At 68.0% G+C, this 45,007-nt stretch carries 54 protein-coding genes and 1 tRNA gene; 25 read left to right on the top strand and 30 right to left on the bottom strand.

Annotated elements, in window-relative coordinates; all coding sequences use genetic code 11:
- From ACO1BU_RS24640 to ACO1BU_RS24615, 6 genes are all read right to left on the bottom strand, one after another.
- The coding region (locus ACO1BU_RS24640; protein ID WP_424138621.1) for a transposase at nucleotides 1-311 on the bottom strand (311 nt) is incomplete at its 3' end.
- Between the two features lie 51 nt (nucleotides 312-362).
- Nucleotides 363-1,178 (bottom strand): ABC transporter permease, encoded by an 816-nt coding sequence (locus tag ACO1BU_RS24635; RefSeq protein WP_424138620.1) that lies wholly within the window; start codon nucleotides 1,176-1,178, stop codon nucleotides 363-365.
- Nucleotides 1,179-1,233: 55 nt separating this feature from the next.
- The gene (locus ACO1BU_RS24630; protein WP_424138619.1) at nucleotides 1,234-2,169 is read right to left on the bottom strand and encodes an ABC transporter permease; all 936 of its coding nucleotides are present in this window, start codon (nucleotides 2,167-2,169) and stop codon (nucleotides 1,234-1,236) included.
- A 10-nt stretch (nucleotides 2,170-2,179) separates the two neighbouring features.
- Nucleotides 2,180-3,886 carry a peptide ABC transporter substrate-binding protein gene (locus tag ACO1BU_RS24625; protein ID WP_424138618.1) on the bottom strand — a complete coding sequence of 569 codons (1,707 nt, stop codon included), beginning with the start codon at nucleotides 3,884-3,886 and terminating at the stop codon, nucleotides 2,180-2,182.
- A gap of 48 nt (nucleotides 3,887-3,934) precedes the next feature.
- Nucleotides 3,935-4,879 (bottom strand): 2-hydroxyacid dehydrogenase, encoded by a 945-nt coding sequence (locus ACO1BU_RS24620; protein WP_424138617.1) that lies wholly within the window; start codon nucleotides 4,877-4,879, stop codon nucleotides 3,935-3,937.
- Between the two features lie 65 nt (nucleotides 4,880-4,944).
- On the bottom strand, nucleotides 4,945-6,297 hold the full coding sequence (locus ACO1BU_RS24615) for an Nramp family divalent metal transporter (protein WP_424138616.1): 1,353 nt from the start codon (nucleotides 6,295-6,297) through the stop codon (nucleotides 4,945-4,947).
- Between the two features lie 240 nt (nucleotides 6,298-6,537).
- Here ACO1BU_RS24615 and ACO1BU_RS24610 point away from each other — a divergent pair, with 240 nt between their 5' ends.
- On the top strand, nucleotides 6,538-7,134 hold the full coding sequence (locus ACO1BU_RS24610) for a DUF4412 domain-containing protein (RefSeq protein WP_424138615.1): 597 nt from the start codon (nucleotides 6,538-6,540) through the stop codon (nucleotides 7,132-7,134).
- A 30-nt stretch (nucleotides 7,135-7,164) separates the two neighbouring features.
- Here ACO1BU_RS24610 and ACO1BU_RS24605 read toward each other — a convergent pair whose 3' ends face one another.
- On the bottom strand, nucleotides 7,165-7,890 hold the full coding sequence (locus ACO1BU_RS24605; RefSeq protein ID WP_424138614.1) for an orotate phosphoribosyltransferase: 726 nt from the start codon (nucleotides 7,888-7,890) through the stop codon (nucleotides 7,165-7,167).
- A 117-nt stretch (nucleotides 7,891-8,007) separates the two neighbouring features.
- On the opposite strand from ACO1BU_RS24605, the gene ACO1BU_RS24600 reads away from it, so the two are divergent.
- A complete protein-coding gene (locus tag ACO1BU_RS24600; protein ID WP_424138613.1) occupies nucleotides 8,008-8,997 on the top strand; it encodes a mitochondrial fission ELM1 family protein in 990 nt (329 codons plus the stop codon).
- A gap of 222 nt (nucleotides 8,998-9,219) precedes the next feature.
- Nucleotides 9,220-11,064, top strand: a complete 1,845-nt coding sequence (locus ACO1BU_RS24595; RefSeq protein ID WP_424138612.1) for a PAS domain S-box protein — start codon at nucleotides 9,220-9,222, stop codon at nucleotides 11,062-11,064.
- Between the two features lie 93 nt (nucleotides 11,065-11,157).
- Here ACO1BU_RS24595 and ACO1BU_RS24590 read toward each other — a convergent pair whose 3' ends face one another.
- Both ACO1BU_RS24590 and ACO1BU_RS24585 read right to left on the bottom strand, forming a co-directional pair.
- Entirely contained in the window at nucleotides 11,158-11,649 is a 492-nt protein-coding gene (locus ACO1BU_RS24590) for a hypothetical protein (protein WP_424138611.1), read from the bottom strand.
- Complete coding sequence (locus ACO1BU_RS24585) at nucleotides 11,646-12,215, bottom strand: hypothetical protein (RefSeq protein WP_424138610.1); 570 nt, start codon at nucleotides 12,213-12,215, stop codon at nucleotides 11,646-11,648. Before ACO1BU_RS24585 ends, ACO1BU_RS24590 begins: the two co-directional genes overlap by 4 nt.
- A 213-nt stretch (nucleotides 12,216-12,428) precedes the next feature.
- Between ACO1BU_RS24585 and ACO1BU_RS24580 the strand changes: the two genes are divergently transcribed.
- The 3 genes from ACO1BU_RS24580 (at nucleotide 12,429) to sugE (ending at nucleotide 14,345) form a co-directional block, all read left to right on the top strand.
- Complete coding sequence (locus ACO1BU_RS24580) at nucleotides 12,429-13,499, top strand: tartrate dehydrogenase (RefSeq protein WP_424138609.1); 1,071 nt, start codon at nucleotides 12,429-12,431, stop codon at nucleotides 13,497-13,499.
- Between the two features lie 207 nt (nucleotides 13,500-13,706).
- Complete coding sequence (locus tag ACO1BU_RS24575) at nucleotides 13,707-13,946, top strand: hypothetical protein (protein ID WP_424138622.1); 240 nt, start codon at nucleotides 13,707-13,709, stop codon at nucleotides 13,944-13,946.
- Nucleotides 13,947-14,024: 78 nt separating this feature from the next.
- Nucleotides 14,025-14,345, top strand: coding sequence for a quaternary ammonium compound efflux SMR transporter SugE (gene sugE / locus ACO1BU_RS24570; protein WP_424138608.1), 321 nt, complete (start codon nucleotides 14,025-14,027; stop codon nucleotides 14,343-14,345).
- 79 nt (nucleotides 14,346-14,424) lie between these two features.
- Here the strand turns inward: sugE and ACO1BU_RS24565 are convergent, their stop codons facing one another.
- The 4 genes from ACO1BU_RS24565 to ACO1BU_RS24550 form a co-directional block, all read right to left on the bottom strand.
- A complete protein-coding gene (locus ACO1BU_RS24565) occupies nucleotides 14,425-15,360 on the bottom strand; it encodes an AEC family transporter (RefSeq protein ID WP_424138607.1) in 936 nt (311 codons plus the stop codon).
- Nucleotides 15,361-15,776: 416 nt separating this feature from the next.
- On the bottom strand, nucleotides 15,777-16,190 hold the full coding sequence (locus ACO1BU_RS24560; protein ID WP_424138606.1) for a nuclear transport factor 2 family protein: 414 nt from the start codon (nucleotides 16,188-16,190) through the stop codon (nucleotides 15,777-15,779).
- A 192-nt stretch (nucleotides 16,191-16,382) separates the two neighbouring features.
- A complete protein-coding gene (cuyB, locus tag ACO1BU_RS24555) occupies nucleotides 16,383-17,114 on the bottom strand; it encodes a cysteate racemase (protein WP_424138605.1) in 732 nt (243 codons plus the stop codon).
- Nucleotides 17,114-17,884, bottom strand: coding sequence for a sulfite exporter TauE/SafE family protein (locus tag ACO1BU_RS24550; RefSeq protein ID WP_424138604.1), 771 nt, complete (start codon nucleotides 17,882-17,884; stop codon nucleotides 17,114-17,116). Before ACO1BU_RS24550 ends, cuyB begins: the two co-directional genes overlap by 1 nt.
- 92 nt (nucleotides 17,885-17,976) lie before the next feature.
- On the opposite strand from ACO1BU_RS24550, the gene ACO1BU_RS24545 reads away from it, so the two are divergent.
- From ACO1BU_RS24545 to ACO1BU_RS24510, 8 genes are all read left to right on the top strand, one after another.
- Complete coding sequence (locus tag ACO1BU_RS24545; RefSeq protein ID WP_424138603.1) at nucleotides 17,977-18,807, top strand: sulfite exporter TauE/SafE family protein; 831 nt, start codon at nucleotides 17,977-17,979, stop codon at nucleotides 18,805-18,807.
- 131 nt (nucleotides 18,808-18,938) lie between these two features.
- Nucleotides 18,939-20,195 (top strand): Hsp70 family protein, encoded by a 1,257-nt coding sequence (locus ACO1BU_RS24540; RefSeq protein ID WP_424138602.1) that lies wholly within the window; start codon nucleotides 18,939-18,941, stop codon nucleotides 20,193-20,195.
- A gap of 379 nt (nucleotides 20,196-20,574) precedes the next feature.
- Entirely contained in the window at nucleotides 20,575-20,700 is a 126-nt protein-coding gene (gene ykgO, locus ACO1BU_RS24535; RefSeq protein WP_043337704.1) for a type B 50S ribosomal protein L36, read from the top strand.
- Between the two features lie 187 nt (nucleotides 20,701-20,887).
- Entirely contained in the window at nucleotides 20,888-22,948 is a 2,061-nt protein-coding gene (locus ACO1BU_RS24530; protein WP_424138601.1) for an MASE4 domain-containing protein, read from the top strand.
- Between the two features lie 73 nt (nucleotides 22,949-23,021).
- Nucleotides 23,022-24,470: an FAD-linked oxidase C-terminal domain-containing protein gene (locus ACO1BU_RS24525; RefSeq protein WP_424138600.1), complete on the top strand. Its 1,449-nt coding sequence runs from the start codon at nucleotides 23,022-23,024 to the stop codon at nucleotides 24,468-24,470.
- Nucleotides 24,471-24,472: 2 nt separating this feature from the next.
- Complete coding sequence (locus ACO1BU_RS24520; RefSeq protein WP_424138599.1) at nucleotides 24,473-25,669, top strand: FAD-binding protein; 1,197 nt, start codon at nucleotides 24,473-24,475, stop codon at nucleotides 25,667-25,669.
- A 140-nt stretch (nucleotides 25,670-25,809) separates the two neighbouring features.
- Complete coding sequence (locus ACO1BU_RS24515; protein ID WP_424138598.1) at nucleotides 25,810-26,451, top strand: hypothetical protein; 642 nt, start codon at nucleotides 25,810-25,812, stop codon at nucleotides 26,449-26,451.
- 557 nt (nucleotides 26,452-27,008) lie between these two features.
- On the top strand, nucleotides 27,009-27,260 hold the full coding sequence (locus tag ACO1BU_RS24510; protein WP_424138597.1) for a hypothetical protein: 252 nt from the start codon (nucleotides 27,009-27,011) through the stop codon (nucleotides 27,258-27,260).
- Between the two features lie 46 nt (nucleotides 27,261-27,306).
- Here ACO1BU_RS24510 and ACO1BU_RS24505 read toward each other — a convergent pair whose 3' ends face one another.
- Nucleotides 27,307-27,822, bottom strand: a complete 516-nt coding sequence (locus ACO1BU_RS24505; protein WP_424138596.1) for a VOC family protein — start codon at nucleotides 27,820-27,822, stop codon at nucleotides 27,307-27,309.
- A 147-nt stretch (nucleotides 27,823-27,969) separates the two neighbouring features.
- On the opposite strand from ACO1BU_RS24505, the gene ACO1BU_RS24500 reads away from it, so the two are divergent.
- Both ACO1BU_RS24500 and ACO1BU_RS24495 read left to right on the top strand, forming a co-directional pair.
- Nucleotides 27,970-29,253 (top strand): Gfo/Idh/MocA family protein, encoded by a 1,284-nt coding sequence (locus ACO1BU_RS24500; RefSeq protein WP_424138595.1) that lies wholly within the window; start codon nucleotides 27,970-27,972, stop codon nucleotides 29,251-29,253.
- A 131-nt stretch (nucleotides 29,254-29,384) separates the two neighbouring features.
- A complete protein-coding gene (locus tag ACO1BU_RS24495) occupies nucleotides 29,385-30,569 on the top strand; it encodes an MFS transporter (protein WP_424138594.1) in 1,185 nt (394 codons plus the stop codon).
- A gap of 101 nt (nucleotides 30,570-30,670) precedes the next feature.
- Here ACO1BU_RS24495 and rpoH read toward each other — a convergent pair whose 3' ends face one another.
- Both rpoH and ACO1BU_RS24485 read right to left on the bottom strand, forming a co-directional pair.
- Nucleotides 30,671-31,555 carry an RNA polymerase sigma factor RpoH gene (gene rpoH, locus ACO1BU_RS24490; RefSeq protein ID WP_424138593.1) on the bottom strand — a complete coding sequence of 295 codons (885 nt, stop codon included), beginning with the start codon at nucleotides 31,553-31,555 and terminating at the stop codon, nucleotides 30,671-30,673.
- A 275-nt stretch (nucleotides 31,556-31,830) separates the two neighbouring features.
- Entirely contained in the window at nucleotides 31,831-32,838 is a 1,008-nt protein-coding gene (locus ACO1BU_RS24485) for an RluA family pseudouridine synthase (protein ID WP_424138592.1), read from the bottom strand.
- Here ACO1BU_RS24485 and ACO1BU_RS24480 point away from each other — a divergent pair.
- The 3 genes from ACO1BU_RS24480 (at nucleotide 32,825) to ACO1BU_RS24470 (ending at nucleotide 34,137) form a co-directional block, all read left to right on the top strand.
- Nucleotides 32,825-33,115, top strand: coding sequence for a DUF6476 family protein (locus ACO1BU_RS24480; protein WP_424138591.1), 291 nt, complete (start codon nucleotides 32,825-32,827; stop codon nucleotides 33,113-33,115). The two genes, ACO1BU_RS24485 and ACO1BU_RS24480, sit on opposite strands and share 14 nt — an antisense overlap.
- Nucleotides 33,116-33,339: 224 nt before the next feature.
- A tRNA-Glu gene (locus ACO1BU_RS24475) sits at nucleotides 33,340-33,415 on the top strand.
- Between the two features lie 485 nt (nucleotides 33,416-33,900).
- Nucleotides 33,901-34,137 (top strand): hypothetical protein, encoded by a 237-nt coding sequence (locus ACO1BU_RS24470; protein WP_424138590.1) that lies wholly within the window; start codon nucleotides 33,901-33,903, stop codon nucleotides 34,135-34,137.
- 344 nt (nucleotides 34,138-34,481) lie between these two features.
- Here the strand turns inward: ACO1BU_RS24470 and ACO1BU_RS24465 are convergent, their stop codons facing one another.
- The 13 genes from ACO1BU_RS24465 to ACO1BU_RS24405 all read right to left on the bottom strand — a co-directional run bounded on the left by ACO1BU_RS24465 (nucleotide 34,482) and on the right by ACO1BU_RS24405 (nucleotide 41,996).
- A complete protein-coding gene (locus ACO1BU_RS24465) occupies nucleotides 34,482-35,492 on the bottom strand; it encodes a type II toxin-antitoxin system CcdA family antitoxin (protein WP_424138589.1) in 1,011 nt (336 codons plus the stop codon).
- Between the two features lie 14 nt (nucleotides 35,493-35,506).
- On the bottom strand, nucleotides 35,507-35,719 hold the full coding sequence (locus ACO1BU_RS24460; protein WP_424138588.1) for a hypothetical protein: 213 nt from the start codon (nucleotides 35,717-35,719) through the stop codon (nucleotides 35,507-35,509).
- Nucleotides 35,716-36,105: a hypothetical protein gene (locus ACO1BU_RS24455; protein WP_424138587.1), complete on the bottom strand. Its 390-nt coding sequence runs from the start codon at nucleotides 36,103-36,105 to the stop codon at nucleotides 35,716-35,718. Before ACO1BU_RS24455 ends, ACO1BU_RS24460 begins: the two co-directional genes overlap by 4 nt.
- An 84-nt stretch (nucleotides 36,106-36,189) precedes the next feature.
- The gene (locus tag ACO1BU_RS24450; RefSeq protein WP_424138586.1) at nucleotides 36,190-37,029 is read right to left on the bottom strand and encodes an HK97 family phage prohead protease; all 840 of its coding nucleotides are present in this window, start codon (nucleotides 37,027-37,029) and stop codon (nucleotides 36,190-36,192) included.
- Nucleotides 37,030-37,281: 252 nt separating this feature from the next.
- Nucleotides 37,282-38,445 (bottom strand): AAA family ATPase, encoded by a 1,164-nt coding sequence (locus ACO1BU_RS24445; protein WP_424138585.1) that lies wholly within the window; start codon nucleotides 38,443-38,445, stop codon nucleotides 37,282-37,284.
- On the bottom strand, nucleotides 38,435-38,890 hold the full coding sequence (locus ACO1BU_RS24440; RefSeq protein WP_424138584.1) for a hypothetical protein: 456 nt from the start codon (nucleotides 38,888-38,890) through the stop codon (nucleotides 38,435-38,437). Before ACO1BU_RS24440 ends, ACO1BU_RS24445 begins: the two co-directional genes overlap by 11 nt.
- The gene (locus tag ACO1BU_RS24435) at nucleotides 38,887-39,264 is read right to left on the bottom strand and encodes a hypothetical protein (RefSeq protein WP_424138583.1); all 378 of its coding nucleotides are present in this window, start codon (nucleotides 39,262-39,264) and stop codon (nucleotides 38,887-38,889) included. The genes ACO1BU_RS24440 and ACO1BU_RS24435 overlap by 4 nt, the downstream gene beginning before the upstream one ends.
- Nucleotides 39,264-39,482 (bottom strand): hypothetical protein, encoded by a 219-nt coding sequence (locus tag ACO1BU_RS24430; protein WP_424138582.1) that lies wholly within the window; start codon nucleotides 39,480-39,482, stop codon nucleotides 39,264-39,266. The genes ACO1BU_RS24435 and ACO1BU_RS24430 overlap by 1 nt, the downstream gene beginning before the upstream one ends.
- A 145-nt stretch (nucleotides 39,483-39,627) precedes the next feature.
- Entirely contained in the window at nucleotides 39,628-39,831 is a 204-nt protein-coding gene (locus tag ACO1BU_RS24425; protein WP_424138581.1) for a helix-turn-helix domain-containing protein, read from the bottom strand.
- A gap of 104 nt (nucleotides 39,832-39,935) precedes the next feature.
- Complete coding sequence (locus tag ACO1BU_RS24420; protein ID WP_424138580.1) at nucleotides 39,936-40,628, bottom strand: hypothetical protein; 693 nt, start codon at nucleotides 40,626-40,628, stop codon at nucleotides 39,936-39,938.
- Nucleotides 40,629-40,760: 132 nt separating this feature from the next.
- Nucleotides 40,761-41,129 (bottom strand): hypothetical protein, encoded by a 369-nt coding sequence (locus ACO1BU_RS24415; protein WP_424138579.1) that lies wholly within the window; start codon nucleotides 41,127-41,129, stop codon nucleotides 40,761-40,763.
- On the bottom strand, nucleotides 41,126-41,581 hold the full coding sequence (locus tag ACO1BU_RS24410; RefSeq protein ID WP_424138578.1) for a hypothetical protein: 456 nt from the start codon (nucleotides 41,579-41,581) through the stop codon (nucleotides 41,126-41,128). Before ACO1BU_RS24410 ends, ACO1BU_RS24415 begins: the two co-directional genes overlap by 4 nt.
- A 112-nt stretch (nucleotides 41,582-41,693) precedes the next feature.
- On the bottom strand, nucleotides 41,694-41,996 hold the full coding sequence (locus ACO1BU_RS24405) for a hypothetical protein (protein ID WP_424138577.1): 303 nt from the start codon (nucleotides 41,994-41,996) through the stop codon (nucleotides 41,694-41,696).
- A gap of 228 nt (nucleotides 41,997-42,224) precedes the next feature.
- Here ACO1BU_RS24405 and ACO1BU_RS24400 point away from each other — a divergent pair, with 228 nt between their 5' ends.
- The 6 genes from ACO1BU_RS24400 (at nucleotide 42,225) to ACO1BU_RS24375 (ending at nucleotide 44,521) form a co-directional block, all read left to right on the top strand.
- The gene (locus ACO1BU_RS24400) at nucleotides 42,225-42,464 is read left to right on the top strand and encodes a helix-turn-helix domain-containing protein (RefSeq protein ID WP_424138576.1); all 240 of its coding nucleotides are present in this window, start codon (nucleotides 42,225-42,227) and stop codon (nucleotides 42,462-42,464) included.
- Nucleotides 42,461-42,694, top strand: a complete 234-nt coding sequence (locus tag ACO1BU_RS24395) for a helix-turn-helix domain-containing protein (protein ID WP_424138575.1) — start codon at nucleotides 42,461-42,463, stop codon at nucleotides 42,692-42,694. Before ACO1BU_RS24400 ends, ACO1BU_RS24395 begins: the two co-directional genes overlap by 4 nt.
- 109 nt (nucleotides 42,695-42,803) lie before the next feature.
- Nucleotides 42,804-43,097, top strand: coding sequence for a hypothetical protein (locus ACO1BU_RS24390; RefSeq protein WP_424138574.1), 294 nt, complete (start codon nucleotides 42,804-42,806; stop codon nucleotides 43,095-43,097).
- A gap of 139 nt (nucleotides 43,098-43,236) precedes the next feature.
- Nucleotides 43,237-43,470, top strand: a complete 234-nt coding sequence (locus ACO1BU_RS24385; protein ID WP_424138573.1) for a transcriptional regulator — start codon at nucleotides 43,237-43,239, stop codon at nucleotides 43,468-43,470.
- 134 nt (nucleotides 43,471-43,604) lie between these two features.
- Entirely contained in the window at nucleotides 43,605-43,865 is a 261-nt protein-coding gene (locus ACO1BU_RS24380; RefSeq protein ID WP_424138572.1) for a hypothetical protein, read from the top strand.
- Between the two features lie 404 nt (nucleotides 43,866-44,269).
- Nucleotides 44,270-44,521 carry an Rmf/CrpP family protein gene (locus ACO1BU_RS24375; protein WP_424138571.1) on the top strand — a complete coding sequence of 84 codons (252 nt, stop codon included), beginning with the start codon at nucleotides 44,270-44,272 and terminating at the stop codon, nucleotides 44,519-44,521.
- 214 nt (nucleotides 44,522-44,735) lie between these two features.
- On the opposite strand, the gene ACO1BU_RS24370 is transcribed toward ACO1BU_RS24375, so the two are convergent.
- A partial coding sequence (locus tag ACO1BU_RS24370; protein WP_424138570.1) for a transposase domain-containing protein occupies nucleotides 44,736-45,007 on the bottom strand: 272 nt, incomplete at its 5' end.

Here is a 45,007-nt window from a genome sequence, read left to right as displayed (position 1 = left end):
GCCGCGGACGGCTCTTCCGCACGACCTTGGGCCAGCCGCAGCACCGCCCTGAGGTCCTGGACCAACATCTCGAAGCAGCCCGCCCGAAGCCAACGCTGCGCCTGGTCGTAGACGGCGTGCCAGGGCGAAAGGTCGTTGGGCATGGCCCGCCAAGCCACACCGTAGCGCACCAGATAGCGCAGCCCGTTGAACACCTCGCGCAGCGGGTGCTCGCGTTGCCCGGCCTCCTCGGGCAGCAGTGTCAGATAAGGCGCAACCAGCGCCCACTCCTCGTCGGACACGTCGGACGGGTACGGCTTACGAGACGGCATTCACCTACAACGAGGGCTCACCCAGGTCCGTAACACCCTCTAGCCCCCACCTTACCGCAATCCGTCCGCCACCAGCATCGCGCCGGCCACGGCCGCCGCGATAGCCAGCCCCGGCCAGAGCGCGGCCATCGGCGCGCTGAAGACGAGGTCCTGCGCGTTCGACAGCATGTTGCCCCAGGAGGAGGCCGGGGGCTGGATGCCCAGGCCCAGGAAGGAGAGCGTGCTTTCCGCCAGAATGGCGCCGGCAACGGCCAGGGAGCCGGCCACTGTCAGCGGTGCCGCGAGGGCTGGGGCGACATGGCGGCGCAACAGCCGCGCCTCGCTGACGCCCAGCGCGCGTGCCGCACGCACATGGTCGCGGGCCAGGACGGAGATGGCGGCAGCGCGGGAGAGGCGCGCAACGCCGACCCAGCCGAAGACCGCAAGGATCAGCACGATCCGCACCACATCTGCCAATGCGCCACCGCGCGGCAGGCCAACCACCGACGGGTCCATGGCCGCCAGCAGCACCAGGAGCGGGAGGGCGGGAAGAGCGAGCAGACCATCCGCGAGGCGCATCAGCAGCGCATCCACCCAGCCACCCCGCCAGGCTGCCAGCAGCCCCGCCGCCAGCCCGATGGCCGTGGAGGCGAGGGCTGCGGCTATTCCTACCGCCAGCGAGACGCGCGCGCCGAAAAGCAGCCGTACGAGAATGTCGCGCCCCAATTCATCCGTGCCGAGCGGATGTGCAGCGGAAGGGCTGGCCTGACGCGCGAGCAGGTCCGGCATATCGGGATCGACGCCGAGCCAGCCGGCCACCCAGGGCGCGGCAATGGCGGCACCGGCCAGCAGGAGCAGGATCACGAGGCCGAGGCGGAGGCGGGTCATGGGCGTGCTTGCGGCCATTGGAGGTGATGCTCCAGGCGGCCGGGAGCGCCGCCCATCACCGCTCCACCCCCAGCCGTGGATCCAGCGCCCGCTGGGCGAGATCCGCCGCGAGCGTGGCGAGCAGGGTGACGCCGGCGACAAGCAGGAGCGCCAGCAAGGCGAGGTTATGGTCATTGCCCATGACGGCGTCGGTCAGGAGCTTGCCCATGCCGGGGCGGGCAAAGACGGTTTCCGTGATCAGGGCGCCGGAAACGAGGGCGCCGGCATCAAGGGCGAGGATGGCGAGCAGGGGCACGGCGGCGTTGGGCAGGGCATGCTTCAGCGCAATGCGGGATTCCCGGGCGCCGCGGGCGCGGGCTGCCGTGATCCAGGGGGCGCGCAGCACTTCGGCCATGGCAGCAGTCGTGTGGCGGGCATAGGCGGCGAGATGCGCGATCGACAGAGTGGCGACGGGCAGGACGAGAAAGCGCGCGGCCTCGGTGAGGCCGCCTTCCTCGGGCGTGCCGCCGGCGGGGAGCCAGCCCAGAGTCACAGCGAAGAGGATGATGAGGAGGATACCCAGCCAGAAGGCGGGCAGGGCCTGGGAGAGAAGGGCGACGGCGTCCACCGCGCCGCGCCAGCGCGGGCGGAGGGCGGCGAGCATGCCGGCCGCGACGCCGAAGCCGGCGGCAAGCGCCAGGGCAATGCCGATCAGCACCAGGCTGCCGCGCAGGGCAGGCCAGAGCACTTCGGCAGCGGGGCGGGCGAAGAGGCGGGAATAGCCGAATTCGCCATGCGCCACGCCAATGGCCCAGCCCCACCAGCGCGTCAGGAGCGGCTGGTCCAGGCCGTAGAGGGCACGCAAGCGCTCGATATCCGCAGGGCCTAGGCGGGGATCGGCCATCATCGAAAGCGCGATGGGATCGCCGGGCATGGCGCCGATCGCGAGATAGGCGACGAGGGAGAGGATCACGAGCGTTGCCGCGATCTGCGGCAGGCGCCAGGCGATCATCCGCAACATGTCAGCGCACCCGCCAGTCCGTGACCCAGAGGGAGGAGGGGGACTGGTTGCCGGTGGGCCGCACGCCCTCCAGCCATTGCGGCCAGATATGTGGCTCGGCGCGGTGCCAGAGCGGGATGGCCGGCAGATCGCGATAGGTCATCGCCTGAAGGCGCGCCCAGATGGGGCGGCGCTTCTCCGCATCCAGCTCCTGCGGCAGGGCGTCCAGCAGCGCGTCCATCTCGGGGTTTGAATAGCCCGGGTAGTTCTGGCCGGACCAGTTGCGCTCGGCGGTCGGGATTTCCTGGGAATGCAGCGTGCTGCGGGGCACGTTTTCCGGGCTGCTGACCCAGGCGAAGAGCACGGCGCCCTGGAAGCGGCGCTGGGAAAGGGTTTCGCCGAACAGGACGCGCGGCGGCTGGTTGGCGATGCGGCCCTCTATCCCGGCGGCGCGCCACATGCCCTGGATGACCTGCAGCACCGTTTCGCGCGGGCGGTTGCCGGCGGTGGTCTGGAGATCGACGGTGAGGCGCGCGCCATCCACGTTGCGGCGGATGCCGTCCGGGCCGGGTTTCCAGCCCGCCTCCTCCAGCAGGGCGGCGGCGCGGGTGGGGTCGTAGGGCCAGGGGGCGATCGATTTGTCGATCATCGGATCGTCCGGATGGATCGCCGTGGCAGCGACGGCTTGGCGACCGTCGAACAGGCTCTGCACGATCTTCTGGCGGTCGATCGCCAGTATCAGTGCCTGACGGATACGGAGATCGGAGAGGATGCCGCTGTCCACCCGCAGGTCCAGATGTTCCCAGACCAGCCCGGGATGGTAGTTGAATTTGAAGCGCCCGCGGCTTCGGCGTTCCAGCGCAGTGGCCTGCTCGATGGAGAGGCCGAGCTCCCCTGTGATCATGTCCACCTGCCCGGCGAGAAGCTGTGCCTCCAGCGCGGCAGAATTCTCGACGACGCGGATATTGATCCGGCGGAAGGCGGGGGCGGGGCCGGCCCAGGTCTCGTTGCGCTCTAGGGTGACGCCCGCGCCGGGCTGCACGGCGGTAATGCGGTAGGGACCGTTCCACAGGCCCGGATTGGTCGTGTCCGTGTCATAGGCGGTGCGGGACCGGTAGTTGCGGCGGTCGGCCTCCCATATCGGGCGCTCGATATGGGCCGGAAGCGGTTCGAAAGTGCCGGCGCTGCCCGCGTCGAAATTCACCTTGTCGAAGCGCAGCGTGACGGTGCGCGGGTCGGGGGACTGGAATTCATAGGCGCTGCGGTAGAACTCGGCGCCGCCGAAGCCTGTCTCGAAGGCGCGGCCGGCTTCCCAGGCGAAGCGCAGGTCCTCCGCCGTGACGGGGCGGCCATCGCCCCAGCGCAGATCCTCCCGCAGGCGCCAGGTGACGCGCATGCCGGGCTTGCCGTCCGGGGTGTTCTCCAGCGCGACCTGGCCATTCTCCAGCGTGGGGAAGGTGTCGCAGCCCAGGCAGGCCGGGCGCCAGTCCGGGCCGTAGCCGGTCAGGGGACGGCGTGCGAAGCCCAGGATATAGGCCTTCGCCATCATATTCTCGATGTTCGGATGGAAGGTGCCGGTGGCCTGCGACATGCCGATCGTCAGGGTGTCGCGGCTCGGATCGCCGGTCGTCTGGGCGGGGCAGGCCAGCGGTGCCGCCGCGAGGAGCGCCGCAGGCAGGGCGATGGCGATCCGGCGGGGGATGGAGAAGGTGCCCTGGGCCTTTTGCATCCCTTGATCATGCCTGCTCTTCGGCGGCCGGGAATAGCCCCGGGTCGTTCAACCCGGCGCGGGAACGGGCGTCAGCACCGGGCGGCCGGCGAAATGCGCGGAGAGATTGGCGATGACGAGCTCGATCGTGGCCCGGAAGCTTTCGGGCGAGCGACCGGCGAGATGGGGCGTCAGCACGACATTCGTCAGCTCCGCCAGACCCGGGGGCAGCACGGGTTCGCCCTCCACAACATCCAGCGCGGCGCCGGCGATGCGGTTCCTGTGCAGCGCCTCGATAAGGGCGGCGGTGTCGACCACGCTGCCCCGGCCGATATTGACCAGAAAGCCTTCCGCGCCCAGCGCGTCCAGCACGGTCGCGTTCACCAGGTGGCGGGTGGCCGCGCCGCCCGGCGTGGCAACGACCAGAATGTCGGACCAGGCGGCAAGGGCGGCGGGAGAGGGGAAATAGGTGTAGGGCGAACCCTCGCGCGGAGTGCGCGTGTGATAGCCGATCGGCATGTCGAAGCCGCCCGCGCCGCGGCGGGCGATCATCTCGCCGATGCGGCCGAGGCCGAGGATGCCCAGGCGCTTGCCCGAGACCGCTGGACGGTAGGCGCGGTTCCATTCGCCGCGGCGGACGCTGGCATCGGCCTGCGGGATGTTCCGGATAACCGCGAGCATCAGGGCCATGGTGTGGTCCGCGACCGAGCTGTCATTGGTGCCGGGGCCATGGGTGACGGTGATGCCCCGCGCGCGTGCCGCCGGAACGTCCACCCCCTCATAGCCAACGCCCAGGGTGCTGATGATCTCCAGCGCGGGCAGGCGGTCCATCTCTGCGGCGGTCAGGCCGGTGATGCCATTGGTGAGGACCGCGCGCGCCGCGGCACCCGGCCCGGCGATGGCGCGCTCGCGCTCCTCACGCCCCAAGGCGATCAGGGGCTCGAAGCCGGCCTCGCGCAGCATGGCGTGACGGTCGGGGGAGAGCTCGATCAGGGTGAGGAGAGGTATCGGCATTGCTCGGCATTCCCTGAAAGGCCGGGCGCATGCTTGCGCGAAATCGGCCAGTCGGCGAGGGGCGGTCAGCCGCCCGTCACGAAGTCGAACAGCAGCTTCACATTTAACACCACAATGAGCACGGCCGACGCCCAGCCGAGCACGAGCTGCCAGCCCGGCGCGGTCAGCACACCCAGCCGCCTGCGGTCGCTCGCGAAGAGCATCAGCGGGATCACCGCGAAGGGAAGCTGGAGGGAGAGCACGACCTGGGAGAGCACCAGCATCTCCGCCGTGCCGCTCTCTCCATAAAGAGCGGTGACGATCACGGCGGGGATGATGGCGATCAGGCGGGTGAGCAGGCGGCGCACCACGGGGCTCAGCCGGATATGGAGGAAGCCCTCCATCACCACCTGGCCGGCCAGGGTGGCGGTGACGGTGGAGTTGAGGCCGCAGGCGAGCAGGGCAATGGCGAAGAGGGTGGGCGCAGCTGTGCCGAGAAGAGGCGCCAGCAGCTCATGCGCGTCCTGGATTTCAGCCACTTCCGTCTGCCCGTTCGCGTGAAAGGCCGCGGCGGCGAGGATGAGGATGGAGGAGTTGATCAGCAGCGCGAGGCCGAGCGCGATCGTGCTGTCGATGGTGGCGAACCGGATCGCCTCGCGCTTGCCTGCCTCATCCCGGCGGATGTCACGGGACTGGATGACGGCGGTGTGCAGGTAAAGGTTGTGCGGCATCACCGTGGCACCGAGGATGCCGAGGGCGATGTAGAGCTGGGTCTGGTTTGTCACCACCGAAGTGGAGGGGAGATAGCCGCGCAGCACCGCGCCCCATTCCGGCGAGGCCAGCAGCACCTGCACGACGAAGCAGCCGGCGATGAGGGCGATCATCCCCATGATGAAGGCTTCCAGCCAGCGCATGCCCTTGTTCTGCAGCCAGAGGATGAGGAAGGCATCGAGTGCTGTCAGCAGCACGCCAAGCAGCAGCGGGATGCCGAGGAGAAGCTGGAGCGCGATGGCGGTTCCGATCAGCTCCGCCAGGTCGGTCGCGCAGATGGCGATTTCCGCCAGGAACCAGAGTGGTATGCCCACCCAGCGCGGGAAGCGGTCGCGGCAGAGTTGGGCGAGATCCTGGCCAGTGGCGAGGCCGATGCGGGCGCAGAGCGCCTGGAGCAGGATCGCCATGAGCGAGGAGAGCAGCGCGACCGTCAGCAAGGTGTAACCAAAGGCCGAACCACCCGCGAGGGCGGTGGCCCAGTTGCCGGGGTCCATATAGCCGACCGCCACAAGGTAGCCCGGGCCGATGAAGGCCATAAGCCGGCGCAGCCAGCTGCCAGCGTTCGGCACGGCTACGGTCCGGTGCACCTCGGGCAGGCTGCGGCTGTCCTCAGGCAGCGGGGCCACTGAGAGGGGGGAAGCTGAGCCTTCGCTTCGGGCCATCGTCATCCTTTCGCTACGGGAAACAGGCCATGCATGAACACCTGTTCAGATCGCGACCTGTGTACGTATTGTTGTGTATTTTCAATAATTTGGACGTGATTATCCGGGATGATGCGCTGCCGCAAGCAGCCGGCGCGGGCATGTAACTCGTTTCGGCATATGGCCTCGCGGCATCGTGAGGTGGCGCCGGGTGTCTTTCTTCCGCGGCTAACGCCAAAACCGATCGTAACGATTCGAGGGGCCGCCATGCGCAAGCTCGCCGCTGCAATCCTGCTGATCGCCGTGCCGGCCATGGCACAGGAGGCGCCCCGGAACATCCAGCCCACACGGGACGTCGCGGTCACCTATCGCTTCACGGGCCCCTCGGCCGAGGCGCAGGAAATGCGGATGGCCTGGTCGGCCACGGAGCGTAAGCAGCGCATCGACCCGCCGGGCGGGATGGGCTGGATGCTGCTGGACCGCAATGCGGGCTCTGCCGTGATGGTGATGGAGCAGCAGCGCATGGTGATGAACATGCCCGCCACGGCCTCGGCCGGCCCGATAACGAACGACCTGCCGCCGGGCACGCGATTCGCGCGCAAGGGCACCGCGCAACTGGCTGGCCAGTCCTGCACGGAATGGGAAGTGACAATGCCGGAGATGCGCAGCACCGTCTGCATGACGGATGACGGCGTGATGCTCCGCGCCGTCTCCGATCTGCCCGGCAATGCTGGCCGCTCCACGATGGAGGCGACCGAGGTGCGCTACGGGGCCCAGGACCCGGCGCGCTTCCGCGTGCCGCAGGGCTATCAGAGCATGCCCATGCCGGGGGCCGCGCCCGGCGGGAAGCCGCCGGGGCGCTGATCGCGGGCCCGCCGGAAGGCGGGCCGTCCATCAGCCGGCGGTGATGCCCTTGGCGACCGCCTCCTCGGCGCTGCCGATGCCGCCATGGGCCTTGGACCAGCTCATCGGGTCCTCCAGGAAGCGGCGCACCTCGCGCAGGGCGCTCTCCTCGAAATAGGGGCGCTCGCGGCAGACCTCGAGCACGTCCCACCAGGTGCAGAGGTGCAGGAGGTTGAGGTTCATCGCCTTCATAGTGTCGAAGGCACCGGGGAAGACGCCGTAGAAGAAGACGACGAAGGTGTCGTTGCAGATCGCCCCGGCATCGCGCAGCGCCTGGGTGAAGCGGATCTTGGAGCCGCCATCGGTGGTCAGGTCCTCCACCAGCACGGTGCGCTTGCCCTCCGGCACATCGCCCTCGATCTGGGCGTTGCGGCCGAAGCCCTTGGGCTTCTTCCGCACATAGGCCATGGGGGTCATCATCCGGTCCGCGATCCAGGCGGCGAAGGGGATGCCGGCCGTCTCGCCGCCCACTACGGCCTCAATGGCCTCATAGCCGATATGGCGGCCGATCTTCTCCGCGGCGAGGTCGCAGATCACGCGGCGGGCGCGGGGGAAGAAGATGATCCGGCGGCAATCGATGTAGACGGGGCTCTTCCAGCCGGAGGTGAAGGTGTAGGGCTCCTCCGGCCGGAAGTTGACGGCCTTGATTTCCAGGAGGATGCGGGCGGTGGTGAGCGCCGCGTCGCGGTCCCACTCGGAGGCGTGCTGGATGGCCATGGTATTGTCCCTGCTGTCGGCCGAGGGCGGCGCGGAATGGGCGTTCCCTAGCGGTCCGGCGGCGCGGCGTCCATGCAAGCCGTTGCGGGCGCGGGCTGCGCGGCGCGCGGAGCGCGGATGAGCGAGGTTTCCGGCGGGGTGTGGGTGCTGGCCGACCCGCGTGCCGGCACGGCGGCGCAGGCGCTGGGAATCGCAGAGCGGCTGGGCTTGCCGTTCCGGACCATTCCACTGGAATGGGGCCCGCTCGCGCGGCTGCCACTGCCCTGGCCGAGTTTGGCTGGCCTGACGGCGGTTGCCCGGCGGGAGATGCTGGAAGTAGCGCGCGGGTCGGGCTGGCCGTCTCTGGTCATTTCGGCCGGGCGCCGCGCCGCGCCGGTTGCGCGCTGGCTGCGGCGGCGGGCGGCGCGCACGGTGCATTGCATGCGCCCCGGCATGGCGGCGGGGGATTTCGACCTGCTGGTCATCGGGCGGCATGACAACCCGCCGGACGCATCGAACATCCTGCCCGTGCTTGGGGCGACGCACCGTGTCTCCCCGGCGGCGCTGGAGCGCGCGCGGATGGAATGGGCGGCGCTTGCCGAACTGCCGGGCCCGCGCGTCGCGCTACTCCTGGGCGGTACCGTACGGGGGAAGGGGATGGACCCGGCCGAGGCCGTGGCGCTCGCCGACCGCGTGCTGCCCTGGGCCGGCAGCGTGCTGGCGACCACCAGCCGCCGCACTGGGGAAGCGGCAGGGACCGCACTGGCCGCCCGGCTGGAAGGGGTGCCGGGCATGGTGCATCGCTGGGGCGCGGCGGGGCCGAATCCCTATCTCGGCCTGCTGGCCACGGCGGATGCGGTGGTCGTCACGGGCGATTCCGTGTCGATGGTGTCGGAGGCGCTGGCGACGGCGGCGCCGGTCTTCATCGCGGGCGCGCCGCCGGACGCGCCGCGCCACCGTGCGTTGCATGCGGCGCTGGTGGCGGCTGGCCAGGCCGCGCCGCTCGATGGCTTTCCCCAGGCGCCTCTCCGTTTGCCGCTCGACGAGAGTGGCCGGGTGGCGGCGGAAATACGGGCACGCTTCCCCGGGGTGTTCAGGGACGCTGAAGGAGCCTCCCTGGGCGCTTGACGTGTCGCCGCTTGGCCGGGGCTGCGGAAACGGCTTGGCATGAGCGTTCCGTTAGCGGAAACATGGCTAGGCACGGCTCTGTGATCCGTGATACCGCAGAGACCAAGAAGGCGGAGGACGGGCTTGCGGGGGGAAGATCGCGACTCTGGGCCGGAAAGTCTGGTTGGCGCCGACGCTGGCGCCTTCGGATTCCTGCATGTTGCAGGAAAGGCCGGCGAGTTGATGCAACGGCTCACCACCGAGAACTGCCCGCTCGGTGGCCCGGAAGCCTGGTCCGCCACGCTGCGCTGCGCCCTCGGAATTGTCCTGCCATCCCGCGCCCAGATCCTGCTTCTCTGGGGCGAGGATTACGTTTCGCTCTACAATGACGCCTTCGCCGTCGCGATCGGCGGCAAGCATCCCCGGGCCATGGGGCGCCCGGTCCGTGAGCATTATGGCGAGGTGTGGGACACGCTCGCCCCGCTGCTCGAGCGCGTTCGCCGGACTGGTGAGACGGTGCATGCGGAAGACCATCGCTTCCTCATCGATCGCCACGGATATCTGGAGGAGGTGTTCTTCGACATTTCCTATTCGGCCGTCCATGAGGGCGGCCGGGTCGGGGGCGTGATGTGCGTCGTGACGGAGACGACCGGCCGGGTACTGGCCGATCGTCGCTTGCGCGCGCTGCGCGCCCTGGGCCTGCGGGTATCGCAGGAGGGGGATGTCGAGGCAGCCTGCGCGGCCGCGCTTGAAACCATTGTGGCGGAGAATCCCCTGGATCATCCCTGGGGCAGGATTCTGCTGGCGGGCGAGACGAGCCTGTCCGTAGCGGCAAGTCATGGTGAACCGCCCGATGGCCTGCCGCCTGTGGCCCTGGCCGCTGCGGCCGAGGCCGTGCTGCGGGATGCGACGCCGCGGGACGCGCCGGGCGTCCTTGCCCTGCCACTGATGGCGGGCGGAACGGTGGCGGGCGTGTTCCTGGCCGGGCTGAGCCCGCATCTGCGCCTGGCCGGCGATTACGGCAACTATCTCGGCGTGGCGGCGGGGCAGATTTCACTGGCCATCACGCGGTTACGCCAGGAGGCCGAGGATCGCCGCGCCGCCGCCTTGCTGCGGGAGAGCGAAGCGCGGTTCCGCAACATGGCCGACCACGTTCCCGTCATGGTCTGGATTTCCGAGGGTGACGGGCGCTGCAGCTATGTCAGCCAGCGCTGGTACGACTTCACGGGACAGACGCCCGCGACGGCACTGGGGCTGGGCTGGCAGGACGCGGTCCATCCCGAGGATCGCGGCGCGATCGCGGAGGCCGCGGCGCGCGCGACCAAGATGGTGGCGCCCTTTCAGATGGAGTATCGGCTTCGCGCTGCCGATGGGCATTATGCCTGGGTGATCGATGCGGCCGTGCCGCGCCTGGACGACGAGGGGCGCTTTGCCGGCTTCATCGGCTCGGTGCTCGATATCAGCGACCGGCGACGGGCGGAGGAAGCCCGCGATCTGTTGGCCCGGGAGCTGTCGCACCGGATCAAGAACGTCTTCATGGTGACCGGCGGGCTGGCGGCGCTGAGCGCACGGGGCGACCCCGCGGCGGAAGCCTTCGCGGCGCGCCTGCAGGAACGGCTGCGGGCCCTGTCGCTGGCGCATGACCTGGGGCGGATGGGCGAGATGCCCGGCCCGGAGGGCAGGGTGCTCACGGCGCACGGGTTGATCCACGCGCTGCTCGCGCCTTACGGCGACACGCAGGGGCGGGTGAGCGTGGAGGGGGAGGACCGGCCGCTGGGCTATGCCGCCGCCAGCACCTTGGCCCTGGTGCTGCACGAGCAGGCGACAAATGCCGTAAAATACGGCGCCCTTTCCAGCCCGGCGGGGCGGCTGCAGATCGTGACACAGGTGCAGGAAGGCGGCTTCTGCCTGGATTGGGTGGAAACAGGTGGGCCGCCGGTGAAGGGGCCGCCGCGGCGGCACGGCTTCGGGACGATGCTCGCGGCGCGGAGCCTCTCCGGGGTTTTCCAGGGGCGCATGGTCCATGACTGGAAGCCGGAGGGGCTGGTCATAAAGTTGGAGGTGGCGGAACGGAGCCTGGCGCTATAGCGCCCAGGGCGACCCGCCAGGATGGTTTGCGCGTGAGGGCGCTTCATCGAGCGGGCCAAGGGCGTGACCGCCCTCCTTTTTTGGCCCCAATGGCTATTGCAGGCTTCCCCACCGCCCGGTGGCCGGCTCGGCTGCCGCCCAGTGCCAGCGCTCTCCCTGGCGGCAGGCCGTGGTGAGGAACCATTGCCGGGGGGCCGCGGGCTTCTCATCCTCGGCCACCGAGAACAGCGCCTCCCGGCAATGTGCCAGGGCCGTGTCCATGACCCGGACCAACTGGACTTCACCCTGCTGATTGCCGATCGGGATGTCGTGCTCGATTTTCCAGGGCCGTACCTCACCCGGGGCGAGGTTACCGATCACCTCGGCCACAGCATCCTGCTCTGCGTGCTGACGGGTTCGCATGACCCAGTTGATGCCCGCCGCCGTCGCGGCCCGCGTTCCCACGCCGACGCCATAACCCACCGCCGGATTGGCGAAGGCTGCGCCGGTGGCGATGCCGGCCACTGCGCCAGTCAGGTCCGCTGCCGCGCCGCCGCAGCCGGCCAGGGGCAGGGCAAGCAGCAGTAGCGTCAGCCCGCGCCTCACTGCAGGCTGCCCCAGCGCTCGGTCGCAGGCTCTGCGGACGCCCAGCGCCAGGTCGAGCCGTCGCGGCAGATGGTTGCGGTGTAGAAGGCGCGGGACGGCTCCTCGGCGGATTTGGCCGTCTGCTCAACGGAGAAAACGATCTCCTTGCAGGCGATCGGCCCGGCGCCGATCAGCCTGGAAACCGTGACCTCGCCTGCCTCATCCGGCTCGACCGGGATGGAATGGCTGACCGACCAGCGGGCCACGCCGCCGACCGGCAGTGGGCCGGCCGCCTGGGCCACACGGCTTTGCGCCTCCCCATGGGCCTTGCGCTGCGCATAGTGCAGCCCGGCCCGCGCCCCGGCTTGCACACCGAGGCCGATGCCAGTGGTCACGGTGGCACTGGCGCCGACGGCGTCCGCAACGGCCGCACCCGCGAGGCCGGCTCCGGCGGAGGTGCCCTCGGAGAGCAACTCGCCGCAGCCGGGCAGGGTGATGGCGCTGAGTAGCGCCAGAAGAAGGACCGCCCGGCGGCCCCGCGACGACTGGATACCCGCAGGCGGATATCCCTCGTTTCCCTTCATCATGGTCCCGGGATGCCGCATGCGGACCGGCAAGGCAATCACCGGGTATGCCCCGACGGGCTCGGCAGACCCGCTGGCGCGGGGGAGCGTGGCCCGCAGGTTCCACCCTCCGGCGGCTTCCAACCCGCCTATCCGTGCAGCAAGCTGGCCCGGAGGGGCTTGCCGCGGGCGGGCTTCGGAGGCACCACCTCGGACACTGAGCGGGAAGGGAATTCCATGGCGCGCACCCACCGGATCGCGGTCATCCCCGGCGACGGGATCGGCAAGGAGACGACGCCGGAGGGTCTGCGCGTGCTGGACGCCGCCGCCCGCCGGTTCGGCTTCGACCTGCAGCTGACCCATTACGACTGGTCCTGCGAAACCTATCAAAAGACCGGCAAGATGATGCCGGATGACGGGCTGGACCAGCTGCGCGCCCATGACAGCGTGTTCCTGGGCGCCGTGGGCTGGCCGGGTGTGCCGGACCATATCTCGCTCTGGGGCCTGCTGATCCCGATGCGGCGGGAATTCGACCAGTACATCTCCCTGCGGCCCTGCCGGCTGATGCCGGGGGTGCGCTCGCCGCTCGCGAATCGCGGGCCGGAGGATATCGACTTCGTCGTGGTGCGCGAGAATACGGAGGGCGAGTACTCCTCCTCCGGCGGGCGGATGTTCGGGGGCACGGAGCGGGAATTCGTGACCCAGCAGAGCGTGTTCACGCGCACCGGCTGCGACCGGGTGATGAAGTATGCCTTCGAGCTAGCCATGAAACGCCCGCGGAAGAAGGTGACCTCCGCCACCAAGTCCAACGGCATCACCTTCACCATGCCCTTCTGGGACGAGCGCTTTGCCGAGATGGCGAAGAGCTACCCGGAGGTGACGACGGACCAGTTCCACATCGACATCCTCTGCGCCCATTTCGTGCAGCATCCGGATTGGTTCGACGTGGTGGTGGGGTCCAACCTGTTCGGGGACATCCTGTCGGATCTGGGCCCGGCGGTGGCGGGATCGATCGGCATCGCGCCCTCGGCCAACATAAACCCGGAGCGGAAGCATCCCTCCATGTTCGAGCCGGTGCATGGCAGCGCGCCGGATATCGCAGGCAAGCGGGTCGCCAATCCCATCGCGCAGATCTGGTCTGGCGCGCTGATGCTGGAGCATCTGGGCGAGACAGAGGCCGCGGAGGCGATCACCACCGCGATCGAGGCGCTACTGGCCGAGGGTGGGCCGCGCACGCGCGACCTGGGCGGCAATGCCGGCACGGTGGAGGTCGGGAAGGCGCTGGCTGAGGCGGTGGGGCGCGGCTAGGCCGCCCCGCCCGGGTCCATGAGACCCGGCAGGGGACCGGTGATCGCGGCGCTGTGATTGATGCGCCACAGCTCCGGTTCCCGGCATTGTCTCCTTTGCGAGGTGCCAATCGACACTTGAATGGATGTTCAGGTGTCGTTATAAGTCGATTAGGTGTTGCGAGTTATTCTCAACAACATCGCAACGCGGGAAGTGGGATCGGATCTGATGGGTCACGACTACAGCTACATCGCCCGCAATTGTGAGCGTGCCGTGGTGACTGCCTATCGTGAGCTGCGCGATATCGGCTCTACCGATTTCAGCGCCTTCGCGGCCTGCACCTCGCTCTATCGCATCCACCACCCCGAGGCGACGGTGACCGAGGCGCGGCGCCTGGTGGCAGAGTGGATCGACCACCATGTGGTGCGCGTGGATCCCGGCCCGACCCAGGGCTGCGACTGCGACTGAGACCGCGACGGCTGGGGGACGACCCTCGGCCTTTTTCTTTCTGCCGGGACGGCCCGGCCCCATGGAAGGGGCCGTGAATTGGCTTGGCTTTACCTGATCTTGGCGGGCCTGCTGGAAGTCCTCTGGGCGTTCGGCATGAAGGCATCCCAGGGCTTCTCCCGCCCAGTCTGGACCATTGTGACCGTGGCGGGCATGGCGGCGAGCGTGGGGCTGCTCGGGCTGGCCATGCGGAGCCTGCCCCTCGGCACGGCCTATGCCATCTGGACGGGTATCGGTGCCCTGGGCGCCTTCGTGCTGGGGATTGCCGTGCTGGGTGAGGCGGCGACTCCGTTGCGGATTGTCAGCGCGGCGCTGATCCTCGCGGGGCTGGTGGGGCTGAAGCTCGCCTCGTCCGACTGATCCGGCCATTCCTCAGCCGGCTTCCGGGCTGGGGGCGCATACCGATCTGCCGCCCCCGTCGTTGGGCGAGGCCCGTCCGTCAGCCCGAGAGGGCGAGATAGGCAGAGATGGTGACGACGGAGATGACCGTCGAAACGAGCACGACGCTGGAGGTGACGTCCGCTTCCCTGTCATAGAACTTGGCCAGCATGAAGGGGCCGGTACCGGTCGGCAGGGCGGCGAGCAGGACAGCCGTGTGGGTCAGCAGCGGAGGCAGGCCGAAGACGAAGCTGGCCAGGAGCCAGGCCACGACCGGTTGCAGCAGCAGCTTGAAGCTGACGAGGAGAGCCGTGGCGCCGGTGTCCCGCTCCTTCCGCTTGCGTTCCTCCGCCAGGAAAAGACCGAGCGCGACGAGCGCGCAGGGCGAGGCGGCCCCGCCGAGCAACTTCAGGAAGCTCTCCGCGGGCGCGGGGATTTCGAGGCCGGCGAGGGGAACCAGCGCCGCCAGGGCGGGTGAGACCAGGAGCGGGTTGCGCAGCAGCGATCGGGCCACCTTCATGGCCAGATGCGTCCGGCGCCTCTCGGTCTGCAGTCCGACCTCGATCAGGACGATGGCGATCGCGAAGATGATGCAGACCGTGATGATCGTCGCGACCAGCGTTGGTGCCATCGCCTCGCGGCCCAGGGCGACCAGGGCCAGGGGAAACCCCATAAAGCCGGTATTGGCATAGCCCGCGTTCAGCCCGTCGATGGCCGCGTCGGCCAGGTGGCGTGGCCGGCGGAGCCGGATGGCGACTGTCATGGCGAAGGTCACGCCGCCGCTCAGCCCGAAGGCGGCGATGAAGCCAGGCTGCCAGACCTCCACCCAGCGCGCATGGGCCACGATATCGAAGAGAAGCGCCGGCAGGGCCAGATAGACGACGAAGCGGTTCAGCTCCGCCGTCGCGTGCGGGCCGAGAACGCCGATGCGGCGCACCAGCCATCCCGCGAAGATCAGCGCGAAGATGGGCAGGACGACGATGAGGGTGGAAAGCATGGCGCCGCCACCCTTACTGCGCCGTTCGATATGATCCAATGCGATCTGGCGTTCTTATCAATGCGCTTTCGGTATCCGGCCGATGCTGTCCATTGTGGTCCTGGCCGGGCGGTTCGATGCCGCCACCCCGTTCGATCCGGGAATCGCCAGGGGCTGGAAACGCGAGCAGCACTGCGCGGAAGGCTTTGCCTTGCCATATAGCCGGCGCATCTGCTCACGCAGCAGGATCTCGTGTGGCGCGGGCGGCTTGAATGGAAGCCGCTGATCGCGACACCAGCCGAGTTGGTGCCGATGCTGTGAGAGGCGACCGGCAAGTGTTCCCACGGGGCGGGCTCGTTCCCACGGCTCGGCTGGAGACGCGGTGTCAGCAGGGCTGAAAAGGCCTGAGCCGCTGCGAGTGATGCCCTACTTCCGGCTTAAGCCCAGCCGAGCTCCTTCAAAGCATGCCCGGAGTTCCAGATCTTTGTCATATGGGCGATTTTGCCGCCCTCAAACTGCATAACATAGACGTAGTCGGTCCGCGTGGTTTTGCCGGTTGGCGCGATGGGACCACCGGCCAGATGCGTGCCGGTAAAGGTGGCGTAGGCACAGATGTTGTTGCGCTCCTCGTCGACAGCGAATGACTTCAGCTCGTATGAGCCATCGGTCAGGACCGTAAGAAGGCGCTGCATCCAGCCGGTATACTGTTCCAGTGTTCTGACATCCGCCAGCACATCCGCCTGGGCGGAGAAGGTCGCGTCGGGTGTGCAATATGCCCGGCAAGCCTCCCATTCTTTGCCCGCCTCGCAGGCCTCGAAGAAGGCCTTCGCTGTCGCGCTGTTCGGCGTCATGGCATTCCTCCCGAATCCGCCTTCCACAGGATGGTGCTGACGATCCATTTCGGGGATGCATCAGAATGGCATAATGTGAAGAAGGCAGAACAAACCGGTAGGAAAATCAGTCTCCTCTCGTAATAGTGCGGAGCGCGTTTGAGAGATGGCGGTGAGAGCCCGTCCCGCGCGAGCGGGAAGCCCGTACAGCCGCTAGGCTGTGGGCGTAGTCGCGCGGGCCCAGCGGATGGCGGCCAGGGCCAGGGCCTCGATCGTGTCGATCACGGGGAAAGGCAGGGCGGGGCCGGCAGCGATGCCGAGGGGGATCTCGGTGCAGCCCAGCACCACGGCGCGGGCGCCGCGGGCGGCAAGGGCACGGGCGGCTTCCGCTAGGGGAGCATAGGCTTCGGTCACGTGGTTTGCCTTCACCAGCGCGATGCCCGGGCTGACCCAGCGGGCCATCTCTTCCTCCGTGGGCACGGCAACCTGCCAGCCATCGGCTCGCAGCCCGTCCTGGTAGAGGCCCATGGCAAGGGTGCCGGCGGTGCCCATCACGCCAATCGGGCCGGGGGGGATGCCCTGGCGGCGCAGTGCCTCCGCCGCGGCCTCCACAATGTGGAGGATGGGCAGGCGGGTCGCGGCGCGCATGCCGTCGAACCAGCCATGGGCGGTGTTGCAGGGGATGGCGAGGGCGCCGCAGCCGGCGGCCTCCAGGCCACGAATGCCGCGGATCAGGGCGGGAAGCGGATCGGGACCGCGCCCCAGGCGAGCGGCGGTGCGGTCCGGAATGCGCGGGTCGGACCAGAGGATGGCGGGGATGTGTTCCTGGTCACGCTCCGCCGGGGTGAGCAAGGTGAGCTGACGCATGAACTCGGCACTGGCCAGCGGGCCCATGCCGCCGAGCACGCCCAGGATCCGCGCGCCGTTCATGTCGTCCTCATTCATCACACCAGCCCGTCCCAGACCAGCTTCGCGCCGCTGATCGCCAGCATTACATAAACCAGGTTGTAGAAGGCCTGGTCCGAAACCCGCTTCTGCAGCCAGATACCGAAATACACGCCGACGGGAGCGAAGGGGACGAGGACGAGGCTGGTGAGGATGTTGCTCCAGTCCAGCAGCCCGAGTCCCCAATAGGGCACCAGCTTTACGTAGTTCATCACGCCGAAGAAGACGGTGGTGGTGGCGGCCAGCGTCTTCCGGTCGAGCTTCAGCGGATAGAGATAGAGGGCCAGCGGTGGGCCGCCGGCATGGGCGATGGTGCTGGTGAAGCCGGAGATGCCGGACCAGAACCAGGCCTTTACCGCATTCGGCCTGGCCGGGGGCGGCAGCAGCCCGCGGAAGCGCTGCCATAGGGACCGGGCCAGGAAGCCAAGGGTGACCAGTCCCAGCAGGAGGCTGATGCCGTGCGGCGGGATCAACCCGAAGGCGAAGGCGCCGAGTGCAATCCCCAGCAGCCCGCCTGGAAGGATGGCGCGCATCTCCCGCGCACTCCAGAGGCCCCACCAGGCTTTCAGCCCGGCCACATCCATGACGCAGAGCACGGGCAGCGCGATGCCGGCCGCCTGGGGCGCCGGAATGACCGTCGCCATGAGCGGGACCGAGACATTGCCCGCACCGGAGGCGAAGCCACCCTTGCTGATTCCGTTAATCAGGAAGCCAGGGATGGCCAGGGCATAGAACAGGGGATCGGTGATGAGCGGCACGTGCCACAGCATGCCCCTGTCATGCCCCCTGCGCCAGAGACCCCCCTGACAGGGGCGTCGTTCCGCCTTACAGCCGGGGGGCGCTCGCCCTTCAGGAAACGCTCATGGATCATATGCACGACCCCGTCTGGATCGCCGCGCTGGCGGCGGTCATGGCGGCAACGGGACTCGTCTCGGGCACACTGGCGGGGTTGCTGGGCGTAGGCGGGGGCATCGTGATCGTGCCCGTGCTGTTCAATGTCTTTCCCCTTCTGGGAATTCCCGAGGTCGTCCAGATGAAGCTGGCCGTGGGAACCTCGCTGGCCACCATCATCCCGACTTCCATCCAGTCCGCCCGAAAGCACCATGCGCGCGGGGCGATGGATGTGCCGCTGCTCAAGGCAATGATCCCCTCGCTGGTGGTGGGTGTGCTGGTGGGCACGGTGATCGCGATCTGGGTGAAGGGCGCGACGCTCACCGCCGTTTTTGCGGCAGTCGCGCTGCTGGTGGCGCTGAACATGGGCTTCACCGGCGTTGATTCGCGCCTGCGCGAGACCTTCCCGACCGGCATCGTGCGGCAGGTGCTCGGCCTGTTCATCGGCGGCATCTCGGCCATGATGGGAATCGGCGGCGGCACGGTGGGCGTGCCACTGATGAACCTGTTCGGCACGCCGATCCGCTCGGCGGTGGCCACCGCCTCGGCCTTCGGGATCGTCATTTCCATCCCGGCGGCGATCGGCTTCATCTATGCGGGCTGGGGTGATCCGCTGCTCCCGCCGCTGAGCGTCGGTTATGTGAACCTGATCGGCTTCGCGCTGATTGTGCCGACCTCCATGCTTGCGACGCCCTGGGGCGTGCATCTGGCGCACACCATCCCGCCTCTGGCGCTCAAGCGGGCCTTTGCGGTCTTCCTGGGAATCACCTCGATCCGGATGATCTACTCGCTCGTGACCTGAAGGAGGGGTGGGCGGGGTAGCGAGGCGCTCTCGCCTCTCCCGGGCTGCCGCCCCTTCACCAGCCCCTCTGCCCCCTTGCCAGCGACGCGCGGACGGGGTTGAACCCGCGCCCTTTGCCTGGGGCTTTGAGCATGCATCCCGTTATCGGCATCGATTTCGGCACCACCAACAGCGTGGTGACCGCCCTGCGTCCGGATGGCGAGGTTGTGACGCTGGCGCGGGATACCGGGGAGGTGTTCCGCTCCGTGCTGTGCTTCTGGTCCGATCCGCGGAGCGGGGCGCTGCGGCATGCGGCAGGGCCAGAGGGGATCGAGGCCTATCTGGACGAGCCGCTGGCGAGCCGGCTCATCATGTCCATGAAGAGCTACCTGGCGCAGCGGAGCTTCATGGAGACGAGGATCTTCGGGAAGCGCTGGACCCTGGAATCCCTGGTTGCGCTTTTCCTGCGGGAGCTGCTGGCCCCCTTCGGGGGGGAACTGCGCCATGCCCGCGTGGTGGTCGGGCGACCCGTGCGCTTCGTGGGGGAGCGGGCGGACGACGCCTTCGGCGAGATACGGCTGCGGGAGGGGTTCAAGGGCGCCGGGCTGCCGGAGGTCACGGTGGCGTTGGAGCCCGCCGCCGCCGGGCACCGCTTCGCCAGCGGCATCGGGCGCCCCGCAACAGTGCTGGTGGGGGATTTCGGCGGCGGCACGAGCGACTTCTCGATCCTGCGCTTCGATCCGGGGCCGCCCCGCCGTGTGACGGCGCTGGGGCATGCGGGCGTCGGGCTGGCGGGGGATGCCTTTGACACGCGCATCCTGGACCATGTCGTCTCGCCGCTGCTGGGAAAGGGCGGGGAGTACACGGTGATGGGCAAGAAGCTGCCCATTCCGCCCGCCTGGTATGTCAGCTTCGCCCGCTGGCACCAGATGGCGATGATGCGCGGGCCGAAGACGCTGCGCGAGATCGGGGAGGTGGCGCGCACCGCCGACCATCCGGAGCAACTGCACCAGCTGATCCGGTTGATCGAGGATGAGGCGGGTTACGCGCTCTACCGTGCCGTCTCCTCGGCCAAGGCGGCGCTTTCGAGCGCCGAGGAGGCTGTGCTGTCCTTCCGGCACGAGGATTTCGTCATTGAGGCGCCGATCGCGCGCCGCGACTTCGAAGCCTGGATCGCGCCGGATCTCGCCAGGATGGAAGCGGCGGTGGAGGCCGCGCTGGCTGATGCCGGGATAGGGCCGGATTCGGTGGACCGCGTCTTCCTGACCGGCGGCACTTCCCTGGTGCCGGCGGTCCGGGCGCTCTTCACGCGGCGCTTCGGGGAGGAGCGGATCTTCGGCGGCGGCGAGTTCGTTTCCGTGGCCGAGGGACTGGCGCTGATGGGGCGGGACGGCCCCGGTTACGCCTGATCACAGGCGAGGGTCAGGCACGGCCCCGCAAGTCCGGGCAGCCGGGTCAACCAGCACGGCTTCCACGCATGTACCGCTGCTCCGGCCGGTAGCTGCCGCGGGTGCGGAGGCGGCGGAAGAAGAGGCGAAGGCGCGCGAGCATCGGGGTTCTCCGGTTCGGTAGGCCCCTCCCAGGGGACCGTTGGTTTCCCGAACGTGACGAGCGTTTGGCGGTTGATACGGTCGGGCTGGGAGATTGCCCCGAAACGGTGCCCGAATGGCCCATCCTGGTTGACCCTGGCAGCCCCTGCCCATATACCGCCGCCTCTTACCCGGGGGACGGCCACGTCGCCCCGCTTTCCTTCATGCCTAGCCCAGGCGACGTGACCAGGTCAGACCGATGAAGATCCGCAACTCCCTCAAGACCGCGAAGACGCGCGACAAGAACTGCGTGGTGGTGCGCCGCCGCGGGCGTCTCTACGTGCTGAACAAGAAGAACCCCCGCCTGAAGGCCCGCCAGGGCTGAAGCTGGGCCGCCGCCCCTTGGGACGGCGGTGTGACCCGCAGGCCTTTCCCTCGGTTTGTGGAAGGCCTGGGCGCGGGTGAATTGAATCGTCCAGGCCCCTGGAGCGGTGTGACTTCGGTCACAGTCGTGGCAGGGTGTGGCGCGAACCTGCCGGCCTCTCGGGGTTTTCGTGTCCCAGGGGGTCCGGATGGACATCGGGAACGCCAGCGGTTTCGCCATGGCTACGCTTGCGACCGAGGCGCCCGCCCGGGCGCAGCGGCGCGCGGCTGTCGCGCTGTGCCTGCTTGCTGTCTTTGCCACGGTGTGCCTGCTTCCCTTGGCAGCCGAGCCAGGCCCGGTGGTGCCGGGCTTCCCCCTGATCCACCAGACTGCGCTCATCGCCGCCTATGGTCTGAGCGCCTGGGTGTTGTTCGCGCAATTCCAGCGGGCGCGCACGCTGTGCCTGCTGCTGATCGCGGGTGGCACGCTCTACACGGCGGCCATCGTCCTTCTGCAGCTCCTGAGCCTTCCGGGCGTCGTGCCGGGTGGGCCCTTGATGGGAGCGGGGTCGGAAACGACGATCTGGCTCTGGACCTTCTGGCATCTCGGGCCGCCCGTCTGCGCCCTGGCCTATGCCGGTGCCCTGCGGGGCGAGAAACCGCGCATGATTGCGGCGGGCCGGGCCCGGATGGCAGCCGCACTGACCGCAGTGATCGCGCTGGCCGCGGCCGGGCTCGCGGCCCTTATCTCAACCTCTGGGCTGCCCTGGCTACCGCGTCAGGTAGCCGGAGATGACTACTCGGCCCTGACCAATTCTGGCGTCGGACCGGGCGTCCAGCTTCTGACCATCCTGGCGCTGCTGGCGGTGTGGCGCGTGTCGCGCGGGCGGCAGACGGTGCTGGACCTCTGGCTTGCGACATCGCTCGCGCTGCTGGTTCTCGACAATTTTCTGACCATGGCTGGCGGGGCACGGGCCTCGGTCGGCTGGTATGTCGGGCGGATCGAGGCGCTAATCTCGGCCTTTGTGATTCTCTGGGCCTATCTCCATGAGGTCGACGCGTTGCGGGCCAGGGCCGAAGCAGCCGCCGAGGAGGCGGCGCGAGCCGGCGCGGCACTACGCCAGGCACAGAAGATGGAGGCGGTGGGGCGGCTGACCGGTGGCATCGCCCATGACTTCAATAACCTGCTCATGGTCGTCACCTCGGGCTTCGACATGATCCGGCGGCGGCCCCAGGACCAGGTGCGGGTCGTCAAGCTGGCGGATGCCGGGCTGGAGGCCGCCCAGCGCGGCGCGCGGCTGACGCGCCAACTCCTGACCTTCGCGCGGCGGCAGAACCTGCGGCCCGAGACGCTGAATCTCAACGCCTCGCTGCTCGATTTCGAGCCGCTGGCGCGGCGGGCCCTGGGCGAGGCGGTCGGGCTGAACCTCTCGCTCCACCCCGCGCTGCATCCCGCGAGGGTCGATCCCGGGGAGTTCGAGGCGGCGGTCCTGAACCTTGTGATCAATGCACGCGACGCCATGCCGCCGCAGGGCGGACGGATCACCGTGCGGACGCGCAACGCCGTACGGCAGGTCCGGCCTGAGCCAGCGGGGTTGGAGGCGCTGCCGCCCGGGGATTATGTGGTCGTGTCCGTGATCGATGATGGCTCCGGCATGGACGAGGCCACGCGGGCGCAGGTCTTCGAACCCTTTTTCACCACCAAGGAATTCGGCAAGGGATCCGGGCTCGGCCTCAGCCAGGTCTATGGCTTCGCTCGTGCGGCGGGCGGGATGGTGGAGATCACCTCCGCGCTGGGCCAGGGCACGACGGTGGAGATCTGGCTGCCGCGGGCCGAGAGCCAGCAGGCCGGGGGAACGGTCGGCGGCAGCGCGGCCTCCTCCCTGCGGCGAGCCGAGCAAGGCGAGACCGTGCTGGCCGTGGAGGACGAACCCGCGGTGCTGGCCGCCGTGGTCGAGAACCTGACGGATCTGGGCTACCGGGTTTTCCCCGCCCGCGATGCGGCGGAGGCGCTGGAGCGGCTCCGCGGCGGAGAGCGGGTGGATATTCTGTTCTCCGACGTGGTGATGCCCGGCGGCATGAACGGCGTCCAGCTTGCCGTGGAGGCGAGGCGGCTTCAGCCGGGGCTGCGGGTCGTGCTGACTTCGGGCTATACGGATGAGGCGCTGACTGGTGAGCACAGCGTGCCCGGGGATGTGCCGATTCTGACCAAGCCCTATCGGCGGGAGGAGCTGGCGGAGCGGCTGAAGTCGGCGCGGCACAGCGCCTGAGCCCGTCCGTTCGCCCCTTCTTGCCGCGCCGGGTGGCCCGACCCATCCTGCGGGACAAACCGGAGGAAAACCGATGATCGCCTTGCCTGCGCCGAAGGCCGATGTGCTCGGCCGCCGCAACGAGATCCTGGCGGGGCTTCGCGCGCTGGTGCCCGGGGATGGCGTGATCACCGAGCCCCTGCGGCTGCGGCCCTATGAGACGGATGGGCTCTCCGCCTATCGCCAGCCGCCAATGGCCGTGGTGCTGCCCAACTCCACCGAGCAGGTCGCGGCCGTGCTGCGCTTCTGCCACGCGAATGGCGTGCGTGTGGTGCCGCGGGGGGCGGGGACGAGCCTTTCGGGCGGCGCGCTGCCGCTGGCGGATGCGGTGGTGATCGGGATGATGCGGATGAACCGCATCCTGGATGTCTCGTTCGAGGACCGGCTGGCGGTGGTGGAGGCCGGGGTCACGAATCTCGGGATCACGAAGGCCGTGGAGGGGGAGGGGTTCTTCTATGCCCCGGACCCGTCCTCGCAGCTCGCCTGCATGATCGGCGGCAATGTGATGATGAATTCCGGCGGCGCGCATTGCCTGAAATACGGGGTGACCGCGAACAACCTGCTGGGCGTGAAGTTTGTCACGATCGAAGGCGACATCATCGAGATCGGCGGCGGGCATCTGGACGCGGCGGGCTATGACTGGCTCGGGCTGATCACGGGCAGCGAGGGACAGCTCGGGATGGTGACGGAGGTAACGGTGCGCATCCTGCGCGCGGCCGAAGGGCAGCGCGCGATGCTGGCGGCCTTCCGGTCCATCGAAATCGCGGGCGCGGCGGTGGATGCCATCATGGCATCGGGCGTCATTCCGGTGGCGCTGGAATTCATGGACCGGCCCTGCATCCATGCCTGCGAGGCCTTTGCCCATGCGGGCTATCCGCTGGATGCAGAGGCGATGCTGATCATCGAGGTGGAGGGTAGCGTGCAGGAGCAGGACGCGCTGCTGGCGCGCATCCGCGATATCTGTGCGCGCTTCGACCCGATCAGCATGCGTGTGGCGGCCAGTGCGGAGGAGTCCCTCGCCATCTGGAAGGGGCGCAAGGGCGCCTTCGGGGCGGTGGGACGGATCAGCCCCGACTATCTCTGCATGGATGGCACCATCCCGACGGGCGAATTGCCGCATGTGCTGCGCCGGATTGGCGAGATGAGCGAGGCCTATGAGCTGGGCGTCGCCAATGTCTTCCATGCCGGCGACGGCAATCTGCACCCGCTGATCATGTTCGATGCCAATGATCCCGAGAGCTTCCGCAAGGCGGAGGCATTCGGGGCGGATATCCTGAAGCTCTGTGTCGAGGTGGGGGGCTGCCTGACAGGGGAACACGGGGTTGGGGTGGAGAAGCGGGACCTGATGCCCGTGCAGTTCACCGCGGCCGAATTGGCGCAGCAACGGCGGGTGAAGTCGGCCTTTGATCCGGACTGGCTGCTGAACCCGGCGAAGGTCTTCCCGCTGGAGGATAATCCTGCCGTGGCCGTTGCGGCGGGATGAGCATGACGATCGACATCCCGGACCTCGCGCCGGGCACGGAGGAGGGGGTGGCCACGGCCATCCGTAACGCCGCGGCGCCGCTCATTATCGAGGGGCATGGAACGAAGCGCGGCATGCTGCGGCCGGTGCAGGGTGGGCGAACGCTCTCCACGCGCAATCTGCGGGGCATCACGCTGCAACGTCCGCAGGAGATGGTGATCGCGGCGCGCGCCGGTACGACCCTGCCGGAGATCGAGGCAGCCCTGGCGGCCGACAACCAGATCCTGGTGGCCGAGCCGCCGGATCTGCGCGTGTTGATGGGCGTGCCGGACGCACCGCCGCCCACGATCGGCGGGGTGGTGGCCACCAATCTTTCCGGCCCGCGGCGAATTCTCGGCTTCGCGTTGCGCGACACGGTGCTGGGAATCCGCTTCGTGAATGGCGGGGGCGAGGTGCTGCGCTCGGGGGGGCGGGTGCACAAGAACGTCACGGGGCTGGACCTGTGTAAGCTGCTCTCCGGCAGCCACGGGACGCTCGGCGTGATCACCGAAGTGACGTTGAAGGTGGGACCGGCCGCGGAGCGTACCGCGACCCTGGCCGTGCCGGTGGCGGATGAGGCGGCGGGCGTGGCGGTGCTCTCGGCCGGGCTGACCAGTCCCTATGGCGTGACGGGGGCGGCCATGCTGCCGGCCGGGGCTGCTGCGGCGGGTGTTACGGGGCCGGTGGCGTTGCTGCGGCTGGAGGATGTCGCGGCCTCCGTGGAGTACCGGATCGAGCGGTTGCGTTCGGCCTTCCCCGGCCGGAGCTGGATTATCGAGGATGCCGAATCACGGGCGCTCTGGCGTGCCATCCGCGATGTGACACCGCTGGCGCCTGAGGCCGGCGAGGCGGTGTGGCGGATTTCCGTCAGGCCCTCCGCAGGGCCGGGGGTGGTGGCGCGGCTGCGGGGCACGCTGTCCGCGCGGATGCTGCTGGATTGGGGCGGTGGGCTGATCTGGGTCGCGGGACCGGCCACTGAGGCAGCGCATACGGTGGTGGTGGAAGCCGCGCTTGGGGCAGGGGGCCATTTTACCCTGTTCCGCGCGCCTGATCCCCTGCGGGTGGCGTGGCCGGTGATGCCGGAGGAGCCGCCGGCCCTGGCTGCACTCTCGGCACGTGTGAAGGCGGCCCTGGACCCGGCTGGACGGTTAAATCCGGGACGCATGCGTGCCGGGCTCTGATCCGGTGGCTCCGCTCCGGCGAGTGGCGTGCCTGCCCGGGAGCATTCCGCTAGGCGGTGCGGGATCACGCAATGCTGTCTGGTCGCCGGACCGGGGCCTCTGATTATGTGGCCGATCGAATCGACGGAGAGAACGCCTCCATGAGTCTGCCCCTCCTGCGCCGGGGTGTCCTGGCGCTGGCCGTCCTTTTGCTTGCTGCCGTGCACCCGGCGGCCGCCCAGGGTGATCCGAGTTTCAACCTCGTGAACCGTACGGGCCAGACAATCCAGGAGGTCTATGTTTCCCCCTCTCAGGTGAACACCTGGGGACAGGACCGGCTGGGCAACAACGTGCTGGAGAGCGGGCGTTCCCTTCCGGTTCGCCTGCCAGCCGGGCAATGCACGAATGACATCCGTGTGGTCTTTGAGGGTGGCCGCTCGGAGGAGCGGCGCAATCTCGACACCTGCCGGATGAACGAGGTGGTGTTTGGCAACCAGGCGGCGCCCGGTGGTGGAAACGGCAAGCGTGGACCGGCGACATCTGGCCGCACCGGCAATCCTTCCTTCAACCTTGTGAACCAGACGAACCGTACCATCCAGGTTCTGCGCGCCTCGCCCAGTTCGCAAAGTAACTGGGGCGAGGATCGGCTTGGGAACGAAGTCGTGCCGCCCGGTGCCACCTTCGCTGTGCGCCTGCCGGCCGGCGAGTGCACCTATGACATCCGCGTGGAATACGAAGATCGCGCGGCTGAGGAGCGGCGTGGGATCGATCTCTGCAGCGTGGTCAATCTCACCTTTCCCTGACCGCTACGAATCGCGCTGCACGGGCCGTCTTCCCCCCGGGGAGGCGGCCCTTTTTCTTGAGTGCCGCACGAGCAGTTGGGAAGCGGCTTCCGTTCCGACGAAGTCATGCGAATGAATTTCTGACGCCACCGACGGGCGGCATTGTGCGACCTTTGGTCAGCGCGGTTGAGACGCATGCCCCGGACTGACGGCGTGAATCCGGCACTGGCTTGCAGAGATTGGCTGCGGCCAAACCGCGCCACGTGCGGCGTCGGCATGGGAGAGGTCTTAAAGATTTGGCGCAAGGGAAGGTCCAACAACAATTGTTATGGCCCTGCTGCCTGGAAGTTTCGATTGTGCAACCTTGAGTCGTGATTCCGGTGGATTAGAAAACGCATGGAGCCGTGTCACATCGATGGGGAAGGGAGCGGATGTCCCGGAGTGGCACCAGAATGCCGCTGCAAGCCGGGTGTTTGTACGGGGATCGGTCCTTCCGTTGCCGAGTTGATGGCACGAGACCTGCTCGCCGGAGACAGAGATCGTTTTGATAAAAACATAGATGCGGGGGGTGAGACGCCGTGGCTGTTGCTCTGACAAGCGACTTTGAGGGCATGAGGGCCGCCTGCCGGTGGAGCGTCGAAGTGCAACTCGGGCGTTACGCGACGCTTGCCGAACGGAAGGACGCGGCGCACCGGATTCGAAGCGAGCTCAGCATCGTGTTGGAGAACGCTCCGGCGGAATCAGGGGCGGTGCTGGAAATCGCACAGCGTGCGCTGCTCGCCGCCGCCTTCGACGCGGCGATCAATGAGGTCTTCGCGGCCCTGGGCTGAATACCGGCCGCTGGTCATGGCAATGCGCAGCAGCAAAAGCCAGGATTCACCGTCCCACTTCGGCGAGCAAGGCGGAGAGGTCCAGGCGGCGCGTGAACATGGCGAGGGTGCCATCAGGATTCCGCGGCCAGGCTTCGCGCGGGCGGTCATGATAGAGTTCGACGCCGTTGTCGTCGGGGTCGCGGAGATAGATCGCTTCCGAGACGCCATGGTCGGAGGCGCCGTCCAGGCGGATGCCTGCGTCCAGCACCGTTTTTACGGCGCGGGCGAGTGAGGGGCGGTCCGGGTAGAGAAGTGCGACATGGAACAGCCCCGTGGTGCCCGGCGCCGGGGGCGGACCGCCCGCACTCTCCCAGACATTCAGCGCGATATGGTGGTGATAGCCCCCTGCGGAGAGGAAGACGGCGCCGGGATAGCGGCTGGTCTCCTCCAGCCCGATCACGTCTCGCCAGAAGGCGAGGGAACGGTCGAGATCCGAGACCTTTAGATGGGTGTGGCCGATGCGCAATCCGGCGGGCGCGATCGCGGGCTGGCGAAGCGGTGCGGGCTTGGTATCGGGCATGGTGCGGGTTCCTTCTGGCAACAATCTGGTCGCTTCCTCCCGGCCGCGCCAATCGTTGGAATCAATGAGCGGCATGGACAGGGTTGATGGGCAACGGCGTCCAGGCGGTGGGCGTTCTTCCGACATCCCCAAGGGCCGGAGTAGCAGATGGCGCAGGATCCCCATGGCGCGAGCCGCCGCCACCTTCTCCGAGCCGGCGGGCTGACAGCCGCCGGGCTGGCCCTTGGGGCGGCCGGTGCGCCCGGTTATCCGCCGCCCACCGAAACCGATCTGGGCGGCGTCAGGGACGGGCGCGTGCAGTTCCCGAACTGGCGCGGAGAGGCCGATCCGCCATCTTCCCCTGCGCCGAACCCTGTGCCACCGGGTGAGCGCATCGGCTACGCCATCATCGGTCTTGGCCGCATCAGTCTGGAACAGGCGCTACCCGCCCTCGGCGAGACGAAGGGATCGAAGCCCGTGGCTTTGGTCAGCGGCAGTCCGGACAAGGCGCGCGTGGTCGCGCAGCGCTACGGCATTCCCGAGGATGCCATCTACTCCTATCAGGACATGGAGCGGATGCGGGAGAACCGCGCGGTGCAGGCGGTCTATATCGGGCTACCCAACGCGCTGCATCGCGAGTTCACCGAGCGCGCCGCCGCGATCGGTAAGCATGTGCTCTGCGAAAAGCCGATGGCGACGACGCCGGAAGATGCGCAGGCCATGATCGCGGCCTGCGAGAAGGCGCGCGTGAAGCTGATGATTGCCTATCGCTGCCAGTACGAGCCGTATAACCGGGAGGCGATTCGGATCGTGCGCAGTGGCGAGTTGGGCAAGCTGCGTTCGATCGAGGCAACGAATGTGCAGTCCTCCGGCACCGCGCCACAATGGCGGTTCAACCACGCGCTGGCAGGCGGCGGCGCGCTGCCGGATATCGGGCTCTATTGCCTGAATGCGACGCGCTACATCAGCGGAGAGGAACCGGTGGATGTCTACGCACGCAGCTATTCGCCAGCCGGTGATCCTCGCTGGGCGCAGATCGAGGAGAGCATCGCCTTCATGCTGCGCTTTCCCTCGGGCGTGATCGCGAACTGCCTGGCGTCCTACGATTCCTACAACGATAAGACGATGCGGCTGCATTTCGAACGCGGGACAGTCGAGATGCCCAGTGCCTTCGAGTATCACGGGCAGCAGTTATACGTTGCCCGGCGCGAGGGCGGGGTGGGCGTGCGCGAGCAGCGGAAGCTGGAGCAGAAGAACCAGTTCGCGCTGGAGATCGACCACTTTTCTGAGTCCATCCGCACGGACAGGCGGCCACACACACCGGGCGAGGAAGGCGCGCAGGACCAGGCCCTGATGGCGGCGATCTACCGCTCCGCCCAGGAAGGGCGGCCTGTGGAGTTGCCGCAGCCGGCGCGGGCCACGCGCGGGCCGGACCTCTCCCAGCCGGGGTAGGGATGGCTTGACGCGATCGCGGACGCTGCGGCAGAAGGCGGCGCCCACCGGCTCCGCCTGAGGTCGCAAGCGTTAGCGTCAACCAACGCGCCCACGGGCCCGTTCCGGCCCTCACAGAGGCGCTTTGTCGCATGCAGACCGAATCCGTCTCCGCTTGGCGGCTTCTTCCTTTCGTTTCCATCGTTTTCCTCGGCTTCTTGTCGATCGCGCTGCCATTGCCCGTGCTATCGCTGCGCGTGCATGACGAGCTTGGATTCAGCCTCGTCACCGCCGGGTGGGCGGTGGGCCTGCAGGCCCTCGCCACGATCCTGACGCGGCAGATGGCTGGCGTGCTGATCGACCGGCGCGGGCCGAAGCTGGCAGCGTTGATGGGCCTGCCAATGGCGGCGCTGGCGGGGGTGACTTACCTCGCTTCCGCGTTCATCACGGATCCCACGGCATCGCTTGCCGTGCTGCTGCTTGGCCGGGTCATCATGGGGCCGGCGGAAAGCCTGTTCCTGACCGCCTCCATGAGCTGGGGCATTGTGACTCTCGGCGCGAGGCGAGCGGGGGTGGTGATGACCTGGCAGGGCATCGCCATGTTCCTCGCGCTTGGGATTGGGGCGCCTGTCGGGCTGTTCGTGATGGCGCGGCTGGGATTCGCCGGCGTGGCGGCCGCAGTGGTCGTGCTGCCCTTGGCGGGGCTGCTGGTCGCCCTCTCGCAGCGGGCGGTGGCTCCCGCAGCGAAGGCGCAGCGCGCTTCCTTCCTCGGCGTTATTGGGTTGGTCTGGCGGCAGGGGGCGGTGCTGGCGCTGGCCACGGCGCCGCAGCCCATCCTGGGCAGCTTCGTGGCGCTCTACTTTGCCAGCCGGGGTTGGGAAGGGGCGGGGCTCTGCCTTTCCGGTTTCGGCATCGGCTATATCCTCGTGCGGCTGTTCTTCGCCCATTTGCCGGACCGGCTGGGCGGGCGACGCGTGGCGTCCTGGTCGCTGGTGTTGGAGGCGTTCGGGCAGGCGCTGCTCTGGCGGGCGCCGACAGCGCCGCTGGCGCTGCTGGGCGCAACTCTCACCGGCGCAGGCTTCTCACTCATCTTTCCATCCATGGGGGTGGAGGCGCTGCGACGGGTGCCAGCCTCCAGCCAGGCCCTGGCGATCGCGAGCTTCAATGCCTTCCTGGATCTTTCCCTCGGGCTCGCCGCCCCTCTGGCTGGGGTGATCGTGGGAATCGGGGGCTACCCGTCCGTTTTCATGGCGGGAGGGCTGGGTTGCCTGCTCGGCGCCTCGCTCCTGCTCGGGCGGGAACGCCCCGCGGGGCCGGTCCGCGCCGCGGCGGATTAGGAGCGGGGCTGCGGGCGGGGCAGTCCGTCAGGCGGTAGAGACCAATAAAAAAGGCGGCGGGTTTCCCCGCCGCCTTTGCCGGACGCCGTTTGCGGCACCGGTCAGGTCACTGCCAGCCGACGCTCGACGATCTGCTGCTTCATGTTCTTCTGCAGCTTCTCGAAGGCGCGCACCTCGATCTGCCGCACCCGCTCACGCGAGATGTTGTACTGCTGCGACAGCTCCTCGAGCGTGGTGGGCTCGTCCTTCAGGCGGCGCTCGATCAGGATGTGGCGCTCGCGGTCGTTCAGCGTGCTCAGGGCACTGTTGAGCAGGTCGCGGCGGTTGGTCATATCCTCCCGGTCCGCGAGCTCCTCTTCCTGGGTCTCGGCGTCGTCCACCAGCCAGTCCTGCCACTCACCCTCGCTATCCGCGCGGATGGGCGCATTCAGGCTGTTGTCGGGGCTGGCGAGGCGCCGGTTCATCGACACCACGTCCTGCTCCGGCACCTGGAGAACCCGGGCGATCTTCTCAACCTGCTCCGGCTGCAGATCGCCTTCTTCCAGGGCGGCCATCTGGCCCTTCAGGCGGCGCAGGTTGAAGAACAGCTTCTTCTGCGCGGCGGTGGTGCCCATCTTCACCAGCGACCAGGAATGCAGGATGTATTCCTGGATCGCGGCGCGGATCCACCACATCGCGTAGGTGGCCAGGCGGAAGCCACGGTCCGGATCGAACCGCTTCACTGCCTGCATCATCCCGACATTGCCCTCGGAGATCAGCTCGCCTACCGGCAGGCCGTAGCCGCGGTAGCCCATGGCGATCTTCGCGACGAGGCGGAGATGCGAGGTAACCAGCTTGTGGGCGGCACTCTCGTCATGGTTGTCGCGCCAGCGCTTGGCGAGGTCCATCTCCTCCTCAGGCGCCAGCATCGGAAACTTGCGAATCTCCTGCAGGTAGCGGGAGAGGTTGCCCTCGGGGGCAATCGGAATCATCGAAGTGGAAGCCATGAACGCATCTGCCTCCTGAACCGGCCGGGCTGCCCCCGGGGGTGGCGGGCGCGCGGTCGGTCAAAGATCGGCACGGCGGATCCGTGCCTCGTCTTCGCGCGCTGGGCCCTGAGCCCCTCAAGAACGCCTGCCATCCCTTATGTTTTCGCGGTCGCGAACAAGGATTGGCAAATCGTCCTTACAGGAGCCTTGCATGGCACCCGGCCGCTGAAGCTGAAGAGCTTGTAATTTATTTCCCGTCTGTTCGCAAGGAAAACCGTACCGTCACAGTCGGGTTACACGCCGCCATCCAAGGTTGCGATCAGGGCCGCCATGTCTGGCGGGACCGGTGAGGCGAAGGAGAGGGGCTGTCCGGTCACAGGGTGCCGGAATCCAAGGGATTGGGCGTGAAGGGCCTGCCTCGGAAAGGCCAGAAGCGCATCTCGCGCAGCTGGGGGCAGGGTGCGGGCAGCGGCTGGGGTCCGGCGTAGATAGACAGGGTCTCCCACCAACGGATGGCCGATATGCGCCATATGCACGCGTATCTGGTGGGTGCGGCCGGTCGCCAGTCGGCACCGGACCAGGGCGCAGGCGGCGCCCCAGGCGCGCTCGGTGGAGTAGTGAGTGAGGGCCTGTTTTCCGCCGCGCTGCACCACGGCCATGCGCTTGCGGTCTGCGGGATGGCGGCCGATCGAGGCCTCTATATCGCCGGATACGGGGCTGGGCGTGCCCCAGGTCAGGGCGAGGTAGCTGCGTTCCAGGTCGCGCTCGGCAAAGGCGGTGGAGAGGGCATGGTGGGCGGTCTCGGACTTGGCCACGACCATGACGCCGCTCGTGTCCTTGTCGAGCCGGTGGACAATGCCGGGGCGCCGCTCGCCCCCGATACCCGACAGCTCCTCGCCGGCATGGGCGAGAATGGCGTTGACGAGCGTGCCGTCTGGGTTGCCGGGGGCGGGATGGACGACGAGGCCGGCCGGCTTGTCCAGGACGATAAGATCCCGGTCCTCGAAGAGGATGGTCAGGTCCATGGCCTGCGGGAGGGGGGTAGCGTCCTCCGGAGGCGGAACCTGGAGCGTGTAGCGGGCTCCCGGGCGGAGCGACTCGGAGGGGTCCCTGGTAGTGGTCCCGTCACGCGACGCGTGGCCGGCTTCCACCAGCGCCTTGACGCGGGAGCGGGACAGCCCACCCATGCCAGCGAAGGCTCGATCGAGCCGATCGCCCGCCTGCTCGGCGGTGGCGGTGAAGGACAGGGTTTCGGCCGGGGTTCCGGCCGCGGTGTTGGGAGGGGTTGTGCGCGCGCTCAAGGTACTTGTCTGGGGGATGGGGGTGCTGATCGTCGCCGCCAGCGTGACCCTGGTTGTGATGATCGTGCAGCGCGCCGGCAAGGCCATTCCGGCCGCGCCGGCCGGACCGCCGGTGGAAATGGCGCTGGGACAGCCGGCGGGAAGCCGAATCGCTGGGATCGCGCCCGGGGCTGAGGGGCGGGTGGCAATCTGGGTTCAGAGGCCAGATGGCGACCGGGTGGTGATCCTGGACACGCGTAGCGGGCGTGCCCTGGGCGAAATTCGGCTGGGGGAGTGAGGAAGCCCGGTTCGCCGCGGGCCGGAGCTGAAGGGCTGCATCAGCGTGGTGCATTCTTCGTCTGGCGAAAGGCGCGGAGTGGCGGGGTAGCGTGACGGGCCGGTGCTTCTTGGATGTCCCGCGGGTGGCAGTTTCCTTCCGCAGGAGGAAGAATTCAGAAAATTGCGTCAACCCCGCTTGATCACCCCCGCCATCGCGGATAGAAGGCCGCTCCCGACGGCCACGTCCCCATCGTCTAGAGGCCTAGGACACCGCCCTCTCACGGCGGTAACAGGGGTTCGAATCCCCTTGGGGACGCCAGTTGGCGTTGAATTCTTTCGGTTTTTGCGTGGTCCTGCTCCCGCACCCCACAATTACCCCCACACTTGGAGCTTGCCGGGCTTCAACGCCTTCACGCAGCAATGAACGTCATTCCCCACCACTTCCTGCCGATGTCCTCCGCCCCGGAGATTGTTGTTGAACGCAGAGGTCCCGGCTCGGCGGGGTGGGGCTGGCGGCTGACCAGGGATGGACAGACCTTCAGGACAGGCCCTGGCGGCTATCGCAGTGCCCAGGATGCCTACGAGGCCGCACAGGCGGAACTTGGGCGAGGGCCGCGGCCACGCTGACCGAGCTACGGCCTGGGCGGTCTTGTCCAGCGTGGACTTCATCACCCGAAGCTTCACGGCGGCGCAACAGCGAGCCGTTACCCACCAAGCGTCCTGATGATGACCACCGATTTGTGCGGTGCGGTATAGCGGGGCAGCGTGCCAAGTTCCTCCCAGCCTCAAGAGGAGAAGAGTGCGATGGACGCTGCGGAGTGGCTGGATCAGTGGCTGGATAAGCGTAGCCAGATGCCTGGCTTTGTAAGCCCCAACCTCACGGACGAGGTGGCCGCTTGTCGCCAGGACGCCATCAACGATGGTCTGAACCTTCAGGAGCTCGATGAAGCAGCAGGCGGCAATCTGACTGACTTTCTTCGTTCGGAGGATCGGATGATAGGTCGCCAGGGATCCCAGCAGGCCCCGGTTCAGCCCTCCTGATCTTAAGACGCCCAGAGCCTTCATCGGCCCGGGCGATCTTCGTCTGCAGGGTAGCTCGATCTGAACTCGGGCCAGGGTGCATGCTCCTCAACCCTGGCCAGAGTTCACGGGTCCTTCCCAGGAACCCTGGCGAACGGGGGTATTTCGCACCCCGGCTCTCGCGAGCGTCTGGCCAAAAATCGATTTGGACAACATCTTCTCGAAAGATCCCAGTGTTTGCTGGGTTTTTCGCGCGCAAAAGATGTCTAGATGTAAGATGAGAGGGGGACGCAGGCGACGCTTCTGTCCTGCCTCCCATGGACCGGGAGATTAGGCGGGGTTGCCCCCGCCTCCACCCTGATCTCCTAGCCCTGCTGCTCTCGCTCCAGCCGTGCGAGGAAGTCGAAAGTTTTGGCCGGGTTCAAGTAGCGATCCCCCGCATGCGCAGCCCGGTCGTGGAGATATCCGCCCGGTGGGAGCATGCTGCCAGTGGTGATTGGGCCCTCGAACCCACCGCCTGATCGTACCTCTTGCTCGTCCCGCACCGCGTCAGCGTAGCCCGAAGCAGCCCGGCTATGGGCGACGCGGAGTTGGTGAAGATCCGCCGCCGCCTCGCGGGCAATCGCGAAGAAGGCGGCCAGCCGGTCATTGTAAGCTGCGGCGGCCGCCACAACAGCCGGCCGGGCGGCATCAACGGCAGCATTCGCCTCGGCGATCCTGGCCGCCTTCAGCTTGGCCCGCAGGCCCGGCAGGATCGCCTCTACCCGCTCCGCGTCCCCGCGCGCCTGCGTCAGCGCCGCCTCTGCGGCCGTGAGGGCCTTGGAGGGGCCGTCCAACAGCAGCGCGTCACGCTGGGCCTTCACCTGTTCCACCCGGGGCCCGCATCCGCGCAGCACGGCCTCGGCGAGGTTCAGGGCGGCGGCGATGTCCCCAGATGCCTCGCTGGCGGGGATGAAGCTGGAGAAATCGATCGGCCCGGTCACGGCGGCAATCGGCTCTGGCGCTGCCGGCGGCGGGTGTGGGCTGTGGAGGAGGGCTTCCGCTGCCGCGCCCTGGAGGATGGCGGGAGCGGCACTGTAGGCCTCCGGGGTTACACCAGGGATCCCGTTCGGGAAGCGAGCGGCGTTCCGGGCATCTACGCCGGCATTGTGCGCCTGCATGGCGGCGCGCCGCTCCTGAGCGTACCGCTCCTCCCGCTCGCGCGCGGCCTCCTGCGCCATTTCGGCCTCAGTGATTTCGCGGCCGTCGGCAGTGAACACCGTGGAGCCGTCCGCCCCCGACCACATACGGGCGGTGGATAGGGCCTCCGTGGCGGCATCGGCGATGCCGCGGCGTTCGCGGCCGCCGGTGGTCACGATCATGGCGTACTGGGTCATGGTCTTCTCCCTGGTCAGGATTGGCGGGCGGGGATGTGGATCGGGGACGCGGGCCGGATGCCTCGCTCGGCGTTCCGCTCGTCCACACCTTTGTTGAAGTCGGCAATGAAGCGCGCGCGGTCTTCTTGGGTGCGCTGCGGGTTGGGCTCCTGCGTGATGATCGCGATGGGCCACGGCTCGGAGACCGGCGGCGGCAGGCCGTCCCAATCCTCGTCGGCGCGGCTCACCGCTTCACCCTCGGCGCCACGCCGACGGCACGGGCAGCGGCCGTGATGCGGTCGATGGTGGCTTGCGTGCTGCTGCGCGCGGGCACCGGCTCGGGCTCGTACTGCCGCCCGGCGCTGACAAGGTGAGCGAAGCGCGAGGCCGTCGGCGTCGTTGCCGTTTTGCGCGCGACTGACGCCGCGGGCTTCGCGGCAGCTGTCTTGGCTGGCACCCTGGTCGCTACCGGCTTCGCCGACGTCGTGGCGGCAGCCTTCAGCGGTACAGGCTTCTCCAGCCTCTTCGGCCCCGTCATGTAATGCGCAAATGGTGAACACAGCTCTCCATTGATCCGTGCGGCGCGGCGCAATTCCGCGAGGGTGCGCTTTGGGGTGATCGCTGATTTAGTCATGGTCATCGTCTCCTCGCCGATGTGAGAGGGGCTCGGTCGCGTTGGCGCTGCGCGACCGGGAAGGGAGGGGTGATCAGCGCACCGTCAGGGCGCCGTGGCGGCGCCCAGGGGCGGGGTGGACATCCGCAGCGCGGTTTCAGTTAACAGGCGCTGCAGTTCGGCCTCGTGGGCAGCCGAGAGCTCGCCGCCAACCAGGAGCCGGTCGAGCTCGTCCTTGTTGGTGGCGAAGGACACGCTATGGGGCAGCGACGGATCCCACCTCGCGTCCACAGGTAGCGGGGCTTTCTCGTCAGTGGCCCAGCGGATCCAATCGTTCCGCGTGCCCACCCGAGGGCCGGCCTCCACGATAGTTTTGACGAGGGTCTGGCGGATCTGCGGGGGCACCGGTCCGTCAACGACGCGGGCGCTCCAGTCCTTTGGGACGGTGACGAGGCTGACTTCGTAGGGCCGCCACCAATAGGCGCGTCGCGCAGTCGAGTACTCGCGGTCGGGGGCCGATGCGGCGTAGAGGCCGAGGCTGACGTTCCGCAGCACCCCGTCCCTAACGAGGTGCCGGGCGTGCCGGGCGCGCTCGGTCGTCGCGAAGCGGGCGATGGCATAGAGCGCCTCGCCCTCCGTCCAGGCCTTCTCGATGACCCCAACCAGGTTGTCCACGTCGTGGCGGTGGTCGAGCAGCAGCGGTGCGCGACCGGTGTTCAGCAGCGTGAGGTCAGCGCCAGGCATCCAGAGCCAGCGGTGGTCCTTCTCGCCGTGAACCATCGCGCTGCTGCCGGCGCAGCAGATCAGCAGGCGCCCATCCCTCAAGGGCTCGGCGAGGGCGGAGGCGTCCAGGCCCTCCGGGGCAGCCATGTCGTCCGGGATGTGGCTCTCCCGGGACGGAACTTCCCGGAGCGTCACGTTGTTCCAAGGGGCGGCCTCAGTCATCGCAGTGCTTTTCCTTCAGATTGGACGCGCGGTGCGCGTGGAAGCCGCGGGCATGGCCGGCAAAGGTCAGACCGCAGTGCGACACCGGCGCTGGGAGGACGTCGCCCCGGCGGGATCCCTCTGCAGGAAAAACCCTTCGAAAGCCGCCGTGTGACGCGTGCGTGAGATTTGTGGGCCCCCCTAAAGGGGGGACCCACATCTCACGCACGTGAGACACACACGGGAGAGGCGATTTCTCACGGATCACACGCATCACACGCGCCCCTCGTCGAGGAGCCAGATGAACCGGTCCGTCATTCCAATTTTTCCTTTACTCTCAAGGGAATTCAGCACGTCTCGCATCTTGCCGCGGTCGGCGGCTGTGAGGCTCCCCGTGTGATCCAACACGAACCGGCCCTTCACACGCAGACCCTCCCGGAGTTGGTCGCGTGTGATCGTGCGTGTGATGCCCATTTTGGGCACCGGGACCCGGTCCTCAGCCAGGTCCGGAGCCGCAAAAAGGTTCCGGATGTCCCTCAGCCAAAGCTCCTGTGTCGGGTTCAGGGTGACCCGCTTCGGCGCGTCGTCCGGGAGAGAGGAGCAGTCGAGTTCCTCGGCCAGACACGTCGAGCGCGGTTCGCCATCCACGGGCGGCAGGTCGACGCAGCGGAGCCGGAAGGGCATCTCGGCGCCGCTCGCATCGTCCTTCGCATGGGTGATTTCAGCCTTGCGGGGCACCTCCAGGCCGGGGCCGCCGGTGATCTTGACCGAGAGGTCTACGGCGCCCGGAATGACGGTGCTGCCGCGGCCCCATTCGCCATCCTGCTTGCCATGGTGCACCACCGCGACGTGAGCACCGACTTCCTCGCGGATGCGGTCGCAGTGCTGCACGAACACGCCCATGTCGCGCTGGTCGTTCTCATTGGCGCCGGGGATCACGCGAGCCATGGTGTCGAGCACGATCAGCTCCACACCGAGCTCCATTGCCAGGGCAATCATCTCGTCCAGGTGCGCGGCACGGTCGAAGAGATCGACCGACTGCCCCAGCCAGAAGAAGCAATCGGAGTGGCCGAGTTCCGCGGCAATGGCCCGGATCCGCTGCCCGAAGCCGAGCTGACCCTCCGCCGCGACATAGAGCACGCGCACTTTGCGTGCGGCGCGGCCCCACATGCCGAGGCCGAGAGACAAGCCGTAAGCCAGCCGGAGCATTAGGAAGGACTTCCCGCACTTCGGCGGACCCCACCATACGCTGAACTCCTTCTCAGCGATCAGGCCATGCAGCAGGAAGGAGCGGGCCGGCATCTGCATCGCGTCGGCTACGGTGAGCACACGAAGGCGTCCTGTCGGTCGGCGCTGGCCTGAGCCGGCATCGCGGGCTCGGCCCGCGCTCAGCCGCTCATTCCACGCCTGGAGCTCCTCATCGCCGTCACCGAACACGCGGCACCTCCGTAAGCCCGAAGGCGCGGGCGATGCGCCAGGCGGCTTGTCCGGGGCGGATCCCGTGCAGCCGGGCCAGCAGCTGCAGCGGGTCCTGCGCCCAGGCCTTGGTGCGGGTGTCCCATGTTCGGCCGGTGTGGCGGCCCACGAAAATGGCGCGGTCGGCCAGGGCGAACTCCACCACCGGCTCCGGATCACCCGGCCAGAAGTCGAGCGCGCCGGCGTCATGGAAGCCCGCCACCTCCTCGGCGCCGAGCAGTTGCGCGAGGCGCCACCCCTCCACCGGGTCGAGGCAGAGCGCCGCAACCAACGGCCAGTCGATGTCGCCGGGCTCGGCACCACGCCGGCGCCGCTCCTCGGTCTGGAAGCGCTCCTGGAACTCCCGCGCCACCGCCAGGCGGGCGGCCTCGAGCGGATCCTCGGCGTGCTCGAGCGCGGCGCTCACGCGCGCCCCGCTTTCGCCAGCAGGAAACGACGGAAATCCCGGGCGCTTGCGTGGCTCATGAAACCGACCAGCACGGGCCTGCCGCGCCGGAGCACCGCGCCGGCCATGTCGAGGGTGCGCTCGTCCGGCCAGACCCGATCGGCTGGAAGGAGGACAACCATTCGCGCAGCCACCCGACCGGGGTATTGGGCGTGCGGCGGCGGAAGCACCGCGACGAAGTGGCGATGCAACGGAGCCTCGGGAAATCGGTGATAGCTCCTGTCCAGCAGCGCCCGTGTGCCCGCCGGGATAAGGGCGCCAGGGCACGCTGCGCCGCGCTGGCGGCGCGTCGCGGATACGCCGCCCAGAGCAGGCTCGGCCCTGGCTGCCGGCATCAGCGCTGGCCCTCCAGGGCGCGCTTGGTGGCGAGCGCGGCGGTCATGCTTACAAACACCAGCAGCATCGGCCGACGTGACAGGGCGTCCGGCTGCGGTGGCACTTCCAGCGCTAGACGGGGCTCCCCGTCAGCATCGCCGGTAGAAGGGGCGTGGACGAGGCGCACAGCGGCCGGAGTGGGAGCTGCGGGCCGGGACTTCTTGCGAGTGCTGCTCACGGGTTTCTCCATCGAGAAAGCCCGGCTGAAAGGACTGGCGAAGCGGCGAGAGGCACGCTACATGCGGGTTAGGCAGTATCCCGGTTCAGCAGCATTGAGTTCCCGCAGCCCGTCATGGCTTTCAGCCGTGGCGGGTTGCTTCGTTTTAGGCGACCGTTTTGACGGAGCGAGGCAGGCCGTCGACCAGGGCGCGGAGGGACGGCGCCGGGATCAGCGTTTTTGCTCCCAGCTTGCGCGTCTCGAGCTGCCCGGCCTTGATTAGGGCATACAGCTTCGTGCGCCCAATGCCCGTGCTGGTCACGGCCTCGGCGATGGTGAAGGACAGCTTTTCGGCTGCGGCGGTTTGCATATCAGCACCCTGGCTGTTGGTGGGGTGCTCGCAAGTATCCGCACACGTCCGCCAGATGCACGTGCGGAAAGTAGAGACTTCCCGCACGTCTCCCCTCCCTGAATTCAGCGGCGGGCAGACCCGCTGCTGGCCACGAACTCGTGGTAGATGGCTGCCACCTTGCTGATCGGTGTATCGGGGCGGATGAGGCCAGCGATCGCCCTGGCAAAGCGGTCGAACGAAGCGCGGTCGAACGAGGCGTAGCGATCCAGCTCGGCGCCATGCGCCCGAACATCCTCTAACGATCCGGAGGTTTGGGTGCCCTTTCCTGACAAGCCGATCTGCTGCCAGCGACCGAAGTTTTGTCGTGCTTGGTCCAAAGCCGTCTCGGACTGGGGGGCGCGGCGGCAAACCTCCAGCCCTCGACGTTCGATTTCGTCCTCGACGGGGCCGCACTCTCCTACGGTAAGGCGTTCCAATCCCTCGATCATAATCCTCCGGAGCCGGGCCGGGGTCATTTCCTTGAAGCGGTTCTTCGCCGGCAGCGATGCGCGGAACCGTGGGAGCGTCGCTGATACTGCGCCAGCAATGGTTGCGTTGGGGGTGGAAAGGTAGGTGACGGCAGCCTCTAGAATGGCCGGCCAGTTGTCCTCCTTCGGCCGGTGATTGGGGCGACCGTGCGCGGCCGCTGTGCGGGCAATGATTTGAAAGCGAGGCTCGCCGACGGCAGCGACCCAACGGCGTGCTACTGCACGGTCGTAGGAGTTCAGCTTGTCGAGCCAGCTTGTTCCGTCGGGGGCATCCGGTTTTCGAGCCAAGCCACGCCTCCGCGTACTCTCCGCAGGTGAGCGGCAGGGCGGCCGGGGCGGAGGTCCCGGCACGAGGGGTGGCCACCCCTGCCCTGCCGAGGGGGAGTGTAGCAGGCGCGGCCAGGTGCGGGAGGGTGGCGATCACGTCGCCACCGCCGCCGGTACTAGCCGGGCAATGTCGGCCTGCAGGCTGGCGCAGAGCGCCTCATCCGCCGCGCTGTCCCCTGCCACCATGGCGTTGCACACGTGCGCTGCCTTCACGGCCAGCCCCGTCATCCCGTCGGCGGGGAGGGCGGCCATGGCGTACAGGGCGTCGCTCCATCTGCCAAAGGCGGCGGAGGCGGCTGCCTCAACGGCAGCTTCCTCCTCCTCAGCCGCGCGATTGGCCTCGGCGTGAAGAACTAGTAGCCGAGCGTCGTTGTGCGACAGGGAAGCGGCCTTCGCCCCTATCCCGCCGACGCCGCCGGCCGCCACGGCGGCCATGCCGGCGAGCATCCGGCGCCGGCTCATGCGCAAGGCTCCAGGCCAGCACGCCGAACCGCGGCCACGTCGGGATAGACCTCAGTGTTGAACGCCGCCTTGATATCCCGGCCGCCCATTTGCTGGTGGACGGCGGCAGAAGCGGCCATCAGCAGGTTATGGGCGCGGACGTGGTCGCCGGCCTCCTCCGCGTTCGTCGCCGAAAGGATGCACGCCGTTGAGAGGCGCCAGCCTTGCACCGGGAGTTCGCGGATGGCCTCCGCAGCGTTGCTCCATATCCACGGCAGGTTCGGCACCTCCGGCAGCGTGACCGGCGGCGACATGCTGGCCTGCATGAGGGCTCGAGCCTCATCGAGGTGTGCGATCAATTCCCCGTCCAACTCAGCCGCCCTCGCGCCGGCCTCGGGAGTGGCCAGTAGGAGGGCGGCGCTGCTGACGCTGTTCAGGACCGCACGGCGGCCCATGGCAGGGCTGCGGCTCATGCTGCACCCCCCCTTGCGGGCTTGCGCCGCGGTGGGCGGCCGGGGGCGGGCTTGGGCGGGAAGCGTGGGGGCTCTGCCGGGGGCTGCTGGCCCGGCTCCAGGAAGAGGCGGCTCATCGGCGCGGCCTCCCGAAGATGTCGAAGCGCAGGTTGGCCGGGATCGGATCCCCGTTCCGGCAGTACGCCTCGCGCATCTCGCGAGGGCTGGGGCGGAGGGCCTGCACCGGGCGCGCCCAGTCGGGAACGAGCGTCACGGGCTGGTCGGCCTCGTCCGGCTCCGCCCTGCCATCCAGCCCGTCGAGCATGTCGATGGTGTTGGTGACCAGCACCTCCAGTCTCTCGCGAAGGGCGCGCAGCTCGGCCGCGGGGGCGAGGTCGGGGGGTCTTCTTCTCTCCCCGAGGCTGAGGAGGGGCACTCTTCTGAGCGCCCCGATTTCGGGGAGCACCTCTCTTCTGGGCGTGCGTGTGCTATGCTGCTCAACAGCCTTGGGCATAGGGCCATTCCTTGCCTGGGGTTAGGCCGGGGGGCGGGGGTCGGATCCCGCCACTCGGCCGCTTTGTGTTGCGGCTGTGCCGCCTCACACGTATTGTGTAACCCCACTCAGACCGGGTGGTCAACATAAACGAGTAAGGTTGCTCATCCTGTGGAACTGACGCCCGCTCAGTGCCGTGCAGCGCGTGCCCTGCTGAACTGGTCGCAAGATCAGCTGGAGAGCGCGGCGAAGGTGGCGCGGAAGACGATCGCCGACTTCGAGCGGGAGGCTCGTACCCCCTACGACCGCACCCTTGCCGCGATCCGCGCCGCGCTTGAAGCCGCGGGTGTCGAGTTCATCGAGCGTAACGGAGGCGGTCCCGGTGTGAGGCTGAGGGATCCGGCGCCTTGACCTCTGAGCAATGCCGGGCAGGTCGGGAATTGCTGGGCTGGAACCGAATGCGACTTTCGGTGCAGAGCAAAGTATCGCCAGAGACGATCCGCAGAGTGGAGCTCGGGGACCCCCGTCTCACGCCCGGCCCTCTAGCCGCCATCCGCGCCGCTCTGGAGGCGGCCGGGGTGATCTTTGTGGACGAGAATGGCGAGGGGCCGGGCGTGAGGCTGAAGAAGCCGCAGCCCTGACGCGGAGCAACAAGGTTGGCCGCCACTCTCTGTCGCCGAATAGCTTAGACAGCCGGCAAGAAGTTAGCTGAGAATGCCTAGCCGGCTTCAGACCGGACGGGAGGAACACATGCTGGGCCAAGGGATCTTCGAAAGCCGCCAAATGGCTCTCCCAGAGGAAGTCGCCGTCTATCTCACGGAAGATGACGACCGGAACCTGGTCGGTGTCGTGGTAGCACCCGGCAGGCACCGTGAACTCTCCCTGACGGGCGATCTCCCCAGCGGTCCAGGTCTCGTTCCGCGTGCCGCGAGCCTGGCGATCAATGATGGGATCAGAAAGGCTCAGGCTCTTCAGGCACCACTCGTGATCATTGACCCTTTCGGGGTGTGGGATCCGGCCTGGGGGGAACTGCGCTTCCACTGAGGATCTCGGCCGGAACGAGGTTCAGTGCTGGTGGTCGGATCAGGCGGGCCGACTATCCGCAGCGCTTGAGAGGCAGCTTGCGTGATCTTCGTGGTCACAAACAGCGAAGGGTCGGGGTCCCCCTTCAGAAAGGCGGATCATGACACCGGAGCAGTGCTGCGCGGCCAGAAAGCTCCTCGGGTGGCACCAGCAGCGCCTGGCCGTTCAGGCCAATAGCTGTGTGTCTACGATCATCGGCTTCGAGACCGGCCAGAAACTAACCCGCGAGGCGACCATCGCCGCCATCCGCGCTGCCCTGGAGGCTGCAGGGGTCGAGTTCATCGCGGAGAATGGCCGGGGGCCAGGAGTTCGGTTGCGTAATCGCTCTAGTTAACAGGCCTCCTTCCTACGTTCCTTGTTCCTCACGGCCGCGTGAATTTTCTCTGGAAATGCACGTGACGGTTGGGTAAAAGCGCAATGATCCGGCCCTGACGGAGGGCGGATAAGACCGTCGGCAGACCGGTAGTCTTGCCGGCCGATCTTGGGTTTGTGGTAGTAACCATGGGCAGAGAGATGCTCGAGCGCTCTCTTGAGCAAGCACACGCCGAGATGGCGGAGGCCGAAGCACGAGTGGCCCGTCAGAAGCGCTTGCTGTTCGAGTTGATACGGGCTGGCGCTTCTGAAACCGACGCCGCCCGGCGGGCCCGGGAACTCTTGGAGGTCATGGAGCGAGCTCTCACCGCTTCGCGTGAGCGCGTTCAGGTGGAGCAGAAGTGGCTCGGGCAGTAACCGATCCGAGGGACATTCCCAGAATAAGCGGGATGGCGCGCATTCCGGAATGAATGGAACGTGTCTATGAGGCACTGAGGTTTAACGTAAGTTAAGTGCGGAAGCTGTGGCGGGCCTGGAGGCAGGCTCCACAAGTCTGTCCCCTTGGGGTTGCTCCTCTGCACGACACGGCCACGGCAGCTTATCTCCAGCAGATAGCTTGCGTCGGGTGGGTGGCCGAGGCTGCCGTCATCTGGCGAAGGAGGCGCCCAGGCAGGAGCGCTTCGGGTTTGGGTGGGCGAAGCGAGCGCTGCTCCCGGGTGATCTGTGGACGTCGGAGTGACATGAACTGGCTAGCGGCAGCTAACCGATGCGCCGAACGTTCTCAGGCTCCGCAGTAGGGAACAGCCTGGAGGCGCGGGCCAATGGTGTCACACGGGGATGATATCCATTCCAGGACGAAGCGGGCGGCCGAATTGGGGCGCGCCGCCGGCAAAAACCCGGAGGCAATGGCGTCCAATTGCCCCTACTCGCATGACGAGATGCCGATGAGATTCGCTTGGCTAGACGGGTTTAGTGAGGGCCGCATTTCGTTTGCCGGTGACCACAAGTCGCTCGGGACGGGGATGGGGGATCGTCGGCGTGGCTGGGTGGCTTCTCATCACGCCAGAGTTTGACCGCTGGACGCTGTATCAGGTCTCGCTTAGGGCGCTGACGTAAACGAGTGTAGGACTACGGTTCAGCCGCGGGCTGCTGGCGCGCCGGTGGCGCACACAGCTGGCGAGGATTGTACTGCAACGGGACGGTTTGACCTCGCGCAGGGCGGACGCGCTGAGCGACGCGCATTTTAGGCCAGCTCCACGGAACAGAGGCCCCGACCGGGGGTAAGCGTCAGCCGATCCCCGCAGGTGGCGCGGCGGGCGTGAAGTTCCACGGCAGGAGTTCGTCGAGGCGGTCGATGGTGTGGCCACGGGCGAGGCGGTCGAGCACGGCGGCGATGTAGGCTTCCGGGTCCAGGCCGTTCAGCTTGGCGGTCTCGGCGACGGTGTAGATGATGGCGGCCCGATCGCCGCCTGCGTCCGACCCAAGGAACAGAAAATTCTTCCTCGTCAAAGCGATGCCGCGCAGCAGCCGCTCGGCGAGGTTATTGTCGATCGAGAGCC

The sequence above is a fragment of the Roseomonas chloroacetimidivorans genome, assembly GCF_049629625.1.
GTDB lineage: Bacteria > Pseudomonadota > Alphaproteobacteria > Acetobacterales > Acetobacteraceae > Roseomonas > Roseomonas chloroacetimidivorans.
This window is presented reverse-complemented; position numbering and strand designations above follow the sequence as displayed.

Excerpts from the sequence above, each read along its gene's own strand:
- ACO1BU_RS24635 (WP_424138620.1), bottom strand. The coding sequence starts at position 1,178 with ATGACCCGCCTCCGCCTCGGCCTCGTGATCCTGCTCCTGCTGGCCGGT.
- ACO1BU_RS24630 (WP_424138619.1), bottom strand. The coding sequence starts at position 2,169 with ATGATCGCCTGGCGCCTGCCGCAGATCGCGGCAACGCTCGTGATCCTC.
- ACO1BU_RS24625 (WP_424138618.1), bottom strand. The coding sequence starts at position 3,886 with ATGCAAAAGGCCCAGGGCACCTTCTCCATCCCCCGCCGGATCGCCATC.
- ACO1BU_RS24620 (WP_424138617.1), bottom strand. The coding sequence starts at position 4,879 with ATGCCGATACCTCTCCTCACCCTGATCGAGCTCTCCCCCGACCGTCAC.
- ACO1BU_RS24615 (WP_424138616.1), bottom strand. The coding sequence starts at position 6,297 with ATGACGATGGCCCGAAGCGAAGGCTCAGCTTCCCCCCTCTCAGTGGCC.
- ACO1BU_RS24610 (WP_424138615.1), top strand. The coding sequence starts at position 6,538 with ATGCGCAAGCTCGCCGCTGCAATCCTGCTGATCGCCGTGCCGGCCATG.
- ACO1BU_RS24605 (WP_424138614.1), bottom strand. The coding sequence starts at position 7,890 with ATGGCCATCCAGCACGCCTCCGAGTGGGACCGCGACGCGGCGCTCACC.
- ACO1BU_RS24600 (WP_424138613.1), top strand. The coding sequence starts at position 8,008 with ATGAGCGAGGTTTCCGGCGGGGTGTGGGTGCTGGCCGACCCGCGTGCC.
- ACO1BU_RS24595 (WP_424138612.1), top strand. The coding sequence starts at position 9,220 with ATGCAACGGCTCACCACCGAGAACTGCCCGCTCGGTGGCCCGGAAGCC.
- ACO1BU_RS24585 (WP_424138610.1), bottom strand. The coding sequence starts at position 12,215 with ATGATGAAGGGAAACGAGGGATATCCGCCTGCGGGTATCCAGTCGTCG.
- ACO1BU_RS24580 (WP_424138609.1), top strand. The coding sequence starts at position 12,429 with ATGGCGCGCACCCACCGGATCGCGGTCATCCCCGGCGACGGGATCGGC.
- ACO1BU_RS24575 (WP_424138622.1), top strand. The coding sequence starts at position 13,707 with ATGGGTCACGACTACAGCTACATCGCCCGCAATTGTGAGCGTGCCGTG.
- ACO1BU_RS24565 (WP_424138607.1), bottom strand. The coding sequence starts at position 15,360 with ATGCTTTCCACCCTCATCGTCGTCCTGCCCATCTTCGCGCTGATCTTC.
- ACO1BU_RS24560 (WP_424138606.1), bottom strand. The coding sequence starts at position 16,190 with ATGACGCCGAACAGCGCGACAGCGAAGGCCTTCTTCGAGGCCTGCGAG.
- cuyB (WP_424138605.1), bottom strand. The coding sequence starts at position 17,114 with ATGAATGAGGACGACATGAACGGCGCGCGGATCCTGGGCGTGCTCGGC.
- ACO1BU_RS24550 (WP_424138604.1), bottom strand. The coding sequence starts at position 17,884 with ATGCTGTGGCACGTGCCGCTCATCACCGATCCCCTGTTCTATGCCCTG.
- ACO1BU_RS24545 (WP_424138603.1), top strand. The coding sequence starts at position 17,977 with ATGGATCATATGCACGACCCCGTCTGGATCGCCGCGCTGGCGGCGGTC.
- ACO1BU_RS24540 (WP_424138602.1), top strand. The coding sequence starts at position 18,939 with ATGCATCCCGTTATCGGCATCGATTTCGGCACCACCAACAGCGTGGTG.
- ykgO (WP_043337704.1), top strand. The coding sequence starts at position 20,575 with ATGAAGATCCGCAACTCCCTCAAGACCGCGAAGACGCGCGACAAGAAC.
- ACO1BU_RS24530 (WP_424138601.1), top strand. The coding sequence starts at position 20,888 with ATGGACATCGGGAACGCCAGCGGTTTCGCCATGGCTACGCTTGCGACC.
- ACO1BU_RS24525 (WP_424138600.1), top strand. The coding sequence starts at position 23,022 with ATGATCGCCTTGCCTGCGCCGAAGGCCGATGTGCTCGGCCGCCGCAAC.
- ACO1BU_RS24520 (WP_424138599.1), top strand. The coding sequence starts at position 24,473 with ATGACGATCGACATCCCGGACCTCGCGCCGGGCACGGAGGAGGGGGTG.
- ACO1BU_RS24515 (WP_424138598.1), top strand. The coding sequence starts at position 25,810 with ATGAGTCTGCCCCTCCTGCGCCGGGGTGTCCTGGCGCTGGCCGTCCTT.
- ACO1BU_RS24505 (WP_424138596.1), bottom strand. The coding sequence starts at position 27,822 with ATGCCCGATACCAAGCCCGCACCGCTTCGCCAGCCCGCGATCGCGCCC.
- ACO1BU_RS24500 (WP_424138595.1), top strand. The coding sequence starts at position 27,970 with ATGGCGCAGGATCCCCATGGCGCGAGCCGCCGCCACCTTCTCCGAGCC.
- ACO1BU_RS24495 (WP_424138594.1), top strand. The coding sequence starts at position 29,385 with ATGCAGACCGAATCCGTCTCCGCTTGGCGGCTTCTTCCTTTCGTTTCC.
- rpoH (WP_424138593.1), bottom strand. The coding sequence starts at position 31,555 with ATGGCTTCCACTTCGATGATTCCGATTGCCCCCGAGGGCAACCTCTCC.
- ACO1BU_RS24470 (WP_424138590.1), top strand. The coding sequence starts at position 33,901 with ATGGACGCTGCGGAGTGGCTGGATCAGTGGCTGGATAAGCGTAGCCAG.
- ACO1BU_RS24465 (WP_424138589.1), bottom strand. The coding sequence starts at position 35,492 with ATGACCCAGTACGCCATGATCGTGACCACCGGCGGCCGCGAACGCCGC.
- ACO1BU_RS24455 (WP_424138587.1), bottom strand. The coding sequence starts at position 36,105 with ATGACTAAATCAGCGATCACCCCAAAGCGCACCCTCGCGGAATTGCGC.
- ACO1BU_RS24450 (WP_424138586.1), bottom strand. The coding sequence starts at position 37,029 with ATGACTGAGGCCGCCCCTTGGAACAACGTGACGCTCCGGGAAGTTCCG.
- ACO1BU_RS24435 (WP_424138583.1), bottom strand. The coding sequence starts at position 39,264 with ATGCCGGCAGCCAGGGCCGAGCCTGCTCTGGGCGGCGTATCCGCGACG.
- ACO1BU_RS24425 (WP_424138581.1), bottom strand. The coding sequence starts at position 39,831 with ATGCAAACCGCCGCAGCCGAAAAGCTGTCCTTCACCATCGCCGAGGCC.
- ACO1BU_RS24415 (WP_424138579.1), bottom strand. The coding sequence starts at position 41,129 with ATGAGCCGGCGCCGGATGCTCGCCGGCATGGCCGCCGTGGCGGCCGGC.
- ACO1BU_RS24410 (WP_424138578.1), bottom strand. The coding sequence starts at position 41,581 with ATGAGCCGCAGCCCTGCCATGGGCCGCCGTGCGGTCCTGAACAGCGTC.
- ACO1BU_RS24390 (WP_424138574.1), top strand. The coding sequence starts at position 42,804 with ATGCTGGGCCAAGGGATCTTCGAAAGCCGCCAAATGGCTCTCCCAGAG.
- ACO1BU_RS24385 (WP_424138573.1), top strand. The coding sequence starts at position 43,237 with ATGACACCGGAGCAGTGCTGCGCGGCCAGAAAGCTCCTCGGGTGGCAC.
- ACO1BU_RS24375 (WP_424138571.1), top strand. The coding sequence starts at position 44,270 with ATGGTGTCACACGGGGATGATATCCATTCCAGGACGAAGCGGGCGGCC.